The following is a 57671-nucleotide window of genomic DNA, read 5'->3' as shown; positions in this document are numbered from 1 at the left end:
CGCGGCATCCGCCCCTCTCGTGAACGGCCTGTTCCGGCGACCGACGCGGAACACCCGTGCGGTGCCGCACGGGTGCTCGCCGGGTCAGGCGCCCGGACGGTTCGCGCGCAGCACCTCGAGCCGGGCGCGGTACTCGGTCTCGTCGATGTCGCCGTTCGCGAAGCGCTGGCCGAGGGTCTGCTCGGCGCTCGCGCCGCGCGCCCACGGCGGGCCGTAGCCGTCGGGCCCGCCGTTCGCCCAGTAGCGGCGGCGTCCGCGGCTCACGCCGAAGATGATGAGGCCGACGACGAGCAGCCAGAAGAGCGGAATGAGGAAGAAGACCCAGCCGAAGCCGGCCGCCCATGGGCCGGCGTGCGCGACCACGGTTGCCGTGGCGAGGGTGGAGAGCATGATGGTGTTCCCTTGATCGTGGCCCGCTGGTCGGGCCGTCGATCAGAGTCTCGTCGTGGCGAGGCCCCGGCGGATCCGCCCCCGGGAGGCACTTCGGCTGCTCCCCGGGGAGCACGTCGCGGCCGGGCGCGTGCGCGGTCGCCGGTCCGCTACTGCCAGCCGGGGGCGACGAGCCCGGTCTCGTAGGCGGTCACGACCAGGTGCACCCGGTCGCGCGCGTGGAGCTTGGCCATGATGCGCGACACGTGCGTCTTGGCCGTGAGCGGCGAGAGCACGAGCTCGGCGGCGATCTCGTCGTTCGTGAGGCCGAGCCCGACGAGCCGCAGCACCTCGCGCTCCCGCTCGGTGAGCGCGCCGAGCCGTTCGCGTTCGGCGTCGGGGGCGTCGCGGAGGCCCGTCGACATGCGCTCGAGCAGGCGCTTCGTGACTCCCGGGGAGAGCAGCGCCTCGCCCTCGGCGACGACCCGCACCGCGCGGATGAGGTCGACCGGCTCGGTGTCCTTCACGAGGAACCCGCTCGCCCCGGCCCGCACCGCCCGCGCGACGTACTCGTCGAGCTCGAACGTCGTCACGATCACGACGTGCACGCTGGCGAGCGCGGGGTCGGCGGCGATCTGCTCGGTCGCCCAGAGCCCGTCGCCGCCCGGCATGCGGATGTCCATGAGCACGACGTCGACCGGATGCCGCCGCACGACCTCGAGCAGCTCGGCGCCGGTGGAGGCCTCGCCGACCACCTCGATGCCGGGCTCGGCCGCGAGCAGCGCACGGAACCCCGCGCGCACGAGCAGCTGGTCGTCGGCCAGTGCGACCCGGATCACGGCGTCGCCCGCCACGGAAGGTGAGCCTCGACGCGCGTGCCGCGGCCGTCGGGCAGCGGAGCCACCTCGACCGTGCCGCCGAGGAGGGCCGCGCGTTCGCGCATGCCGAGGATGCCGCTGCCCTCGCCCGAGGCGGCGGGCAGGCCGCTGCCATCGTCGTCGACCTCGAGGCGCAGCTCGTCGCCGACGCGCTCGACGGTGACGATCGCCCGCGTCGCGCGTGCATGCCGCACGATGTTGGTGAGCGCCTCCTGGATGATGCGGTAGGCCGCGAACTGCACGGCACGCCCCGGCGCGTCGCCGCCGAGGCGGTCGTCGAGCGTCGCCGCGAACTCCGCCGTCGCGACCCCGGCGACGAGCCGCGGGAGCTCGGCGAGCTCGGCCTGCGGCGAGAGCGGGGCGTCGGCGTCGCTCCGGATCGCGCCGAGCACGCTGCGCACCTCCTCGAGCGCCGTCTTCGACGTCTGCTTGATGTTCGCGAGCGCGGTGCGGGCCTGTTCGGCGTCGCGGTCCATGAGGTGCAGGCCGACGCTGGCCTGCACGTTGATCTGCGAGAGCGCATGCCCGATGACGTCGTGCAGCTCGCGGGCGATGCGCACGCGCTCGCGCTCCTCGGCCGTGCGGCGCCGTTGCAGCGCCTCGGCCCGGTAGTGGCGCATGCGCTCGTCGCGCGTGCGCACGAACGCGCCGATGCCGAAGCATGCCGCGAGCGCGAGCGTCGTGAATGCGACGCGCACCGGATGCCACGGCTCGCCCCAGACCGACACGAGCACCACCGCCGCGACCCAGCCCGTCGCCACCGCTGAGACGGCCCACGCCACGGCGCCGTGCGCGACGGCGATGACGATGGCGAACGCCAGGGCGATGTACGGCGGGCCGGCCACCGGCACCAGTACGACGTCGGCGAGCGCGGCGGCCGCGACCACGGCGACGGTCACGCCGGGCCACCGCCGTGCGCCGAGCAGTGCGACCGGCCCGGCTGCGGCGAGCAGCACCTGGAGGAGGCCCTGGCCCCAGCCGGCGTGCGTGACGATCGCGATGCCGATGGCGGCGGGCACCTGCACGAGGAGGCTGATCACGACGGGCGCGAGCAGGCGGAACCGCGCCGACGCGCGGAAGCGGCGGCCACCGCCGCCCATGCCGTCCGCCGCGTCGGCCCAGCCGCCGTCGGCCCGGCCGCGGGCCCAGGGCGGGCCGTTCCAGCCGGAGCCGGCTTCCCAGGGAGGCATCCCCCGATCGTATCGATCGGATGCCGCGCCGGGATCCTCCTCGCGGAGGCTCATCGGCTGCTCCTGCGGGAGTACCCCGCCGTGGTCGACGGGGCCTGGACGGTGCGCGGCATCACGATCAGAACAGCTGCACCGGCTTCACGAGGTCGGCGTAGATCAGCAGCGCGCTCATGGCGCCGAGCACGACGACGACCGCGAGCGTCACGGGCATGAGCTTGGCCATGTCGACGGGACCGGGATCGGGGCGCTTGAACAGCTTCGCCCAGCCGCGCCGGATCGCCTCCCACAGCGCTCCGGCGATGTGGCCGCCGTCGAGCGGCAGGAGCGGGATCAGGTTGAACACGAACAACGCGATGTTCAGCGACCCGAGGATGCCGATGAGTCCGGCGACCTTGTCGCCCATCGCGAGCTGGTCGGTCGCGGCCACCTCGCCGGCGACGCGGCCGACGCCGACGACGCTGATGGGGCCGTTCGGGTCGCGCTCGTCGGGGCCGAACGCCGCGTTGGCGACGTCGACCATGCGCTGCGGCAGGTTCACGACGATGCCGGCGACGCCGGCGATGTTCTCGCCGACCGTGGGCAGCACGGCGGTGACGGGCTGCTGCACGCGCGCCGACGTCGGGCCGATGCCGACGAAGCCGACCTTGGTCGTGACCGGGTCGCCGTTCTCGTCTTCGACGACCTGCCCGTTCTCGTCGGTCACGTACCGCTCGCTCAGCGCGGGCGTGACGGTGAGCGTCTGCTCTGCGCCGTCGCGCGTGACGACCACCGCGAGCGGGTCGCCGGGGTGCGAGCGGATGATCGCCGTCGACTGCTCCCACGAGGTGATCGGCTCGCCGTCGATCGACACGATCACGTCGCCGGGCTGCATGCCGGCCTCGGCCCCCGGCGCCGCCGGGTCGTCGGCCTCGCAGGTCTGCCGCTCGCTCGTCGCGGGCAGCACGCACTCGTTGACCGAGGCGACCGTGGTCGTCGTCTGCGGCACGCCGAAGCCCATGAGCAGCACGCCGAAGAGCAGCACCGCGAGCACGAGGTTCATGAACGGACCGCCGAACATGATGATGATGCGCTTCCAGACGGGCAGCCGGTAGAAGGCGCGCTCCTCGTCGCCCGGCGCGATCGACTCCTGGCTCGCGTCGCGCGCGTCCTGCGCGAGGCCCTTGAAGAACCCGGTGGAGTCCTCGTGCACCTGCTCGCCCCGCTTGGGCGGGAACATGCCGATCATCGAGATGTAGCCGCCGAGCGGAATGGCCTTCACGCCGTACTCGGTCTCGCCGCGACGCCTCGACCAGACGGTCGGGCCGAAGCCGATCATGTACTGCGTGACCTTGACCTTGAAGAGCTTCGCCGGCACGAGGTGGCCGATCTCGTGCAGCGCGATCGAGACGGCGAGGCCGAGTGCGATGACGACCACGCCGAGGATGAACGGCAGCACGGAATCCATCCGATGAGCGTACTGCGAGCGGCCGGGTGTCGCCTGACGCTCCGCTGTGAGGCGGCTTTCACCCCGCTGCGAGAACGCGCCGATCGTCGACGCCGCCTCGGCCGCCCGGCTTCAGGAGTCGGATGCCGCGGCTCAGGCCTTCGCGATGCGCGCGTTCGCGGCGGCGCGTGCCGCCCGCTCCGACTCCCCGAGCGAGGCGAGGGTGAGCTCGCGCTCCGGCGGCTCGTGGGCCTCGACGACGGCCTGCACGGTGTCGACGATGTCGAGGAACCCGATGCGGCCCGCGTGGAAGGCCGCGACGGCCTCCTCGTTGGCGGCGTTGAACACGGCCGGGTAGTCTCCCCCGGCGCGCCCGACCTGCTTGGCGAGCGAGATCGCGGGGAACGCCTGGTGGTCGAGCGGCTCGAACGTCCACGACGACGCGACGGTCCAGTCGAGCGGACGCCCGACCGCGGCGACGCGGTTCGGCCAGTCGAGCCCCAGCGAGATCGGCAGGCGCATGTCGGGCGGCGAGGCCTGCGCGATCGTCGACCCGTCGACGAACTCGACCATCGAGTGCACGATCGACTGCGGGTGCACGGTCACGTCGATGCGGTCGTACGGCACGTCGAAGAGCAGGTGCGCCTCGATGACCTCGAGGCCCTTGTTCACGAGGGTCGCCGAGTTCGTGGTCACGACGAGGCCCATGTCCCAGGTGGGGTGCGCGAGCGCTTCAGCGGGGGTCACGTCGACCAGCGACTCGCGGCTCCGGCCGCGGAACGGACCGCCCGAGGCGGTCAGCACGAGCCGGCGCACCTCGTCGTCGGTGCCGGAGCGCAGCGCCTGCGCGATGGCCGAGTGCTCGGAGTCGACCGGCACGATCTGCCCCGGCTTCGCGAGGCGCGTCACGAGGTCTCCGCCGACGATGAGCGACTCCTTGTTCGCCAGGGCGAGCGTGGTGCCGCGCTCGAGGGTCGCGAGCGTCGGCCCGAGCCCCACCGAGCCTGTGATGCCGTTCAGCACGACGTCGGCCGCGACATCCCGCACCAACTGCACGGCCTCGTCGATGCCGACCGCCGTGTGCTCGACGCCGAACTCGGCGGCCTGCGCCTCGAGCGCCGCCCGGTTCGACCCGACCGCGAGGCCGACGACCTCGAAGCGGCCGGGGTTCGCCCGGATGACGTCGAGGGCCTGGGTGCCGATCGAACCGGTGGAGCCGAGGATGATGACTGAACGCACGTGACCACTGTAGGCCGCCGAGCGAACGGCGACGCGGTTGCTCCGCCGTCGGCGCTCAGCCGATGACGGCGACGGATGCCGCGTGCGGCCCAGGCACGGGCAGGTCGTGGAACGCCACCCGCTGCCAGAACGACCCGAACTCCGGCACGCTGCGCTCGATGCGGCCGTGGCCGCCGTCGGATCCGGGGATCGACAGCGCGAGGCGCGACGGCTCGATGAACTCGGTGTGCCCGAGCGCCCGCAGCAGCGCCGTCTTGCGGGCCCAGAGCGCCGCGCGCACGACGGCGCTCCGATCGGCGTCGAGGTCGCGCAGGGCCGCACGCTCGTCGGGGTGGAACGCGGCCTGGTCGAGGCGCTCGCCCGGGTCGGCGTCGGCGGGCACGACGGGCTCGACCGCGACCCCGAGCGGATGCCGCGTGCCCGCCGCCGCGACGATGGTGTCGCCGTGCGTGGCGACGTCGGCGAACCACGGCCCGCCCGACGGGGTCAGCGGATATGCGACGAGCACGCGCCCGTGGCGCGCCCCGCACTCGGAGCAGGCGTGCACGAGCTCGACGTCGTCGGCCGGAACCGACGCGGCGTGCGCGATGAGGCCGCGGAGCGCGAGATCGACACCGGGCTGGCGCCGGCCCCCGGCGAGCACGAGGGCGCGCGCTCCCGTCTGCCCGAGCTCGATCAGCTCGCCTTCGGCCGTCACGTCCACGTTCCCCATCCTCCCGTACCGATCCTGCCGCGACGACGCGCCATGGTCCATATTCCGGGCGCGGAATGACGGCGCGCCTACTGTCGGAGGGTGACAGAGCACGACGAGCACGAGCCTCAGCGCGCCCCGGCGACCGCCGAACCCGTTCGGCAGGGCCCGGCATACCGCGTCTTCCGCGGCATCCTGAGACCCTCGACCCGGCTCATCTACCGCCCGACGATCACCGGCACCGAGCACGTGCCGGCGACCGGGCCGGTCATCCTCGCGAGCAACCACCTGTCCTTCATCGACAGCGTCGTGATCCCGATCGCCTCACCCCGCCCGGTGCAGTTCCTCGCCAAGAACGACTACTTCACGGGCACGGGCTTCCGCGGATGGGTCTCGCGCACCTTCTTCACGGCGATCGGCGCCGTCGGCGTCGAACGCGGCGCCGGAGCCGACGCCCAGGCGGCGCTCGACGCCGGCCGATCGATCCTCGAGGCCGGCAACGCGTTCGCGATCTACCCCGAGGGCACCCGCTCGCTCGACGGCCGGCTGTACCGCGGCCGCACGGGCGTCGCCTGGCTCGCCCTGACGACCGGCGCACTCGTGGTGCCCGTCGGCCTCATCGGCACGCAGGAGATCCAGCCCGTCGGCGCGAAGATGCCCAGGGTGCGCCCGGTGACGGTGCGCTTCGGCGAGCCCATCGACGTCTCGCACCACGGCCCCGCGACCTCGGGCCGCGCGCGCCGCGCCGCGACCGACGAGATCATGGCCGCGATCCACGCGCTCTCCGAGCAGGAGCTCGCGGGCGTCTACAACGAGAAGCCCGTCGAGGGCACGCTCGCGAAGATCGCCGACCGCATCGCCCCGCGCGAACGGCGCTGATCGCCGCCACGCGGCATCCGGTCGATTCCCAGCGCCCGCGGCATCGGGGCCGGTAGGGTCGAGCCGATGAGCTCACTCGCGCGCCTCGCGCGCCTCACCGCTGCGGCCGCGGCCGTCCTGCTGCTGGCCTCGTGCGCCCCCGCCGACTCCGCGCCGCTGCGGGTCGACCGCACGCTGCCCGAGCCGCCGACGACCGAGTTCGACCCGTCCCTCATCGTGAGCGACGACGCGTTCTTCGACAGCGGGGCCATGAGCGAGGACCGGATCCAGGCGTTCCTCGAGGGGGTCACGTGCCGCGTCGACGAGGGCGTGCCGTGCCTGGCCGAGTACACCGAGACCACCACGACCCAGCCGGCCGTCGGTGGAGCGCACTGCGGCGAGTACCGGGGCGGCGTCGAAGAGCCGGCGAGCCGCATCATCGCGAAGACCGCCGTCGCGTGCGGTATCAGCCCCCGCACGCTGCTCGTGCTGCTGCAGAAGGAGCAGTCTCTGCTCACGCGGCCGACCGTCGCGGGCTACGAGCGCGCGACCGGGTACGCCTGCCCCGACACGGCGGACTGCGACCAGAAGTACTTCGGCTTCTTCAACCAGGTCTACAACGCGGCCTGGCAGTTCCGGCAGTACACCGAGCATCCCGAGCGCCGGTACATGATCGGCGAGACCTCGATCGGCTACAACCCCGACGCCGCGTGCGGCGCGAGCACCGTCGCCATCCGCAACCAGGCGACCGCGAACCTCTACAACTACACGCCCTACCAGCCGAACGAGGCCACCCTCGCCGACCCGTCGGGCGGCGACGCGTGCGGCGCGTACGGCAACCTCAACTTCTGGCGACTCTGGAACCGGTGGTTCGGCGACCCGACCCTCGAGCGGTTCCCCGCCTTCTTCTCGCCGTGCACGCGCCTCGTGGGCGGGCACGCCTGCCCCACCGAACCGACGCTGCCCGCGGTCGCCGTCACGCCCTGACCGACCGCAGGCGGATGCCGCGGCATCCGCTCGACGCCCCTCGACGCGCTCGGCCGGTCAGCTCGCGACGACCTCGACCGGCTCGTGGTGCACCGGGAAGGCGACGGATGCGGCGATGAAGCACTTCGAGGAGGCCTCGGCGTGGATCTCGTGGGCGAGGTCGAGCATCGAGGCGTCGGCCACGACGACCCGCGGACGCAGGGTCGCCTCGCGGAACGCCCCGCCACCGCGGCCGTCTTCGACCATGACCCCGCTCGGGGCGTCGGAGTAGGCCGTGACGACGACGCCGTGCAGGGTGGCGACGTGCAGGTACGAGAGCATGTGGCACTGGGCGAGCGCCGCGAGCAGCAGTTCCTCGGGATTCCAGCGCTCGGCATCGCCGTGGAACACCCGGTCGCTCGACCCCGCGAGCTCGTGCGCCTTGCCCGCCGCGCGCACGACGTGGTCCCGGCCGTACGACCGGTACGAGGTCGTGCCGCTCTCGCGCGCGCCCGTCCACTCGACCTCGACCGTGTACGCGTGTTCGCCGAGCCTCACCGATGCCGCCTCCCTGCCGCGCGTTCCGCCGCGGTCGGCTCCACGCTAGCCGACCGGGGCGACGTGGGAGCCCGCGGGGCGAACTCGGGCGGCGCTAGTCTGGAACGCATCATGACTGACACCCAGACACCCGCAGAGACCGCTGCCGCCCCCGTCTACACGGTGCCGCAGGAACGCCGCATCGTGACGGCGATCCCCGGGCCCAAGTCGCAGGCCCTGCACGAGCGACGTGCCGCAGTCGTCTCGGCGGGCGTGTCGTCCGCCCTGCCCGTGTACATCGAGCGCGCCAACGGCGCGGTGCTCGTCGACGTCGACGGTAACCAGTTCATCGACTTCGGCGGCGGCATCGGCGTGACCACCGTCGGCCACACCGAGGCGAACGTCGTGCGCGCGGCCGCGAGCCAGCTGCAAGACGTGATCCACACGCTCTTCACCGTGACCCCCTACGAGGAGTACGTGCGCGTCGCCGAACTCCTCGCCGAGCACACGCCGGGCACGCACGCCAAGCGCACCGTGCTCGTGAACTCGGGCGCCGAGGCCGTCGAGAACGGCGTCAAGATCGCCCGCAAGTTCACCGGCCGCCGGGCCGTCGCCGTGCTCGACCACGCCTATCACGGGCGCACGAACCTCACCATGGCCATGAACTACAAGGCGCATCCCTACGCGACCGGGTTCGGCCCCTTCGCGGGCGACGTCTATCACGCGCCCAACTCCTACCCCTACCGCGACGGTCTCTCCGGGGCGGATGCCGCGGCGCGCACGATCGCCTACCTCGAGAAGGTCGTCGGGGCGAGCGACCTCGCCTGCCTCGTCGTCGAGCCCGTCCAGGGCGAGGGCGGCTTCATCGTGCCCGCCGACGACTACCTCCCCACGCTCCAGACCTGGTGCACCGAGCACGGCGTCGTGATGATCGCCGACGAGATCCAGTCGGGCATGGCCCGCACTGGCGCGTACTTCGCGAGCGAGCACTTCGGCTGGGTGCCCGACCTGGTGCTCTCGGCCAAGGGCATCGCGGGCGGCCTCCCGCTCGCGGGCGTCACCGGCCGTGCCGAGATCATGGACGCCGCGCACGCTGGCGGCCTCGGCGGCACGTTCGGCGGCAACCCCGTCGCGTGCGCCGCGGCGGTCGCGGTCTTCGAGTCGATCGAGGCGCACGACCTGCTCGGCGAGGCGAAGCGCATCGAGACGACCCTGACCGCGGGCCTCGGACGCCTGGCCGAACGCTACGACGTGATCGGCGACGTCCGCGGCATCGGCGCGATGATCGCGATCGAGCTCGTGCAGCCGGGCACCGCACGCACCACGAAGGCGCCGAACCCCGAAGCGGTGACCGCGCTCGTCGCGTACGCCGCCCAGCACGGCGTGCTCCTGTTGAACGCCGGCACGTACGGCAACGTGCTCCGATTCCTCCCCAGTCTCGCGGTGAGCGACGCCCTCATCGACGACGCCCTGCGGGTGCTCGACGACGGCCTCGCGGCACTCGGATGACCGGCACCATCTCCGCAGCAGACGCCGTCGAACTCGCCGTGGTCGAACGCAATGGTTTCACCGAGTCCAGGCACGCCGGTTCCGCCGTCGTGCTCTCCCCCGAGGGCGAGGTGCTGCGCGCCCTCGGCGACGTCGCCTCGCCGGTCCTCCCCCGGTCGGCGCTGAAGCCGTTCATCGCCGTCGCGGTGATGGCCTCGGGCGTGACGCTCCGCGGCGAGGACGCCGCGATCGCGACCGCGAGCCACTCGGGCACCGCCGCGCACGTCGCGCTCGTGCGCGGCCTGCTCGCGCGCGCCTCGCTGCCCGAGTCCGCGCTCGGCTGCCCGGCCGCGCGGCCCGGCGACCAGACCGCCCGCGACGACCTCGTCCGCGCAGGCGGCTCGCCCGAGCGCGTCTACATGACCTGCTCCGGCAAGCACGCCGCGATGCTCCTGGCCTGCGTGGCCAACGACTGGCCGCTCGAGGGCTACCTCGATCCCGCGCACCCGCTCCAGCGCCGCATCCTCGACGTGCTCGAGCGGCTCACGGGCGAGCGCGCGACCGCGACCGCGATCGACGGATGCGGCGCCCCGGTGCACGCGATCAGCCTCACCGGCCTCGCCCGGGGCATCCAGAAGATCACGACCGCGGCCTCGTCGTCGCCGTTCGCGCTCTTCCGCGAGGGCGCGGCGCTCACCGAGGCGGTCCGCGAGCACCCGTGGGCGATCGCCGGCCCCGGACAGCCCGACACGATCGCGATCGAGCGCGTCGGCGTGTTCGCGAAGTTCGGCGCCGAGGGCGTCATGGTCATGACCGCGCCCGACGGCACGACCACCGCGCTGAAGGTGCTCGACGGCTCCGCCAGGGCCTCGACGATCATCGGCCTGCGCCTGCTCGCGAGCACCGGCGCGATCGACGATGCGGCGGTCGACCGCGTCGCCACCGAGCTCGACCTGTGGGTCATGGGCGGCGATCGCCGCGTCGGCGAGATCCGCGCGACGGTCTGAGCCGCGGCTGATGGCGCGGCGCGTCCGTCGCGCGGCCCGTCCGTGGCGCGGCGCGCGCCCCAGCGCCGCATGCCCCAGCGCCCGCGTGTCCACCCCCGCGTTCGCATCGTGGACACACGGATGCCGCACCGGAACGTTCCGGTGCGGCATCCGCAGGGTGCTCGGTTCGGGTCAGCCGAGCTTCGCGATCCGTTTCGCGCGCGCCGCACGGGACACCTGTGCGCCGATCACGAGAACGAGTGCGAAGAGGAACACCGCCGAGGCGATGACGTTGGCTTCGGCGGGGATGCCGCGCGAGGCCGAGATGTAGATGTACTTCGGGAACGTCGAGACCGAGCCCGAGTTGAAGTTCGTGATGATGAAGTCGTCGAAGCTCAGGGCGAACGACAGCAGCGCGGCCGCCACGATGCCCGGGGTGAGCAGCGGGAACGTGACGCGCCAGAACACCTGCGCCGGCGACCCGTAGAGGTCGCGCCCCGCTTCTTCGAGCGCCGGATCGAGGCTCGCGACGCGCGCCTTGACCGTCACCACGACGAAGCTGATGCAGAACATCGTGTGCGCCAGGATGATCGTCGTCATGTCCTTCGGCACGCCGACCGCGAGGAACTGCGCGGCGAGGCCGGCGCCGAGCACGACCTCGGGCGTCGCCATGGGCAGGAACAGCAGCAGGCTGATCACCGAACGGGCCCGGAACCGGTAGCGCACGAGCGCGATCGCGATCATCGTGCCGAGCGTGGTCGCGATGACCGTCGCCACGACGCCGATGATGACGCTGTTCGCGAAGGCGTGGCAGACGGCGCCACCCTCGACGTTGCAGACGTTGAGCCACTTGTCGAACGTGAATCCGCGCCAGGCGATGTTCGACTTCACCGAGTCGTTGAACGAGAACACGAACGTGTAGGCGATCGGGATCAGCAGGAACACGAAGGCGATGACCGTGTAGGCGGGCAGCAGCCACGACCCGAGCCCGAACCGCGAGGACCGCGGTCGGCGCGGCGGGCGGCGGTCCTCGAGCTCCTCGCTCTCGGCGAGCCCGCCGAGCACGGCGGCGGCCTGGACTTCTCCGCTCACAGCAGGTCCTCCGTTCCGGAACGCTTGACGTAGACGCCGACGAGCACGAGGATCGCCGCCATCAGGATGATCGAGAGGGCGGCCGCCGCCGGGTAGTTGAGCAGCACGAGGAAGTTCGCCTCGATCACGTTGCCCATCATCTGCGTGTCGGGTCCGCCGAGGAAGTCGCGGCTGGCGTTGACGTAGTCGCCCGCTGCCGGGATGAAGGTGAGCAGGGTTCCGGCGACGATGCCCGGCATCGACAACGGGATGGTGATCTTGCGGAAGACCGTGAACGGGCTCGCGTACAGGTCGCTTCCCGCCTCGAGGTAGCGCAGGTCGAGCCGCTCGAGCGCGGTGTAGAGCGGCAGCGTCATGAACGGGATGAAGTTGTACGTCAGGCCGAAGATGACCGCGAACGGGGTGCCGGTGAAGTGCGCGTCGGGCCCCAGCAGCGAGAGCGCCTTGAGCGACGTGATGATGAACGACTCGTCGGAGAGGATCTGCTTCCAGGCGAGGGTGCGCAGCAGGAAGCTGATGAAGAACGGGGCGATCACGAGCACGAGCATGAGGCTCTGCAGCAGCGGCCAACGGCGCGCCTTGACGCCGATGAAGTACGCCAGCGGGTAGCTGAACGCCAGCGCGAACACGGTCGCCGCGAGCGCGTACCCGAACGACCGCAGGATGTGCGGCCAGTAGGTCGTCATGACGTCGACGTAGTTCTGCCAGTTGAAGGCGTACTGGTACTGCCCGATGTCGCCGTACTCGAGCGGAGCCTGCAGCGACGTGAGCAGCAGCGAGATGAGCGGCGTCAGGAAGAACAGCACCAGGTAGAGGATGCCGGGCAGCAGGAGCAGGAGCGCGATGCGGCTCGTCTTGCGTGGTGCCTGTGGCTGGGCCTCCGCGGTCGCGAACGCTGCGAAGGCCATGCTCAGCCCTCCTCGAGCTCGGCGACCAGGTCGTCGCGACGCTGGGCGGCGATGGCGGTCGTCGAGTCGTCGGCGGTGAACCGCTCGGCCGGGGCCGCGGCGTCGTCGAGACCGAAGCCGTGCTCGACCGACCAGCTCGTGTAGACCTCCGCACCGACGCCCACGCTCGGGCCCGACCCGGTGTTCTGGGCGAACACGAGCATGGTGCCCTGACCGGGCACGTCGACGAGGTACTGGGTGCTCACGCCCGAGAACGACACGTCGAGCACCCGGCCGGGGCCGACGACGTTCCGCTCGGCAGAGGCGACGGGCGCCTCGGTGTGCAGCGAGACCTTCTCGGGGCGCACGCCCACGGTGACCGCGCCGTTGTGGCGGCGGGCCCTGGCCTTCGGCACCACGAGGCGGGCGCCGCCGACGTCGACCGAGACCGCGGTGTCGGTCGCACCGACGACCTCGCCGGAGAAGAGATTCGACTGCCCGAGGAAGTTCGCGACGAACGCGGTCTGCGGCAGGTCATAGAGCGCTTCGGGTGCACCCATCTGCTCGATGGCCCCCTTGTTCATGACCGCCACGGTGTCGGCCATGGTCATGGCCTCCTCCTGGTCGTGCGTGACGTGGAGGAAGGTGAGGCCGACCTCCTCCTGGATCGTCTTCAGCTCGAGCTGCATCTGACGGCGCAGCTTCAGGTCGAGCGCACCGAGGGGTTCGTCGAGCAGCAGCAGCGCCGGACGGTTGACGATCGCGCGGGCGAGCGCGACGCGCTGCTGCTGACCGCCCGAGAGCTGCTGCGGCCGACGCTGCGCGAGGTGGTCGAGCTCGACCAGCTTGAGCGCCTCGTGCGCCTTCGCGAGCGGGTCGCCGATGCGTCGTCGCTTCAGCCCGAAGGCGACGTTCTCGATGATGCTCATGTGCGGGAAGAGCGCGTAGCTCTGGAACACCGTGTTGACCGGGCGCTCGTGCGATCGCGTCGCGGTCACGTCTTTGCCGCCGATGAGGATGCGGCCCTGGGAGGGTTCCTCGAGGCCGGCGACGAGCCGGAGGGTCGTCGTCTTCCCGCAGCCCGACGGCCCCAGGAGGGCGAAGAACGAACCCGCCGGGATCTTGAGGTCGAGGTTCTGGATCGCCGTGAACCCGGGGAAGCGCTTCTGGATCCCGACGAGCTCGAGGTCTGCGCCGCGCTCGGCGAACTCGCGTACTGCCATGATCGATCCCTCTCAGGCGCCGAGCAGGATGCTCTGGAACTGCGCCTGGTACTTCTGCTCCTCGGCACCGGTGAGGGTGCGGAAGATGTGCGCGTTGGACAGGGTCTCCTCGTTCGGGAAGATGAGTTGGTTCTCGGCGAGCTCGGGATCGATCGCCTCGGCGGCCTCCTTCGCCCCGACCACCGGCGTGATGTAGTTGACCCACGCGGCGACCTCAGCCGCGACCTCTGGCTCGTAGTAGTAGTTCATGAGCATCTCGGCGTTGGTCTTGCGCGTCGAGCCGACCGGCACCAGGAAGTTGTCGTTCCAGAGCGTGCCGCCGGCGTCGGGGATCGCGAACTCCCACTTGTCGCCGGCCTCGGCGTTGATGACCGTGATGTCGCCCGACCAGCAGATGGCCGCGAGCGTGTCGCCGCTCTTCAGGTCTTCGAGGTAGGCGTTGCCCTTGATGTTGCGCACCTGGCCGCTCTCGACCTGCTCGGTCAGCACGTCGATCGCGGCGTCGAACTCCGCGTCGCCCCAGTCGCCGGCGATGTCGACGCCGTTCTGCAGCATGATCAGGCCCATCGTGTCGCGCATCTCGGAGAGCACGCCGACCCGTCCCTTGAGCTCGGACGACCAGAGGTCCTCGACCGAGGCGATGCCGTCGGGGAACGCCTCCTTGTTCCAGCAGATGCCGGCGAAGCCGCCCTGCCACGGCAGCGACATCGTGCGGCCCTTGTCGAAGTCTGGATCGCGCAGCGCGGGGTTGAGGTTCGCGAGGTTCGGGATGTTGTCGTGGTTGAGCTCCTGCGTGTAGCCGAAGCGGATCCACCGGCCGACCATCCAGTCGGTGAGGCACACGGCGTCGGCCCCGATGTCCTGCCCGAGCGCGAGCTGGTCCTTGACCTTGCCGTAGTACGTGTTGTTGTCGTCGACGGCGACCTCGTAGTTGACCTTGATGCCAGTCTGCTCCTCGAAGGCCTGCAGCGTCGGGTAGTTGCCCGCGTCGTCCTCGTCGATGTAGGCCGCCCAGTTCGCCCAGTTGAGCGTCTTGTCGGTGGCCGACTTGTCGGCGGCAGGAGTGGGCTTCGCCGCGGCGCCGCCGGTGGAGCACGCCGCGAGCGCGAGCGCCGAGGCGCCGGCTCCGGCGCCGGCCAGCATCGTGCGGCGGGTCATCTGCGACGCTCGGGCGCGCGCGATGAGCGAACGGATCATCGGATCCTGGGGAAGGGGCCGAGAGGTCACGGGTGCTCCATTCGGGTTCAGCGACGTTGCCATGGGTGCGTCGATACTGCCACACTGCGGGTGCCATTTCACGAATCGATGTCCGAATCATTAATTCTTGGGAACAGAACGTTCGGATTCAGTGCCGTTCTTCGTGATATGCAAGTGTTTCCGTCGTCGGCCAGCTTCGACGGAGCGCCCATTCCCCCGGCTCGACGACCCAGCACTCCCTGCCGTCTCCGGCAAGCAGCGGCGGCAGCGGAACGGGCCCGGTGCACCCCGCTCCGGGCGGTGCGAGGGCACGGAACTCGCGGAGCCCTCCGTGCACGATGACCGTGCCGGCCTGGCGAACCCTCGAGGCGATGCCGAACGACGCCGACCACGCGTCGGCGTCGCCGATGACGAGCACCCGCTCGTCGCGCTCGAGCGCCGCGAGCACCTCCCGCTCGCCTCCGGCCAACAGCCTCGTCGGCGTCAGTCCGCGTGCGTGCAGCGTCTCGAGGTCGCGCTGCACGGTGCTCGACACCACCGCGACGACAGCGCGGTCGAACCGGGCCGCCGGAGCAGTTGAGGCAACGGGTACCGGTGCGACAGGTGCCGCCTCGACGACCTGTAACCGTCGCCCCCGCCATTGGCCTCCGCCCGCCGGGCAGTCCCGCTGCCACAGGTCGGCGAGACCTCCGGCGTGCGCGAGTTCGGCGCGGCTCTGGTGCCGAAGGTGCGCGACCGCACCGAAGAGGTCTCGCAGGCCGCCGGGGAGCCGGTGCCCGAGCGCTGCCGCCGCCGCGACGGCGAACCCGTGACGGCGGCCGTCGCGCATGAGCTCGCCGAGCATGGTGACGGCCGCGTTCCGGTACTCCTCCGGCCAGTCGAGCAGGCAGGCATCGAGGTCGTCGACGACGAGCAGCCGGGCCATCGGGGTGCCGCGCCTCGACGCGACGACCAGATCGGCGAGCGCCTGCCAGTCCCCGGGGGCATCCCGCCCGACCCGCAGCATCGCGGATGCCGCGACTCCGCTCGCGGCGAGGTCGGATTCGAGCGACCCCAGCAGTGTCGACCGTCCGCTGCCTGGCGCGCCGAGCACGAGCAGGTGGCCGTCCTCCGCTGCGGTCCAGGTCGCGAGGCTGCGCCGTTGCAGGTCGGGCTCGTCGAGCAGGCCGAAGACGACGGGCGGGAGCGTCGCGTCGGCGTCCACTCCCGTTCGGGCCGGGCCGGCAGCGGCGACCGAGGCATCCGACGGGTCGGCGGCCGCACGTCGTGCCGCCCGGAGCTCGGCTCGCGTGAGCGGCGACGGCAGCGGATCGGCCCACGGCCTCCGGACGGGACCGGAGGAGGCGAACCGAAGTCGCACCGCCTCTATGTCGGCGACACCGACGAGCGCGGCCTGGAACGGCACGGGGGCACCGTCTCCCCGGTCGGCCACGCCCCGGCCCGGCCGGTCGGCTCGGATCTCGGCCGCCGCGTCGGTGCCGACGACGGCCGCGCTGTCTGCCCTGGTCATGACCCGGAGCGAGACCCTGATCGGCGCGTTCGCCAGGATCTGCTCTCCGAGCACGCCGTTCGGCCGCTGCGACGCCAGCACGAGATGCACGCCGAGCGATCGGCCGCGGGCGGCGATGTCGGCCACGACCTGGCCGAGTTCCCGGAAGCGGTGGATCATCGCCTGGAACTCGTCGACGACCACGACGAGCCGCGGCAACTCGATGTCGTCGGGGAGGTCGGCGATGTCGCGCGCGCGGGCGAGCCGGAGCACCCGCTCGCGGTGCCGGAGCTCGGCGGTCAGGCTCTGCACGGCCCGTTCGGCCTCGGTCTCGTCGAGGTCGGTCACGATGCCGGCCACGTGCGGCAGCCCGGCGACGGGCTCGAACGCCGCGCCGCCCTTGAAATCGACGAGGAGGAACGACACGCGCTGCGGCGGGTGGAGCGTCGCCATCTGCAGGATCCAGCCGAGCAGGAACTCGCTCTTGCCGCTCCCGGACGTGCCAGCGACGACCGCGTGCGGGCCGTCGGCCACGAGATCGAGCTCGAGCACGCCGTCGGCGACGAGGCCGACGGCCGCCCGCAGCGTTCCCCGCCCCCGGTCGACCTGGTCGTGCGCACGGACGGGCACGAGGTCGCGGACGCCGACCAGCGCGGGCAGGTCGGCGGAGTGTGCGCCGAGGCCGGCCCGACGGGCGATTCGTGCGGCCTCCTCGCTCCAGCCGCCGGCCTCGGCCTCGCCGAGCAGGTCGGGTGCGAGCGGAGCGCCGACGGCCTCGCCCCGGCGCAGCAGCGTCGCGGTCTTCGGACCGTCGATGCGCACGACGAGCGCGAGCCCGGGCGGGAGATGATCGAGCCGGCCGGCGAGCGCGATCGTGCATTCGGACGCGCCGGACGATCCGTGCGCGACGACCGGCTCCGGGGCGGACGTCGTCCGGGCGGACGCGCCCGTGAGATCGGCGACGACGACGGTCGCGCCGCGACCGTCGTGCGGCAGCGCCATGGCCCATCGCCACTCAGTGCCCGCCGGCACCTCGAACCTGACGGCGTCGGGCCGCACGGAGTGCGCGCACTGGACGAGCACCGACCGTGCCGCGGCGCGCGCGAGCAGTGTCGGCCCGACGATTCCGAGCCCGCCGAGGAGGTCGACGACGACCGGGGCTCCGTCGAGTCGCCGTGCGAGCTCGAGCACCTGCCGATCGAGGTCGTCGGCGGGGTTCCCCTCGATGCGGAGCGTGCTCTCGACCGCGGCCGTGCCGACGACCACGGCACCCGGCGTCGTCGTGCACCAGGCCGGCGGTTCGCCGCCGGTCACCAGGTCGACCGACGATGGATGCCTGGCCTTCGCGGCCTCGCGCTCGAGCTCGTGCCGATCGCCGATCTCCGCCCTGAGCCGAACGAACGCCGCGTCGCGCTCGAGCCCGCCGCGGCGGCGCGATCGCCGCGCCTGCCTGCGCCCGTCGAGCACGGTCGCGATCGCGAGCAGGGGTCCGAGTGCGGCGAACCCGAGCGAGAGCATCGACCCGGTGACCAGCCAGAGCACGATCGCGCCGGCCATGGGCGCGACGGCCGCGAGGAGCGGGAATCCGGGCGGGGCCGGATCGGGCACCGAGGGCGGCAGCGCGAGCGGCAGCCGGACGGCGTCGGGCGGCGCGAAGAGTCTGGGCGGCATCGCGCCATGCAAGCACGTCGGCCGGGCGACGGGCGGCACCGGTGCCGATCGGGCTCGCCCGCGGCATCCGCTGGGCCCTGTGGAGGGCGAGTGTCGAGCTGGGCGGGTCGGTCGCCATCACAGCCGGGCGCGGCACCGCGACGACCGCACCGAGCCCCTGTCGCGCTCAGCCGACGGTGAACGACTGCTCGGCGAGCTCGACGACCGATCCGGTGCCGACGAGGTACCTCCGGCCGGGCTCGCAGCGCACGACGTCGTCGGCGCGGCGGATCACGGTGCCGTTCGCCGAGAACCGGTCGGCGACCCAGAGCATGCCGTCGTGCGTGCCGAATTCGAGGTGGGTCTTCGAGACCGATCGGCCCGGATCGTCGACGTGCACGAGATGGTCGAACGCCTCGCTCGGCTGCGGGAGGGGGCGACGCCCGATCAGCCCGGTGCCGAACACGACGCGCACGTCGCCCGTCGCGAACCGCAGCACGAACCGGGGACGCTCCCCCGGGGCTGCATCGATCGCCTGCGATCCGGCCCCACCGGCATCGGGCCCTGCAATACCGCCGCTCGACTCGACGTCGGTCGTCGACCCGTCCTGAACCGGGGCGACCCGGTCGGCGTCGGCCCGTTCGGCGGCCGACCGGTCGGGCTCCCCGGTGGCGGACGTCGGAGGCACGTCGTCGGGGCTCCCGATCTGCAACCCCACCGGCACGCTCACGACGCCGCTGCGACGGAACCCCCGGCCGAGCGAGGTCGTGTCGCCGGGCCTCGGATCGGGGCGACGACGGGACTCGGGGGTCGCGCTCGTCGACGACCCGCAATGCCCGCAGAACATCGCGCCGTCGGGCAGCGCGGCACTGCAGATGCGACATCTCATCGTCGACCCCCTCTCCGGCTGACAGCGTACCCGCCGAGCGAGGTGAGCGAGATCGCCGCCCGCCATCGCTCGCGGCGCGTGCGGGGGGCGGCGAGGCGCTCCTGCAGTTCGTCGACCGACCGCCAGACGCGCTCGTCGTCGCCCGTCTCGGGGCCGCCGGGCGCGAACACCGCACGGTCCACGACCGCTGCGAGCACCAGCGCCGACAGCCCGCCGACGGTGGCGGCCTGCTCGGCCCTCGTCGAATTCGCGCGGATCGGATAGCCGTAGTCGGCGGCCGTGTCGGCGAACTCCAGCCATCCTCCTTCGATGCGCTCCACCGGGCTGCCCTTCGTTCGACGGACCCGCCTGCGCCGGATCTTCGCCACGATCACCGCGAGGAACGGGCTCGCGAGCAGGGCGAGCACGAGGATGCTGAGCCCGCCGATCGTCCCGACGGTCGCGAGCACGCCGAGCAGGCGTCCGAGGTCGTCGGGCTGGCGTTCGTCGGAGTGCTCGGCGGGGGTGTCCTGCTCGTCGACCTGCGTGCGCTCCGGCGGCGGCGGGAGGGCCGATTCGGGGCGCGAGACCTCCTCGGGCTGCTCAGGGGCGGGTTCGGGGATGTCGCGGGGCGTCGGGTTCGGGTTCAGGGCGATCCATGCCCCGTCGTCGCCCTGCACCTCGATCCAGGCCTGCAGGTCGTCGCGGTGGAAGACCGTGGTCGTGGCGGCTGCGGCCGAGCCGGTGGAGGCCGTCGCAGCCTCGGACGCGGCGCCGTCCGCGGCATCCATCTCCAGGTAGCCGACGACGACCCGCGCCGGGAAGCCGATCTTCCTGGCCATGAGTGCCGCGGCGACGGCGTACTGCTCGCCGTCGCCGACCATCGGCTGGTCGGTCGCGAGCTGTTCGAGCCGATCGAGCGCGTGCCCGGAGCGGCTGGGCGCCTCATCCTGCTCGGCGCCGTGGCTCACGAAGCCCGTGCGCCGGAACCCGTCGATGACCGCCGCGAGCCGCTCGCCCGGAGCGTCGGAGATCGGCGCCCAGGAGTTGAGCAGCGCGGTGAGCTCGTCGGGCAGGTCGGGTGCCGCGGGTACCACGCTCGTGCCCGGCTGCATCGCGCCCAGTCCCGTCGGATCGAGCATGGCCACCGACCACGCGGCGTAGGAATCGCCGCGGGTGAGGCCCGAGACCACCGCACCGGTGCCGGTCGTGTCGTTGTAGACGAACCCGTCGGCGAGCGTCTCCGCGCGCGGTCCGCCGAAGTCGATGCGCTCGAGCTGGCCGACCCCGGGAACCCAGATGTCCTCGTACGCGTCGACCGCGACCGTGATCTGCAGCGGCTCGCCCGGCACGCCGGTCTGGTCGAGCCGGTACGGAAGCCGCGTGAAGCTGCCCGACACCGAATTGCCGTCGGAGCCGCCGACCGAGTAGACGACCCCGTCGTAGGTGTCGAGCGTCGCGACGGCCAGCCCCGCACCTTGCGGCAGACCGACGACCTCGAGCATCACGTCGTCTTTCGCAGCGGGGGCGAACGACGCACGGAACGCCGCGAGCGGGCTCTCGTAGTCGTGGGGCTGGAAGGGCTGCTGCACCTCCGATCGGACGACCGTGCGGACCGGGGCGGGCAGCACGACCGCCGCCGCGGTGGCACCGATGAGCGCGACGGCGAGGATGGCGGATGCTCCGAGCACCCGCCGTGCATCGGTGAGGGCGCGCTCGACCGACGAGCGCACGCCGAGCACCTGCCGATCGAGGATCGCGATGTTTGCGAGCCATGCCACGACGGCCAGCAGGAACGCGAGTCCGGCGGGCAGTGCGAGGCCGCCGTGCACGACGCCCAGCAGGATCCCGGCCGTCAGCAGCAGCGCGGGCGGCAGTGCCGCGGCGACCGGATGCCGCGTGCGGAACGCCAGCGTGACCGCGAGCGTCGCCGCGAGCAGGCCGAGCAGGAATGGCGGCACCAGGAGCGCCTGGTACGACCCGACCGGCACGGCGATGGTCACGAGCTGCTTCCAGGAGAGCGCCGTCGCCGCGATGAGGTCGAGCATGCCGGCGGGCGTCGGCAGCACGCCGGCGACCGCCCGCGAGGGCACGGCCGCCGGGACGCCGAGCAGCAGGTAGGCGACCGTCACCGCGAGGAGCACGGCCCAGGCCGGCCAGCGACGCCACGCCCCGAAGAGGCCGATGCCGGTACCGGCGACGATCGCGACTCCGGCCGCGATCAGGAACTCGCCGCTCTCGTAGACGGGCCACCACGGGATGCACGCCGTGGCGAGCAGCAGCCAGATGAGGGCGACCGACACCGCGCTCGACCACGGCGACCGGCCGACGCCGCCCGAGACGCCGATGACGACCTCGTCGCGGTCGGGTTCCGGCCGGGCGGGTCCGGCGCGTCCGTCCGCGCCCCGTGCCGGCTCGCGCAGACCGACCCCGGATCCGGACGCCCCGACCGCCGGCCGCGCGGCCGGCCAGGCGCCGCGCTGCCCGCTCATGCGACCGATGCCGTGCGCGCGAGCATCGCACGCAGGTCCTCGAGGTACCCGATTCCGAACACGGTGAGGCCTGCGACCGTTCGCACGGTCGCGTCGCCCTCGGGCGAGCACTGCACGGCGATCGCGTCGACCCCCATCGGAAGGCGGGATGCTGCGGCACGCACCGGCGCCGAACCGCGCCCCGTGCCCGTGACGAGGAAGGCGAGCGAGACGCCCGGCAGCGACTCCGCCGCGGCGGCCGCCACATCGGGCAGCATCGCCGCGCGCTCCTCGCGTTCGATGAGGCACAGCGCGTCGAGCAGGCGGTCGCGCGTCACGGTCGGCAGCTCCCGGACGAGCCCCGCCTGTCCGAGTCCCTGCGGGCGCCGCACCGGGAGGCCGCGCCGAAGCGGTGCCCCGGGCCGCGCCGCCGACGCCGGCCCCGACGCACGAGCCACGGATGCCGCGGGTCGTGGAGACGCATGCGCCGGGACGACGCCCGACACGGCGAACGACACCGTCCGCGCATCGCGGATCGCCCTCGCCCCGACGGAGGCGGCGGCGCTGACCGCCAGTTCGAACTCCCCGTCGTCGCGATACGCCTCAGGATCGAGGTCGAGCACGACCATGAGCCGGCTGCGCCGGGTCTCCTCGAACTGGCGCACCATGAACGTGCCCGTCTTGGCGCTCGACTTCCAGTGGATGAACCTCCGGTCATCACCCGGGAGGTATTCGCGCAGGGCGTGGAACGAGATGTCGCTCGCGGTGAGGTCCCGCGTCGGCGACCCCTCGAGGTCGCGCACGAATCCCGAGCTGAGCGCAGCGATCGCGACCGTCCGAGGATGCACGTGGAGTTCGGCGACCTGCGACCACACGATCTCGCGACGCACGAGGCCGAGCGGATCGGCACGCACGGTGCGCGCCGGTCCGACCGGGACGATGCCGCGACGATCGGTCGGCACCCGGAACGACCGGTCGAACGATCCGCCCCTGGCGAGCCCCGGGAGCACCCATTCCATGACCCGCCGGCCGACCGGCACCTCCAGCTTGACCCCGCCCCATCTCCGACGCCCCGGGTTCTCGGCGACGAGCCGCGCCTGCGCCGGTTCGCCGACGACGACGCGCGGGATCGGCAGCGACAGGGCGATCGTCGACGCCCCCCGGCCGAGGAGCCAGAGGGATGCCACGGCGGCGACGATCGCGAGTCCGGTGCCGAGCGCGATGAGCTCCATCCAGCCGAACGCCGAGCCGACCGCGAGCGAGAGCACCGCGCCGAGGATCACCGCCCATCCGCGCGCCGTGACGACGGAGACGATCGCCCGTCGCCAGTCGTCGAGCACGCCCAGCGCGCGCCCGACGGCCCGCACCAGATGCGCGATGAACGCCGCGAGGAACCCCTCCCGACGGGCGTCCTCGGGCATCGTGGTGCGGGTCTCGGCGAAGCTCACACCACCTGCCTCGACGACGGGGGCGGGGTCTCGATGAGCACCTGGGCGATCAGGTTCGACGCGGTGACCCCGTCGAACTCGGCCTCGGCGTCGAGGATGAGCCGGTGCGCGAGCACGGGCTCGGCGAGCGCCTTGACGTCGTCCGGCACGACGTAGTGCCTGCCGCGCCCCGCCGCGTGGGTCTTGGCCGCCCTGATGAGGGCGAGCGCGCCGCGGACGCTCACCCCGAGGCGGACCTCCCGGGTCGTGCGCGTGGCGTCGACGAGCCGCGAGACGTAGTCGTGGATCGTCGGGTCGACGTGCACCGTGCGCGCGGCGGCCGCCATCTGCACGATCTCCTCGGCCGCGAGCTGCGGCTCCACCTGGACGCCGTGCGCGCGGTGGTCGGCCCCCTCCAGGATCCGGATCGTCGAGGCGTGATCGGGGTAGCCGATCGAGGTGCGCATGAGGAAGCGGTCGAGCTGGGCCTCGGGCAGTCGGTACGTCCCGGCCTGCTCGACCGGGTTCTGGGTCGCGATGACCATGAACGGATGCCCGACCGGGTGTGTCTGGCCGTCGACGGTGACCTGGCCCTCCTCCATGACCTCGAGCAGGGCCGACTGGGTCTTCGGGCTCGCCCTGTTGATCTCGTCGGCGAGCACGATGTTCGCGAACACCGGACCGGGGTGGAACTCGAAGGCCCCGCTCCGCTGGTCGTAGACCGTCACCCCGGTGATGTCGCCGGGCAGCAGGTCGGGGGTGAACTGCACGCGGTTGCTGGTGCCGTGCACCGACTGCGCCATGGCCCTCGCGAGCGAGGTCTTGCCCGTGCCCGGCACGTCGTCGAGCAGCAGGTGGCCCTCGCTGAGGAACGCCGTGAAGGCGAGCCTGATCACGAGGTTCTTGCCGAGCAGCACGGTCTCGACCGCGCCGACCAACCGGTCGAGGTTCGCGGCGAAGCGCGCGGCCTCGTCGGGGGTCATCGTCATGCGGGCTCCATCGGCATTCACGGGTTCGGATACCTCACTTTCACGCCGGCGACCTCAACATCCAACCAGACCCGATCGTCGGGGCGCGCGCCCGGCACTTCGCAACTCCGCGGGCGCTGCGCGGCGACGCCGACGTCATCGCCCTCGATGCCGCATCGGAACGAGGCCGGGATGCCCGAGTTGTCGGGCTCGGAGTCCCACGTCCACTCGGCACGCGCGGGGTCCCACGTACGCGACGGCAGCGCGAACGTGAGCGAGGGCTCCGCATCGGCGGGCAGGATCGCCGACCACGGCCCGCACGTGCCCCACGGCGAGCACGTGCGGATCTGGAATCGGGCCGTCTCGCCGAACGGCCGCCCGAGCACCGCGCGGAGCCACCCCGTTCCGGAGAAGTCCCTCGGCGACCCGATCTGGGCGCCCTGCTCGTCGACGGCGACGATCTGGAGCCGCTTGTCGGGGTCGACACGGGAGATGTAGCGATCCCAGGCGTCCGACGTCATCCAGTCCATGCCCGAGTCCACCGACGCGATCGGGCCGGGGGCCTCGCGCACCACGAGTGTTCCGACGCCCGTGCTCGCGCAGGCCGCGCGGTTGTACCCCCAGACCACGAACGAGTAGCGCGCGGACTCGGTCGTGGCGCCGGAGAACTGCACGCTCGAGGCGTCGGGCCCGACTCCCACCATGTCGACGACGGTTCCGCCGCGCGACGGCGGGACGACCGTGCCGGGCGCTGGCGAGGTCACGGAGCAGCTCTGCGGTCCGGTCGGGATCGAGGTCTGTCCCTCGGCCAGGCGCTGCACGAAGTACCCGCCGACGGTGTCGCCGTTGCCCGAGAACGGGGTCCAGCTCACCGTGACCGTGCCGGCCACCGCGTCGCCGACGACGCTGATCGATCCGGCGGCGGGCGGACCGAAGGGCGTGCCGCTGCCTCCGGCCTCGGCCCAGACGGCCATCGCGGGGTACGCCTCGTTGCGCGCGCTGACCGTGAACTCGACGAGGCTGCCGTTCTCGAGCCCCCTCGACTCGATCTGGCATCGCGAAGCCGTGCAGACCGCGGCGGCGTCGACCTCGATCGGCACGCCGCCGACGACGAGCACGTAGGAGTGCACCGGGCTACCGGCACCGCTGGGGACCGGCGACCACGAGATGCCCAGGCGGCCGTCGAGCGGGCTCGCACCGACATCGACGGGCGCTGCGGGCACGACGTCCGACCAGATGGGACCGGGGGCGTCGACCGGGTCGGACAGCCCGATGCCGTTCCGTGCCTGGACGCGCAGCACCACCGCGTCGGCCCGCCCGTTGCCGAGAGTCGGCACGCGGCAGGTCGTCGCGGCGCACGGGACCTTCGAGAGCACCTCCGACGACCCGGGAGCCAGCAGGCTGACCTCGTAGCCCGTGATGGGCGAGTTGTTGAACGCGCCGGCGCCGAAGACCAGGTCGAGCGTGCGGTCGCCGAATCCGGTGACCCTCGGGGCGCTCACGGGGTCCGGTCGATCCTGCACCGAGACCGTGACCGTGCCCCACGCGAAGCGATCGGGGTTCTCGGTCGCGTCGGCGACCTGGTACTGCAGCGTCGTGTTCACGGGCTCCGCATCCTGGGCCACCTCGACGACGAGGGTCGACCCGGAGGCATCCGGGGTGATCGTGACGCCGTCGGGCACCGCTTCGAGCCCGCGCAGCGCGACCACCCTGAGCGGGGTCTTCGGGAACGGGTTCGTGGCGTCGTCGTTCGCGAGCACGTCGACGCTCGTGGTCATGCCGCGTTGCACGACCGCGCGGTCGGCCACCGGTTGCGCCAGCGGCCTCGTCGAGGGCACGACGCGGAGGTCGATCCGGCCGGGGTCGCCCTCCCCCGACTGGTCGGTGACCTCGATGGTCGCCGAACCGCGGGTGCCGGCCTTCGCCTCCGGCGAGGGCGTGACCGTCAACCGATCGCCGTCGAGCTCGAGGTCGAAGGCGTCGGGCAACGGGTCGAGGATCCGGTATCGCAGGTCGGACTTCGGCCCGGGGTAGGTCACCAGCCGGTCGAGCTCGATGGTCTTCGCCTCCCCGGGCTCGAAGTCGATCGCTCCGCCCGCGAACACGGGGGCCTGGTCGGTGGTCGGATCCACCCTGATCGGGATCACGATGGTGCCCGTGCGGGCGGTCGGGTCGTTCGCCGACTCGCCGTCGGTCACGATGAACGAGATCGACGCGGGCCCGAAGTACCCGGTCTCGCTCCGGAACCGCAGCGTGTCCTCGTCGACCCACGGATCGGTGCCGTCGCCGTGGGCTGCGCGCACGGTCGCGGCATCGGCGATGCGGACCGGGCGGCCGGAGGCGGCGATCACGAAGTCCTCGATCTGGAGCACCACGCTCTCCCCGCTCCGCACCGAGACCGTGGGCGCGTCGCTCCGCAACTGCGGGATCGCGTCGTCGCGCCCCGGCACGCGGATGAAGGCGTAGGAGACCACCCGGGCGTCCTCTGGGTGCGTCAGGGAGAACGGGATGATCCGGCTGCGGTCCTCGACGGTCACGCGGATGCGGCCGTCGCGCAGCACCTCGGCACCGTCGTCGAACTCCGGCAGCAGCCCGACCTCGAGGTCGTCGACGTCGGCGTCGGCGAGGAATGCATCGGCGAGCACGTCGACGTCGACGCGCTCCCGGTCGAGCACGTCGTCGAGGTTCAGTGCCACGTCGCCGACCTCGGGCCTGGCGAACGGGGCGTCGTCGCTCGCCTGCACCCTGATGAAGGCCGTGGCGGTGCCGAGGCGATCGTTCGCGACGGTGTACCGGAACCCGTACTCCCCTTCCGCATCCGGCAGCACGATGTCGACCTGGTCGCCCGAGATCGAGGCGGTGGCGGCCTCGGCCTGCGAGACGACACCGGTGAGTTCGAGCAGGCCGCCGTCGGGATCCGAGTCGTTGTCGAGTACTCGCACCGAGATCGTGCGACCGGGCCGCACCTCCACGACATCCTCGACCGCGACGGGCGGCCTCGCGCCGTCGGGCCGCTCGGCGATGCCCACCCTGACCGTGCCCGTCGCGCGCGCACCGAGCGCGTCCACGACGGAGTAGGTGAACGAGTCGGTGCCCGACGCGTAGTCGCCCGCCTGGTACTCCAGCCAGTCGGGGCCGGTCTCGAGCACCGTGCCGCGCTGCGGATTGGACTCCTGGCCGACGAGCTGCACCGAGTCGCCGTCGGGGTCCGTGCCGCCGAGCGCGACCGAGATGCGCACGGTGTCGCCCGCGAGCGCACGCGCGGTGACCTCCGGCGGCACGGGGGACGCGTTGGTCTCGGGATCGGCCTCCCTGACCGAGAAATGCACGGCGGCCGAGGCGGACTGGCCGTCCTCCGCCGTGATCCGGTACGTGGCCTCGTACTCGCCGGGCGTCTCGGGTGCGAAGTAGCGGAGACGGTCGCCGCTCACGAAGAGCAGGCCCGCCGTGGGCTCGACGTCGAGCGCCGGATCGAGTTGGAACGGGCTCCCGTCGGGGTGCTCGTCGTTCGCGAGCACGGGCACGTCGATGACGTCGCCGGTCCGCACCGACGCCGTGTCGGGGTTGGCGACCGGTGCCTGCGCGATCCCGGGGTTGGGCACCTCGACGATCGTGACCGACCCCTCGGCATCGCCGAGCCCGTTGCTCACGCGATATCCGAAGGTCGTCGATCCGAGCGGCAGGGGCGCGACCAGCTCGACGCGGAGGATCCGGTGGTCGATGACCGCGATCCGCAACTCGGGCGCGTCGGCGTCGACGAGCTCGGTGAGCACGAGCACGCCGCCGGTGGGATCGATGTCGGTCGCGAGCACGTCGATGTCGAGCGGGACGTCGTGCCGGAGGAACGCGGTGTGGGGCACCGTGATCGGCGTCGTCTCGCGGTCGGATCCGGCCTCGACCTCGACGCGGATCGTGCCGGTGACGGGCGCGCCCGACTCATCCGTCACGACGTACTCGAGGTAGTGCGTGCGCTCGGCCACGCTCTCGAACCGGAACGTTCCGCCGTCGTAGTCGGGCGTGATCAGCACGTCCTGCTTCGCGGGCACGCTCGTGAGCACGACGTTGCCGGTGCCGCCGTGCACGTGCCGCAGCGGGTCGATGCGCACCTCCTCGCCCGCCGTGGCGAGCACGACGAAAGGCTCGGCGATGAGCGGCACGGCGCCCGTCGGACGCACGTCGATCTCGAGGGCGCCTGCTCCCTGTTCGCGCCCGTCCGAGGCGATCAGGGCGACCTGGCGGCTGCCCGTGCTCTCGCGACGCTCGTCGAACACGACCGAGCCGTCGGCCGTGAACGACACGGCGTCGGGTTCCGACACCGTCGCCGACACCAGCGAGAAGGGGTCGCCGTCGGGGTCGACCCAGTCGCCGAGCACCGCGGTCGTGGATCGTCCGAACGTCGCGACCGCCGTGCTGCGGTCGCGCACCTGGGCCGGCGGCCCGTTCTCCTCCGGCAGGCGCACCTGCACGGCGACGGATGCCGTTGCGGAGCCGCCGCGGCCGTCGTCGACCGTGTAGCCGAACGTGAACCCGTCGGTCACGGTGTCCTCGAGCGTGACCTGCACCTGTTGGCGGTCGGCGACGAGGTCGAGCCGCACGCCGGGAGGCGGCACCACGTCGAGCGCCTCGATCACGAGCACGTCGCCGTTCGGGTCGTAGTCGTTCAAGAGCACGGGAAGGGTCGACGAGCGCCCAGGCCGTGCGCCGAAGGTGTCGTCCGCCGCCTTCGGCGCGACCTGGCTGCGCTCGAGCGGAGCCGGCCGGTCGGCGTTCGGACGCTCGACGACCTCGTCCTCCGATTCGGTCGCGAGCAGCTCGGACCAGTTGTCGATGACGCGGTAGTCGGTCGCCGCCGCCCAACTCCGGCCCGTGGCCCGATCGTTCAGCACGAGCGACCGTCCGTTGGACATGAACGCGAGGTCGGCCTGACCGTCCATGTCGAGCGGGAACGTCGTCGGCTCCTCGCCGCTGCACGCCCGCCACGCGATGCCGTTCCACGCCGCGTGCAGGCAGTCGCCGTGCCGCACCGGCGCCGCGGGAACCCCGACCGGCCCGGGCACCGACTCCTCGCGAACCGTGCCGTCGTCGAGCCGGACGGTCAGCAGCCCGGCCCTCGAGGCGACGGCGAGCACGTTTCCGTCGGCAGAGGGCTCCTGGAGCACCGGCGAGTCCGACTGCGCGAGGTACCCGCCGAGGTCGACGGTGCGGTCGCTGAGGTGCAGCATCAGCTCGCGTTCGTCGAGCAGCGCCCAGGTGCCGCCGACGGAGGTGATCTGGTAGTCGGTCGCGTCCTTCGGCATGCGGGACTGCCACTGCTCGACGACGGACTCCGACTCGTCGACGTCGACGCGCTGCACGATGCCGGTGCCGGGTGCGAATGCGAACAGGCTCCCATCTGGTGCGACCGAGACGGCCGCGCCGACGCCGAAGTTGAGGTCGGGGTCGGCATCGACCTGGAGGTCGGCGAGTTGATCCGCCGGCATCGTCCACACCGCCCCGTCGGAGACGACCACCACACGGGAGTCCGTCAGCACGAGGTCGCTGGCCGGCGGCACGGCGACGGTCTCCGCGACGGTCGACGTCGTGGGGTCGATCACGGCGACCGTCGCCCGGTCTGCGTCGAGCGCGAGCACGGTCTCGCCCCGCTGCGCGATCCGGGTCGTCGATCCGCCCGTCTCGACGATCGAGTTCAGTTCGTGCACCGCGGTGTTCGCACGCCCCACCGACGAGAGTTCGTCGTTCGCGACCCAGACCGCGGCGTCGCCGAGGTCGACGCGTTCGGCCGAATAGCCTCCGGATGCCGCTGAGACGGCCACGATCGTCGCCACGACGGCCATGCCGACCGCCGCGGTCGCGGTCGCGGATCGATGTCTGGAGACGATCGTGGGCAGCCTCATCAGCCCTCCGTGTCGACGTCCACGCAGCGCTCCTCGCTCGAACGGCCGGTCTGGCCGTCGCGCGTGACGGCGACGCTCGCGCACACGTGGTCGCCCTCGGCGGACGGAACGTCGAGCCGGCTCTCCCGCTGCACGGGTCGCGCACCGCCGTCGACGGTCACGATGTACGCGTCGCCGCCCTGGAGGCCGGGGTCGTCCCACGTGAAGGTCACCGTGGTCTCGGCGACGGCCGCCCTCACGTCGGTCACGACGGGGATCGACGTCGTCGCCGTGGCCACGAGGTACGCCCCGGCGAGTGCGGCGCCCACGAGCAGCACGGCGACCGCGGAGAACGCCCAGAGCGTGCGCCGGGTCGAGCGAGAGGCCCCGGGGTTGCCGCTCGGCGCACCGGGTTCCGACTCGTCGCGCTGCGTCGTCGCAGCCGTCCGATCCGGCGCGCGGCGAGAGCGACGCACTCGGCGGTCGGCGGCGACGGGCGGGGCCACGACGATGCGGGTGCGCTCGTCGACGTCGACGGCCACCGCCAGCGCCCAGTCCTCGGTGACGACTTCGAGCGGGGTCTGCGGCAGCGCGAGCTCCTCCTCGACCGACTGCAGGTCGCGGACGAATTCGAGGGCGCTCGCCTGGCGATCTGCCGGCCGCTTCGACATGGCCCGCGCGAGCACGCGTTCGAGCGAGTCGGGAACGTCGTCGCGCCTCGTGCGCGGCACGCGCGCGGTTCGGATGCGGCTCGACACCTTCGCGACGGCGTTGTCGCCGCCGGGTTGCTCGAAGGGGCTCCGTCCGGCGAGCAGCGAGTACACGGTCGCGCCGAGCGACCAGACCTCGCTGGCGACGGTGCCGGAGTCGTCGACGAGCACCTCCGGGGCCGACCACGGCACCGAGAGGCCGACCGCGTCGGCGGTCGAGTGCGCCCCGAGCCTCGCGGCGATGCCGAAGTCCGAGAGCACGGGGTGCCCGTAGGCAGTGGTCAGGATGTTCGACGGCTTGATGTCACGGTGCAGCACCCCGTTGCGATGGGCGGTCTCGACGGCGCTCGCGATGCGCACCCCGGTCGCGAGCACCTCGGCGAGCGGGAGGCTCGTCGTCCGGTAGCGCTGCCCGAGCGTGGCCGGGCAGAACTCCATCACGAGGTACGGTCGGCCGTCGGCGGCGACGCTCGCCTGGTACACGGTCAGGATCGACGGATGCGACGACAGTTGCGCCATGACGTCGGCCTCTGCCTGGAACATGCGCCTGGCCTGGTCGTCGACGACCTCCGCCAGCAGCACCTTCACGGCGACCAGTCGCCTCGGCATGTTCTGCTCGTACAGGAAGACGTCGGCGAACCCGCCCGACCCGAGCATGCGCACGAACGAGAATCCGGGCAGGTTGGGCGGAGTTGACGGCAGTCGTCTCGACACGATCCTCCCTGACCTCGATGCCTGTTCGGATGCGGCCGCGGCACGTCGCCGGCGCCATCCGTCTGCTCATTGTAGGTCGCCCGTACCACTCGAGGACGGGGCGGAGCACGGTCGCAACCGGTCTGTGATGCAGGTCGCGACCTCGGGCAACGACGGGGTTCAGGATGCCGCGGGCGAGTCGAGCGAGCCGTCGGCCGCCGAGGTGTCGGGGCGGACCACCTCGAGCACGTCGACGACGAGCACCGTGACATTGTCGCGACCGCCGTTGCCGAGCGCCGCGTCGAGGAGGTGCTCGGCGACCCGTTCGGCCGAGCGGTCCGCCATGAGGAAGTGCCGGATGCCGTACGACGTGAGTTCCTTGGTCAGTCCATCGGAGCAGACCAGCAGGCGCATGCCGGGCTCGACGGAGATGGCCCGGTAGTCGGGGATCGGGGACTCGTGGAATCCGACGGCCCTGGTGATCACGTTCGAATGCGGGTGCGTGTCCGCTTCGTCGCGCGTGATCTGGCCCGCGTCGACGAGCTCCTGCACGATCGAGTGGTCGACGGTGAGCTGTTCGAGCACGCCGCCGACGAGGCGGTACACCCGGGAGTCCCCGATGTTGAACACGATCCACGCCGGTTCGTCGGAGATGAGTCCGAGCGCGACCCCGGTCACGGTCGTGCCGCTGCCCTCGTCGGTGACGCCGGTGCCTCGGTGCATGTCCTGCACGGCGAGGCGAAGCGCGTGGTCGATGTCCGAGGTGCCGACGATGGTCTTGCCGCCGTGCTCGGCGAGCCTGGTGACGACCGCCGCGCTCGCGAAGTCGCCTGCGGCGTGGCCGCCCATGCCGTCGGCGACGGCGAAGAGCGGCGCCTGCGCGACGTAGCTGTCCTCGTTGACCTGCCTGCGGTGCCCGGTGTCGGTGACCGCCGCCCACGACAGCGTGATCCGGGTGCCGTCGGGCAGCACGACCGGATGACGTGAGATGCCGTTTCCGATCTGAGTCACGAGTGGGGCCTGTCGGTTCGGGTCGGGCGTGGAGTGTCGTCATCGGCTGGGAGGACCTCGATGATCGTATCGTCTCCGAGGTCGAGGAAGCAGCCCGGTCCGACGACGATCGACTCCCCCGCCCGCAGGCGGCGCACGCCGGCCGGGGTTCGGAGCACCGTTCCGTTCGTCGATCGCAGGTCGGTCGCGACGAGGCGCGCACCCTCGACGCGCAGCTCGAGGTGGGTTCCGGAGACGACCCCCGTGGCCGAGCGCACGGGCACGAGCTCGGGTGCGGTCGCGGCGGCGGCGGGCGCCCTCGGAGCGAGCGGGCGCCGGCCGACGAGGATGGGCACGGTGACCGTCCGCACGCCTTCCGAGCCGATCCGCACCCGTGGCGCCGCGCCGGGAGCGAAGGTGCTCGCTCCGCCGGCGAGCAGGTCGGCGTCGTGTTCGGCGAAGTCCGCGACGGTGTCCTCGAGCACGAGTTCGTCGGTCCGCGTGCCGTGCGAGCGGTCGTCGACCTCACGACCGGGCCGGGAACCGTTCGGGGACCACGCCACGTCCGTCGCCCGGAACGACACGCGAGCCGGTGCCGCCGCCTCGGTCGTTTCGGTCGAGGGGTGCAACGGGGCGCCGGTTGCCGCGATCCGGATGCCGGTCACGTCGCGGAACTCGGCGAGGTGCCAGGGTCGGATGCCGCGCGAGTCGAACCGGCGCGACCCACCGGGGGAATCGAGATCGACGACGGCTTCGCCGCGCACGACCGCGGTGATCGCGTGGCCGGATGCCGGCGCCTGCACCGGCCCGCCGGCCGCGTCGGCCGCGTTGGCCGCGTCCGTCTCGGCGCGGGATCGCGACCACCACACCACGGCGAAGCCCTGGTCGGCGCCGTCGTCGTCGCCGGGGATGCCCGGGATCACCTGGATGAGCTCTTCGATGCCGACTCCGTCGTCGGCCGTGAGCGCGGCGAGCGCAGCGAGCGCCTCGGCATCGGCGGGCGCCCCGAGCGCCGCGATGAATCGGTCGCCGACCACGACGTCCCAGCCGGCTGCCCCGACCCTGGATGCGCTCGTCACGGTTCCTGCGACCATGTGATCAGTCTGCACCAGCACGGTCGGTCCATCGCATCCCTCACGGGCGGATGCACTGGCGAAACCGAGTCAATCGGCGGGAATCCGTTGCAGATCGAATGATTTTCGACGGATTCCCTTGCCGAAGGCGTTTCCCACTGACACAATCGATCGCATGACGAACACGGCACGACCTGCCTCGCCGCGGCCGGTTCACCTCGACGAGGTCTCGAAGGCCATCATCGAGCAGTTGCAGGCCGACGGCCGACGCTCCTATGCCGACATCGGCAAAGCGGTCGGCCTCTCCGAGGCAGCCGTGCGCCAACGCGTGCAGCGACTCACCGAGTCGGGCGTGATGCAGATCGTGGCCGTGACCGATCCGATGCAGCTCGGGTTCACTCGCCAGGCGATGATCGGCATCCGCGCCTCGGGCGACACCCGCGAGCTCGCGACGAGCCTCGCCGAGCTGCCCGAGATCGACTACGTCGTGCTCACCGCCGGGAGTTTCGATGTGCTGGCCGAGGTGGTGTGCGAGGACGACGACGAGCTCATCACGCTGCTGAACTCCCGCATCCGCAACCTTCCGGGCGTGCGCTCGACCGAGACGTTCGTCTACCTCAAGCTCCAGAAGCAGTTCTACAACTGGGGCACTCGCTAAGAAGGGAAGATCATGACCGACACGGTCTACGACAACGCCGCTCTGCAGCAGAAGGCGAAGGACCATCTGTGGATGCACTTCGCCCGGCAGTCCACGATGGAGACCTCGGGCGTGCCCATCATCACCCGCGGCGAGGGCCACCGCATCTTCGACATCAACGGCAAGAGCTACATCGACGGCCTCGCGGGCCTCTTCGTGGTGAACGCCGGCCACGGCCGATCGCGTCTCGCGCAGGCCGGCGCCAAGCAGGCGGAGGAGCTCGCGTTCTTCCCGATCTGGTCGTACGCGCACCCCAAGGCGATCGAGCTCGCCGACCGCCTGGCCGACTACGCGCCGGGCGACCTCAACCACGTGTTCTTCTCCACCGGCGGCGGCGAGGCGGTCGAGACCGCGTACAAGCTGGCGAAGAACTACTGGAAGCTCATGGGCAAGCCGAGCAAGTACAAGGTGATCTCGCGCGCCCTCGCCTACCACGGCACCCCGCAGGGCGCTCTCGCCGTCACCGGCCTGCCCATCAAGGCCCCGTTCGAGCCGATCACCCCCGGCGGCCTCCGTGTGCCGAACACCAACTTCTACCGTGCCGCCGACATGGGGGCGCCGACCGAGAGCGAGGAGGCCTTCGGCATCTGGGCGGCGAACCGCATCGAGGAGCAGATCCTCATGGAGGACCCCGACACCGTCGCGGCCGTCTTCCTCGAGCCCGTGCAGAACTCGGGCGGCTGCTTCCCTCCGCCCCCCGGCTACTTCCAGCGCGTGCGCGAGATCTGCGACAAGTACGACGTGCTGCTCGTCTCCGACGAGGTCATCTGCGCGTTCGGCCGCATCGGCCACATGTTCGCGTGCGACGAGTACGGGTACGTGCCCGACATGATCACCTGCGCGAAGGCCATGACTTCGGGCTACGCCCCGATGGGTGCGACGATCATCAACGAGCGCGTCTACGAGCCGTTCTCGAAGGGCGACACGACGTTCTACCACGGCTACACCTGGGCAGGTCACCCGGTCTCGGCGGCCGTCGCTCTGGAGAACCTCGACATCTTCGAGGAGGAGAACCTCCTCGGTCACGTGCGCGAGAACTCGCCGCTCTTCCGCGCCGAGCTCGAGAAGCTCAGCGACCTCCCGATCGTCGGCGACGTGCGCGGCGCCGGGTACTTCTTCGCGGTCGAGCTCGTGAAGGACAAGGCGACGCGCGAGACCTTCAACGAGGAGGAGTCCGAGCGCCTGCTCCGCGGCTTCCTCTCGACGGCGCTCTTCGATGCCGGCCTGTACTGCCGTGCCGACGACCGCGGCGACCCCGTGATCCAGCTCTCGCCGCCGCTCACCATCGGCCCGAGCGAGTTCCGGGAGATCGAGCAGATCCTCCGCGGCGTCCTCACCGAGGCCTCGTCCAAGATCTGACCGATCTCCGTCCTGCCGCCGTCGTTCGCCCGTTCGGGGGCGGCAGGACCAGCCGGACGACGTCACAGCCCGCCGACCGCGAAGCCGTGCACCTCGTCGGCCGCAGCCCTTCGGGCGAACGCCCACTCCGGGAGCGCACCTGCGCCGATGAATCCCTCGAGCAGTCCCGCCATCGAGTGTTCCGGGGCGATCGCGAGCGCCGCGTCGAGGAATCCTCCGGCTTCCGACCCGCGACCGAGCGACCAGGCCAGCCAGGCTGCCATGCAGAGCGGCCCGGGCCGAACGTCCTCCGGGGCATGCGCGACAGCCCTGCGCAGCTGCTCGATGCCGCGCTCGGCTCGGGCCGAGTCGGGCCGGAGCATCGAACGGCCGAGCATCAAGTTCGCGAGCACGTCGTCGCGTTCGTCCGCACGGCGCTCGACACGATCGCCCACGAGGGCGATCGGCTCGCTCCCCGGATCCGGCAGGTCGAGCGCGATCTCCCCCAGCGTGCGACCGAACGCCATCTGCAGCATCATCGCGTCGCGGTACGGGGGCCGCGCAGCCAGGTGCAGCAGCCACGCGACGCGGCGGGCGTCGAGCGGGCGTCGCCTCGGGCGTGCCACCAGCGTCTCCACGAGCTCGACCGGATCCGCATCGCGCGCGAGGCCGGCCACCGCTCGCTCGACCCGCCGCAGGTCGGCGAACTCCTCGAGGATCCCGGCGACCTGCAGTGCTATCGCCGGATCAGCATCCGGGAGACCGCCGCGCGGTTGCGAGGACCCCGGGCGATCGGACTCCGGCACGTCGAGCAGCACGGGGCTTGACGCGACGAGGTCGAGCGGATGCCCCGTGGCCGGCGACTCGGGGTCGAGCAGCGAACTCCAGGCGTCGGCCGCCTGGCACAGGGCGTCCCGCACGTGGAACCCGGCACGCCCCGCGCGTTCGACGACGAGTTCGAGCAGATCGCGATGAGGCATTCCTCCCGATTCTCCGTAACACTCCGAGCTGTAGACGACCGGCACGACGGCATCGACGTCGGGGATCCGGCAGATCGTGCCGATCACCGCGGTCACGAGGCGTTCGTGGTCGGTTGCCTCGGGTGGCAGGTCGTGTCGCAGCACGCCGACGCTGCGGTTGCCCGAGAAGGCGACGCAGACGAGCGAGCGCTCGGGCACGAATCCCGCGAGCACGGGGACGAGGGCGAGGAAGTCGTGCGCGGCTGTCGCGCGGATGATTGCGGTCATCCGCACAGCGTCGGGCACGCTTCCGTTCGCCCTACGGCGCCCGGCGGCGCAGACGACACCCGGCTCGGGCCCCTCGGCTGTCGAGGACCACTCGGCGTCTCGCCCTCGACAGGGCGCCTCGGCGCCGAGTTCCACCCATGTCCGATTCCCGCGAGTCCATGTCGGATGCCGCGGCTACGCTCGAATCATGACCGAACGCTTCCTTGCTCGGCTCGAGAGCCCGATCGGGCGCATCGAGCTCCTCGCAGACCACGAGGCCCTCACCTCTCTCACGATCGAGCGCGACGGCTCGCTCCCCCACGACGACGAGCCCGAGCACCGCAACGCCGTGCTCGAGACCGCCGCGATCCAGCTCGACGAGTACTTCGCGGGCACCCGCACCGACTTCGACGTGCCGGTGCACCTCCAGGGCACCGAGTTCCAGCGCGCCGTCTGGGGCCGGCTCCAGCAACTGCGGTGGGGCGACGCCACCTCGTACGGGGCGCTGGCCGCCGCCGTCGGCAAGCCCGGATCTGCTCGGGCGATCGGCGGAGCCGTCGGCGCGAATCCCGTGCCGATCATCGTCGGGTGCCACCGCGTGCTCGCCTCCGACGGGCGCATCACCGGGTACTCCGGCGGTGAGGGCGTGCCGACCAAGCTCTGGCTCCTCGGGCACGAGCGCATCGGCTTCGCCGCGTGAGCGTCATCCCACGTCCCGAACTCATCCGTGGCGATGACGGCATCGACCGCTGCGGATGGAGCGGCGACGACGCCGAGTACCGTCGATATCACGACGAGGAGTGGGGCACGCCCCAGCACGACCCGGTGCGTCTCTTCGAGAAGGTCTGCCTCGAGGGATTCCAGGCCGGACTCTCGTGGATCACCATCCTGCGACGCCGTCCGGCCTTCCGCGAGGTCTTCCACGGATTCGACGCGGAACGGGTCGCGTCGATGACCGAGGCCGACGTGGTGCGGCTCCTCGACGACGAGCGCATCATCCGCCATCGCGGCAAGATCGAGGCCACCATCCAGAACGCGCGAGCCACGCTGGCCCTCGATCAGCCGCTCGACGAACTCATCTGGTCGTTCGCTCCCCCTCGCCGCGAGGAGCGGCCGACGGGGTTCGGCGCGGTTCCCGCCATCACGGCCGAATCGACGGCGCTGAGCAAGGAGCTCAGGCGGCGCGGGTTCCGGTTCGTCGGCCCGACCACCATGTACGCGCTCATGCAGGCCGCGGGTCTCGTCGACGACCACCTCGTCGGCTGCTTCCGCGCAGAGGCGGCAGACGCGCAGCCGAATCCGAGCGCCGCCGCGGCGGTCGCGGGCTGACGCTGAGCCCTGGGCGGACGCGGGCTGACGCTGACCCCTCGGCGGACGCGGGCTGACGCTGACCCCTCGGCGGTCGCGAGTTGACGCTGAGCCCTCGGCGGACGCAGGCTGCGGCAGAGCCCTGTACCGCTCGCAGCTGACGCCCCCGCCGTGTGCCGGCAGGCGCAGGCGCGACCCTCGGGCAGCGTGGTCAGGCGACGAGATCGAGTTCAGCCGGGCCACGCCCGGCTGGTGCGCCGGCCGAGAGTTCGAAGCCCTCGGAACCAGCCCAGTCCAACAGCTCGTCGACCGAGCCGAGCGCCGGACGCGTCTCGAGCAATCGCCTCGTGAACCGCCCCTTCGCCTGCTTGTTGAAGTGGTTCAGCGCTCGTCGCCGCCCGCCCTCGTCGACGGCGACCACCCGCACGAAGACGCTGGCGGCGTGCACCGGCGCCGGGCCGAGCTCGGCGTAGGCCTCCGACCGCAGGTCGATGATGAGCCCGTCGTGCGCGGCGATGCGATCGGCGATCGCGTCGCGCCAGAAGCGCTTCAACGGCAGCCCGGGCACGCGCGAATCGTGCGACAGGCGATAGGCCGGAATCGGATCCATCGCCCCGACGAGGCCGAACAGTGCGGAGTGCACGAACACGTTCTGTGCGGCATACGCACGGGCGCCCTCATCGAGGGTCTCGGCGTCGAGCGCGTCGAAGAGCACTCCCGTGAACCGGTCGAGCGCCGGCATGGTGGCCGACGACCAGAGCGCACGATTGTGCTCGACTTCGGTCGCAAGACGCGGACCCAGCTTGAGGGCCCGCAGCGCCGACTCCTCGTCGGCGCTCAGCGCCACGAGTTCGTCGGCGAGCTGCATGCGGAGCGGCTCGAGATCTGCGAACGAGAGCGACGACAGATCGAGCGGCGCACCGTGGCCGCCCGCCCGCTTCGTCTCGGAGGGCGGCAGCAGGACCAGCATCTACGACGCGAGGAACGCGAGCGTCGCGTCCACGTTGGAACCGAGGGACTCGATGCTGTCGATGGTCACGCGCGGAAGCGCCGACGACGGGCCCGTCCAGGCCGCATAGCCCTCGAGGCTCTGCTCGACCGCACGCCAAGTCGTCTCTTCGAGGTGCGGAAGGTTGCGCTCCCGCTTCGCGAGGCGCGCCCGGTGCAGCTCTTCGTCGGAGCAGACGACCTCGACGACGCGAAGCCGAACCTCGGTGCGCACGGCGAGATCGCGCCACTGAAGGCGAGCCGCCTCTCCGGCGTTCACCGCGTCGACGATCACCGTTCGGCCGGACAGGAGTTCCTTCTCGGCGATCTCCTCGGCCACGAGGTACGCGGCGAGCCCGGTGGGCTCGTCCGCGTCGATACCGGCCCGCAGGATCGCGGACTCGATCGGGTCGACCGACACGACGGTCGCCCCGAGCCGGGCGCCGACGATCTCAGCGATCGTCGACTTCCCGGCTCCGGGCAGACCCGCCATGACGACGAGTTGGGTGATCGACAGTTCTCCGAACTGCCGATCCAGCGGCTGCTCCCCCTGCATCCGCCGAGCCCTCAGACCAGTTCGGCGCGCGAGGCGACGATCTGGACGGTGTTGGACTGCACCGAGAGGAAGCCGTCTTCGGCGTTCGCGGAGATCTTCTCACCGTCGGGCAGGGAGACCCGGACCTCGCCGGCAGCCAGGACCGCGAGCATCGGCTCGTGGCCCGGCAGGATGCCGATCTGGCCCTCGACCGTGCGAGCGACGACCATGGACGCCTCGCCCGACCAGATCTCCCGGTCGGCCGAGACGACGCTCACGTTGAGTGCGGCCATGTTCAGCCGTTCTCCTTCTGGATGCGAGCCCACTGCTCTTCGACGTCGGAGATGCCGCCGACGTTGAAGAAGGCCTGCTCGGCGACGTGGTCGAAGTCGCCGCGGGCGATCGCGTCGAACGACTCGATCGTCTCCTTGAGCGGAACCGTCGAACCCTCGACACCCGTGAACTTCTTGGCCATGTAGGTGTTCTGCGAGAGGAACTGCTGGATCCGGCGCGCGCGGGCCACCGTGATCTTGTCTTCCTCGGAGAGCTCGTCGACACCGAGGATGGCGATGATCTCCTGGAGTTCCTTGTTCTTCTGCAGGATCTGCTTGACCGTGGTCGCGACGCGGTAGTGGTCGGCGCCCAGGTAGCGGGGGTCCATGATGCGCGACGTCGAGGTCAGCGGGTCGATGGCCGGGTAGAGACCCTTCGACGCGATCTCACGCGAGAGCTCGGTGGTCGCATCGAGGTGGGCGAACGTGGTCGCCGGAGCCGGGTCGGTGTAGTCGTCGGCGGGCACGTAGATCGCCTGCAGCGAGGTGATCGAGTGACCACGCGTCGAGGTGATGCGCTCCTGGAGGATGCCCATCTCGTCGGCGAGGTTCGGCTGGTACCCCACGGCGGACGGCATGCGGCCGAGCAGCGTGGAGACCTCGGAACCGGCCTGCGTGAAGCGGAAGATGTTGTCGATGAAGAGCAGCACGTCCTGCTTCTGCACGTCGCGGAAGTACTCCGCCATCGTGAGCGCGGAGAGGGCGACGCGCAGACGCGTTCCCGGCGGCTCGTCCATCTGGCCGAAGACGAGGGCGGTCTTGTCGAAGACGCCCGCCTCCTCCATCTCGTGGATCAGGTCGTTGCCCTCACGGGTGCGCTCGCCGACACCGGCGAACACCGACACACCACCGTGGTCCTGCGCGACGCGCTGGATCATCTCCTGGATGAGGACGGTCTTGCCGACACCGGCGCCGCCGAAGAGGCCGATCTTTCCACCCTGCACGTACGGCGTGAGGAGGTCGATCGACTTGATGCCGGTCTCGAAGAGCTGCGTCTTCGACTCGAGCTGGTCGAAGGCCGGGGGCTTGCGGTGGATCGGCCAACGCTCGGTGATCTCGAGCTGCTCGCCGGGCTCGCCGTTCAGCACCTCGCCGATGACGTTGAAGACCTTGCCCTTGGTGACGTCGCCGACGGGCACGGAGATCGCCTCGCCGGTGTCGGTGACCTCCTGGCCGCGAACGAGGCCGTCGGTGGGCTTCAGGGCGATGGCGCGCACGAGGTCGTCGCCGAGGTGCTGGGCGACCTCGAGCGTCAGGACCGAGGACTCGTCGCCGATGGTGACGGTGGTCTTCAGCGCGTTGTAGATCTCGGGGATCGAGTCGTGCGGGAACTCGATGTCGACGACGGGGCCGGTGACGCGGGCGATGCGTCCGACGGCGCCGGCGGCACGCGCGGCGACCGGCGCGGTTGCGGTGTCAGTCATTCTGCTCTCTCTTTTCTGAGTTGCTACTTGGCGGCGACGAGCGCGTCGGCGCCGCCAACGATCTCGGAGATCTGCTGCGTGATCTCGGCCTGGCGGGCGTTGTTCGCGAGGCGGGTGTAGTCGGTGATGAGCTTGTCGGCGTTGTCGCTCGCCGACTTCATCGCCTTCTGGGTCGCGGCGTGCTTGGCCGCGGACGACTGCAGCAGCGCGTTGAAGATGCGGCTCTCGATGTAGACCGGAAGCAGCGCGTCGAGCACCGTCTCGGCGTCGGGCTCGAACTCGTAGAGCGGCTCGATCTCGGTGTTCGCCTCGGCGACGCCTTCGACGACCTCGAGCGGCAGGAGCCGCACGACCGAGGGCGTCTGGGTCATCATGCTGACGAACTTGTTGTAGACCACGAAGATCTCGTCGACGCCGCCGTCGGATGCATCGCGGAGGAAGGCCTCGAGGACCGCGTCGGAGATCTCCTTCGCGAGCTCGAACTCGGGGTTCTCCGAGCTGCCCGTCCACTGCTGCTCGAACCCGCGGCGACGGAAGGCGAAGTAGCCGACCGCCTTGCGCCCGACGAGGAAGTAGCTCACTTCCTTGCCCTCGGAGCGGAGCAGCTCGCTGAGCTGCTCCGCTTCACGAAGCACCTGCGAGTTGAACGCGCCGGCGAGACCGCGGTCGGACGTGAGGATCACGACCGCCGCGCGCTCGATGCGCTCGGGCTCGCTGGTCAGCACGTGCTCGACGTTCGAGTGCGTGGCGACCGCCGAGACGGCACGAGTGATCGCCCGCGAATACGGCGTCGATGCGGCCACCCGCGCCTGCGCCTTCTGGATGCGCGAGGCGGCGATGAGCTCCATCGCCTTGGTGATCTTCTTCGTCGTCTGGGCGGACTTGATCTTCTGCCGGTAGACCCGAAGTTGCGCTCCCATGTCTCTCCTGTAGTCCTAGGGTCGGTCGTTCAGTCGTGTCGAGGCGCTCAGCGCTTCGACTTGACGACCTGCTCCTGGTTGACCGACTCGGCGGCGATGGGCTCGAACTTCTCGGAACCGACGGATGCGAGCGGCTTGCCCTCGCCCGTCTGGAACTCGAGCTTGAACTTGTCGACCGACGACTCGAGCGTCGCGACCGTCTCGTCGGAGAGCACGTTGGTCTCGCGGAGGTCGGTCAGCACCGAGGTGTTGCGGCCGAGGAAGTCGAGCAGCTCGCGCTCGAAGCGCAGCACGTCTTCGACGGGAACCTCGTCGAGCTTGCCGTTCGTGCCGGCCCAGATCGAGACGACCTGCTCCTCGACGGGGTACGGCGAGTACTGCGGCTGCTTGAGCAGCTCGGTGAGGCGGGCGCCTCGTGCGAGCTGACGGCGCGATGCCGCGTCGAGGTCGGACGCGAACATCGCGAAGGCCTCGAGCGAGCGGTACTGGGCGAGCTCGAGCTTCAGCGTGCCCGAGACCTTCTTGATCGACTTGACCTGGGCGTCACCGCCGACTCGAGAGACCGAGATGCCGACGTCGACCGCGGGACGCTGGTTGGCGTTGAACAGGTCGGACTGGAGGAAGATCTGGCCGTCGGTGATCGAGATCACGTTCGTCGGGATGTACGCCGAGACGTCGTTGGCCTTGGTCTCGATGATCGGCAGGCCGGTCATCGAACCGGCACCGAGCTCGTCGGAGAGCTTGGCGCAACGCTCGAGCAGACGCGAGTGCAGGTAGAAGACGTCACCGGGGTACGCCTCGCGTCCCGGCGGACGGCGGAGGAGCAGCGACACGGCACGGTAGGCCTCGGCCTGCTTCGACAGGTCGTCGAAGATGATGAGGACGTGCTTCGAGTCGTACATCCAGTGCTGGCCGATGGCCGAGCCCGTGTACGGCGCGAGGTACTTGAAGCCGGCGGGGTCGGAAGCCGGAGCCGCGACGATCGTCGTGTACTCCATGGCGCCGGCGTCTTCGAGCGCGCCCTTCACCGAGGCGATGGTCGAGCCCTTCTGGCCGATCGCGACGTAGATGCAGCGGACCTGCTTGTTGACGTCGCCGGACTCCCAGTTGGCCTTCTGGTTGATGATCGTGTCGATCGCGATGGCCGTCTTGCCGGTCTGGCGGTCGCCGATGATCAGCTGGCGCTGGCCGCGACCGACGGGGATCATGGCGTCGATCGCCTTGATGCCGGTCTGGAGCGGCTCGTGCACCGACTTGCGCTGCATGACACCGGGAGCCTGGAGCTCGAGGGCGCGGCGGCCCTCGATGCCCGTGATCTCGCCGAGGCCGTCGATCGGGTTGCCGAGCGGGTCGACGACGCGGCCGAGGAAGCCCTCACCGACGGGGACGGAGAGGACCTCGCCCGTGCGGGTCACCTCCATGCCCTCTTCGATGCCGGTGAACTCGCCGAGCACGACGACGCCGATCTCGTCTTCGTCGAGGTTCAGCGCGAGACCGAGCGTGCCGTCCGCGAAGCGGATGAGCTCGTTGGCCATGACCGAGGGCAGTCCCTCGACGTGCGCGATGCCGTCTGCGGCATCGGTGACGTATCCGACCTCGGTCTTCTGCGCCGTGCCCGGCTCGTAAGCCGAGGCGAACTCCGTGAGAGCCGTACGGATCTCATCGGGGCTGATGGAGAGTTCTGCCATTGCCATTTCCTTTTCTGAAGGGCCTCGGCCCTTTTCTGTGCCGGTTGACCAGCTACTGGTGTGTCACGGCGCAGGACGCCGGTCGATGTCGTCCGGCGTCAGCCGGCAAGCTTCTGCCTCAGCGAGCTGAGGCGCGAGGCGACGCTGCCATCGATGACGTCGTCGCCGATCTGCACGCGGACCCCGCCGAGCACGGCGGGATCGACGATGGTGTCGAATCGGATGCGGCGACCGGCCTGAACGGCGAGTCCCTGCTCGAGTCGTGCCAGCTGGGCCTCGCTCAGCGGCACGGCGGTCGTGACCGTCGCCACCTCGAATCCGCGCTGGTCGGCGATGACGGCGGCCGCAGCGCGGAGCATCTCGCCGATGCGGCGACCGCGCGGCGAGAGCACCAGGTGACGGATCACCACGAGGGTCGCCGGGTCGGCCTTGCCCGTGCCGAGCAGTCGCTCGACGAGGCGGGCCTTGGCGTCGTTCGCGCCGAGCTTGGAGCCGAGCGCGAGCTCGAGCTCCGAGTCGGACGCGACCGTGCGCTCGAACGCGAAGAGCTGGGCGTCGAGTTCGACGCCGGCCCCGGCTGCGCCTGCGGCGATGCGCAGACCCAGCTCCTCGACACCGTCGAGGAAGTCGGCCTGGCTCGACCACCGCTGCGAGGCGGCAGCCGTGAGCAGCGACACCGCACCGGGAGCGATGCGGCCGCCGAACACGCCGGTGACCAGCGCGCCCTTCTGCGCCTCATCGGCTTCGTTGTCGGTGAGCGCCGTGCGCAGCTGACCGGTGGCGGCGATGAGTCGAACCGCGGCGAGGAGGTCCTCGGCGACCGACACGTCGGCCTGGCCCGACGACGCGAGCGCAGCTCGCGACGCCGCCAGGGCCTCTCTCGTAGCGCTACCCATGGGTTACTTCGTCTCCCCTGCGGCGGCCTTCTCGGACGCCTCGAGGTCGGCGAGGAACCGGTCGACCACGGCCTGGGCCTTCTGGTCGTCGGTCAGCGACTCGCCGATGACGCCGGAGGCCAGGTCGATCGCGATGGTGCCGACCTCGGAGCGGAGCGAGACGAGCGCGGACTGGCGCTCGGCCTCGATCTGCGCCTGGGCGCCGGCCGTGACGCGAGCAGCCTCGGACACCGCGGCGTCCTTCGCCTCGGCGACGATCTTCTTGCCGTCTTCACGCGCGGTCTCGCGGATCTGACCGGCCTCGGCGCGCGCGTCGGCGAGCTGGGCGGTGTACTCCTCGAGAGCGGCCTCGGCCTTGCGCTGGGCCTCGTCGGCCTTCGCGATGTTGCCCTCGATCGCCTCGGCGCGCTCATCGAGCATCTTCTGGACGCGCGGCAGCACGTACTTCCAGAAGAAGATGAGGATGATGACGAAGCAGACCGACGACCAGAGGATGTCGTAACCCTCGGGGATGACCGGGCTGTGCGTCTCGCCACCCTCGGTTGCAGCGCTCAGTACTGCATGAAGCACGTTGGCCTCCTCAGTTGCGGCGGGTGGATCAGACGAAGATGAAGTAGGTCGCGATACCGATGAAGGCGAGCGCCTCGGTGAAGGCGATACCGATCCACATCAGGACCTGGAGGCGGCCGGCCAGCTCGGGCTGACGAGCGACGCCCTCGATGGTCTTGCCGACGACGATGCCCACGCCGATGGCCGGGCCGATGGCTGCGAGGCCGTAGCCGACCGTCGCGATGTTGCCGTTGATCTCAGCGAGAACGGTGGTTGCGTCCACGTTGGGTTTCCTTTCCTAGGGATGTTTCTGGGCGGGTGCCCGGGCTCAGTGCTCTTCGGCGACCGCGAGCTGGATGTAGACCGCGGTCAGGAGTGCGAAGACGTATGCCTGCAGAACGGCGACGAGGATCTCGAACAGCGTGAACGCGAAGCCGAAGGCCAGCGTTCCGGCGCCGAGGAGAGTCCACCAGCCGCCCATCGTGAAGACGAAGAACTGCGTGGCTGCGAAGAAGAGCACGAGCAGGAGGTGACCGACGATCATGTTCATCATGAGTCGCAGGGTCAGCGTGATCGGGCGGATCACGAAGGTCGAGATGAGCTCGATCGGCGTGACGATGATGTACACCGGCCACGGAACACCCGAGGGGAAGAGGGAGTTCTTGAAGAAGTTCTTGGGGCTCTTCTTGACGCCCGCGTAGATGAACGTGATGTACGCGACGATCGCGAGGACCAGCGGCACGCCGATGACGGAGGTGCCGGCGATGTTCAGGAACGGGATGATGCCCGTGATGTTCATGAACAGGATCATGAAGAACATCGTCGTGAGGATCGGCAGGAAGCGCTTGCCGTCCTTCTTGCCGAGGAGGTCCTCGGCGATGTTGACGCGCACCACGTCGAGACCCATCTCGACGAGGCTCTGGAATCGACCGGGCACGACGCGCAGTCGGCGCGTGCCGAGCCAGAAGACCAGGAGCAGTGCGACGACCGCGACGAAGCGGACGAGCATGATGCGGTTGATCTCGAACGGGGTGTCTTCGAAGAGCAGTGCTCCCGGGAAGAATTCGTCGATCGACGGCCCGTGGAACTCACCATCGTTGGTTGAAATCGGAACCAGCAGGTTCAGAGCGTTAGCTAGCAGCGCTATCTCCTGTTTCGGGGCGTGGAGCTCTGCTCTCGCGACGACGAACATCGGAACGGTGACGTGCACATGCCGAAGCAGGCTCGTACCGGGGGGATCCCCATTACTCTAGCAAGAGTTCGGGCATCGGACGAATCGCCGAGCGAGTCTCAGGCGATATTTTCGACAACGCGTCGAAATTCAGTCTTCACGGGGTGCGGGAGGCAGTTCGACGTCGCTGACGTGCGGCATCCGGGACTTCGTGATGACGACGACGTCGACGACGAGCGAGGCCAGCACGCCGACGACCAGGCTCAGGAACAGCACGGTCGTGTCGAGCCAAGCGGCGTCGCGCAGCAGCACCACGAGCACGATGAAGACGATGAACTTCAGCAGCCATCCGCCGAGCACGATGCCGAAGAACGCACCCACGAACAGGTCGCTCGACGAGAAGCGATTGGCGATGAGGATCGTCGCCGCTGTGATGCCCATGAACACGACCGCCATCGCGGTGCCGATGAGCGCGCCCACGAGGCCCTCGCCGCCGGCGAACACCCAGCCGAGCACGCCGCTCACGACGAGCAGGGCCGCGGCGACGATGCCGCCCCAGATCAGCGCCTGCCGGAGGACGGGGTTCGAGGTCGGGGTGTTATCGGCGGTGTCAGGTCGTGCGTCGTTCATCAGGCTCCAGTCGTGGGTCGCCCGATTCTACCGACGGCGTCTGGGCCGCAGCCGTGCCCGCTCCCGCGGCTGCGCCCTCGAGCTCGTCGAGGTGCGGGGCGACCGGCGCATAGGTGGTGGCCTCCGCCGCCACGGTCAGGCGCTTGCGGCGTCCGAGCGGCGCGAGCGTCACGACCGCGCACGCCACGAACCCGACGCCGAGGATCAGGAACGCCCAGCGGGCGCTGATGCCGAGGTAGACGGGGAACACGTACGTCAGGAGGCATCCGATCGACGCGACCGCGGTCCAGCCGTAGAAGATCAGCACCGCGTTCAGGTGCGAGTGGCCCATGTCGAGCAGGCGGTGGTGCAGGTGCTTGCGGTCGGCCGCGAACGGCGACTTGCCCGCGCGCAGGCGCCGCACGACCGCGAGGCCGAAGTCGAGCAGCGGGATCAGCAGCACGATGACCGGGAGGATGATCGGGATGAACGCGGCGAAGAGCTGGTTGAACCCGACGCCGGCGGGGTTCAGCTGTCCCGTGACCGCGATGGCGGAGGTCGCCATGAGCAGGCCGACGAGCAGCGCCCCGGCGTCGCCCATGAACAGCTTCGCGGGTCGCCAGTTGAGCGGCAGGAACCCGGCGCACGCGCCGACGAGGATGATCGCGATCATCGATGCGAGGTTGAAGTAGTTCGTCGGCGACGTCTGCTGCACGAGCAGGTACGTGTAGACGAAGAACACGCCGTTGGCGATGAGCGAGACGCCCGCGACGAGGCCGTCGAGGCCGTCGATGAAGTTCACGGCGTTCATCACGAGCACGATCACGAAGACCGTGAGCGTGGCGAACATCCACGACGAGCCCACGAGGATGCCGCCGATGGGCAGCGAGACGATCGAGACGCCCTGCCAGGCGATGAGCCCCGCGGCGATGAACTGGCCGGCGAGCTTCGTGGTCCAGTCGAGGTCCCAGATGTCGTCGGCGACGCCGATGAGCACGATGAGGAGCGCGGCGCCCAGGATGGCGAGCACCTGCGTCGGGTCCTGGAAGATGATCGCGACGTTCGCGAAGCGCGTCGGCCCCAGGCTCGACACGAACCAGGCGGCGCCGAAGGCGACCAGGATGCCGATGAACATCGCGATGCCGCCGAGCCTCGGAGTCGGCCGGGTGTGCACGTCGCGCTCGCGGATCTTGGGGTAGAGCCGGTACTTGAGGCTCAGCTTCCAGACCACGTACGACCCCGCGAGGGTCACGAGCGCGGCGACGATCGCGAGCGCGAGGAACAGGGTCATGAGGCGGCGGCACCCCGGGAGTCGTCGGATGCCGCAGGCTGCGGCTCGTGGTCTGCAGGTGCGGTGGCGGGCTCGGCGTCGTCGGCCTGCGCAGCGGCCGGCTCCGCGCCGTCGGCCTGCGCGGCAGCCGGCTCGGCGCCGGCAGCGGACTCCCCCGCGGCGGCGGCGGGCGCGAGCAGCTCCTCGCCGACGACCGCCGCGATGCGCTCGCGCGAGATCACGCCGGCGCGCACGATGCGGATGGTGCCGCTCCCGCCCGTGAGCCCGATCGCGTCGATGATGGTCGAGCTCGTGTCGCCCGGGCGCTCGCCGATCGCGTCGTAGACGGTGCCGGCCGCTCCGCCGTCGAGGTAGACGGCGACCGACTCGCCGAGCATGTCGGCGGCCTCGGCGGCGGTCGTCGCCGCGGGCAGCCCGCTGAGGTTCGCCGACGAGACCGCGAGCGGGCCGGTCTCGGAGAGCAGTTCGAGCGCGATGCGGCTGTCGGGCATGCGGAGCGCGACCGTGCCGCGGGTCTCGCCGAGGTCCCAGGTGAGGGAGGGCTGGGCGTTCAGGATGACGGTGAGCCCGCCGGGCCAGAACTCGCCGACCAGCTGCCTCACGGGTTCGGGCACCTCGCTCGCGAGCGCGTCGAGGGTCGGGATGCCGGGGATGAGCACGGGCGGCGGCGACGTGCGCTCGCGACCCTTCGCCTCGAGCAGGCGCCCGACCGCGGCCGGGTCGAACGCGTCGGCGGCGACGCCGTAGACGGTGTCGGTCGGGATCACGACGAGCTGGCCCCGACCGATCGCCCCGCGCGCGAGTCGGAGGCCGGTGAGCAGCTGGGATTCGACCGAACAGTCGTAGATGGCAGTCATGACCGCTCGATTCTAGACCAGCCGGCAGGGCGGTTCGGGGCGGTCGCCGAGCGCGGACGGCGGATGCCGCGAGCCGCGCCCGGCCCGCGGCATCCGTCGTCCTGATCATCGTTTGGGGCGAAGCTCAGCGGCGCCCCGCCTTGCGCGCGAACAGCGCCGCGCCCCACACCGCCGCCACCGCGATGATCACCAGGCACCAGCCGACCGCCCACCACGCCTCGGCACCGACCGAAGTGCCGTCGAGCAGCGCCCGGATGGTCTCGATCACGGGCGTGATGGGCTGGTTGCCCGCGATGGGCTGCAACCACTCGGGCATGGTGTCGACCGGCACGAACGCGCTCGAGATGTACGGGAGGAAGAGCAGGATGAAGCCGTACCCGGTCGCCGCCTCGGGCGTGCCCGCCGCGAGGCCGATGGCTGCGAACAGGTACGTGATCGCGAGGATGTAGAGCGCGACGATGCCGAAGACGCCGACCCACTCGAGCGGGGTCGCCGACGGACGGAACCCGACGAGCACGCCGACCACGATCACGAGCGCGGTGGCGAAGAGGTTGCGCACGAGGCTCGCGACCACGTGGCCGGTGAGCACGGCGCCGCTGCGGATCGGCATGGTGCGGAACCGGTCGATGATGCCGGTGGTCATGTCGTTGGCGACCGAGACCGCAGTGGACGCCGAGCCGAACCCCGCGCAGAGCAGGATGATGCCCGGCACGACGTAGTCGACGTAGCCGCCCGACGGGTCGATCGCGTTGCCGAAGATCCATGTGAACATCAGCATGAGCATGACCGGCAGCAGCACGGCCATCAGCAGGGCCTCGACGTCGCGCACCGAGTGCCGGAAGCTGCGGCCGATGAAGACCGCCTCGGCGGTCAGCGCGCCGATGCGCGGGCGCGCGGCGATGGGTTCGGCGGCGGCCGTCGCGGACCGGCCCCTGGTACCGAGGGTGGTCGTGGTCATGGTGGTCACTTCGCTTCCTGCAGTTCGCTGCGGCGGCCCGGTTCGGCCTGGTCTTCGGTGTCGGATGCCGCGTCGCGGCCGGTGATCGCGAGGAACACGTCGTCGAGGCTCGGGCGCCTGATCGCGACCGTCGCGCCGGGGTCTGCCGAGGCGGGCAGGCGGTCGACCTGCTCCACTGCGGCGCGGAGCCCGTGCACGGTGCCGTCGGTGGGCAGCTCGGCGACCACGGCGCCCGCCCCATCGCGCAGCTGCACGACCTCTCCGCCGATGCGCGCCTTCAGCTCGTCGGCGGTGCCCTCCGCGACGATGCGGCCCCGGTCGAGGACCGCGATGCGGTCGGCGAGGCGGTCCGCCTCCTCGAGGTACTGCGTCGTGAGGAACACCGTGGCCCCGTCGTCGGCGAGCGAGCGGATGACCGACCAGAGCTCCTGCCGGCTGCGGGCGTCGAGTCCGGTGGTCGGTTCGTCGAGGAAGATGACCGGCACCGGCACGACGAGGCTGAGCGCGAGGTCGAGGCGTCGCCGCATGCCGCCCGAGTAGGTCCCGACCCGGCGGCCCGCGGCATCCGCGAGGTCGAACCGTTCGAGGAGCTCGGCGGCCCGGGTGCGGGCGCGCCGCGCGGAGAGGCCGGAGAGCCGGCCGAGCATCACGAGGTTCTCGGTGCCCGAGAGCACCTCGTCGACGGCAGCCGACTGCCCGGTGAGGCTGATGCGGCGACGTACCTCGTCGGGGTGCGAGCCCACGTCGTGGCCGGCGACCGATGCGGTGCCCTCATCGGGCCGCACGAGCGTGGTGAGGATGTTGATGGTCGTGGTCTTGCCCGCCCCGTTGGGCCCGAGCAGGGCGAAGATCGTCCCGACGGGCACGGCGAGGTCGAGCCCCGCGAGCACGTCGTCGGAACCGAAGCGCTTGCGGAGCCCGCGAGCGTCGATGGCGAGTGGCATGGTGTCCCCGATCTCCCGGCCTGCGACCGATTTCTGCGTGCGGCGCAAACTGTTTATGACATACATGGTGGTTTCAGTAATACACAGTTCTAGACTGTCGTCAAGACCGAGCGAACGGACGTCCATGGCCGAACAGGGTGCAGCACAGCGACCAGACCCCGAACTCCCCCGCGGCGTCGCGCTCGCGTGGGGGGTCGCCGCCCATCCCCAGCGCGGGCCGAAGCGCGAGCTCTCGATCGAGCGGATCGTCGAGGTCGCCATCGAGATCGCCGACGCTGAGGGACTCGGGGCGGTCTCCATGAGCCGGGTCGCGACCACGCTCGGCTTCACGACGATGTCGCTCTACCGCTACGTGACGAGCAAGGACGACCTCGTGCTGCTCATGCAGGAGGCCGCGAGCGAGCTGCCCGTGCCCGACGCGAGCCTCGAACGCGGGTGGCGCGACGGCGTCACCGCGTGGGTGCTCGGCATCAGGGCCGGCTACCAGCGGCATCCGTGGCTGGTCGACATCCCCGTCTCGGGCGCCCCGCTCACGCCGAACTCGCTCATGATCGTGGACTGGTTCCTCCGCGAGGTGCGCGCGCTGCCGCTCGACGACGGCGAGAAGATGGCCACGCTCCTCCTGTGCACCAGCTACGCCCGCGCCACGAGCGCCCAGGATCGCGACATCGCGGCCGCGGCGGCCACCGGTGCCATCGCCGAGGCGACCGGCGAGCAGTCGCTCAGCGCCCTCATGGAGCTCGTCACGCCCGAGCGGTTCCCCGACCTCGCCCCGCTCTTCCAGGCCGGTTCGTACGCGGAGCCGAGCGGCGTCGGCGACCCTGCGCCCGACACGGCCCCCGACTTCGTGTTCGGCCTCTCGCGGATCCTTGACGGCATCGAGACCTACGTCGAGCGCCACGGCGGCGAAGGCCGGATCGGAGACGCCGCGCCGGCCGCCGACGCCGCGGTCGCCGACGCCGCGCTGCTCGCGCTCGAGCCTCCGCGCGATCCGGAGGTGCGAGAGGCCGCCAAGGCCAGGCGCGAGGCCGAGAAGGGCGTTCGCGAGGCCCAGAAGCTGCTGCGCGAGGCGCAGAAGCGCGAGCGCGAGGCCATCAAGCGCGCACGCGAGCGGTCGGAACGCGACCTGGAGCGAGAGGCCCGCGAGCAGGAGCGCGCCCAACGACGCGGGTGAGCCCGCCGGATACCGTGTGCCCTGCGCCCCGCGTCGAAAACCCGTGATCCGCGTCGCCGACGGGTCGTGCTCGGCGGTCGCGGGTCAGCGGGTCGCGGGTCGCGGGTCGCGGGTCAGCGGGTCGCGGTCGTCGCCCGATCGCGCCCTGTGAGGTCGCGGTGGTGCGAGATCGCCCGCCAGCCGTCGGCGCGAAGCAGCTCCGCGATCGCCTCCGACTGCGTCTCGAAGTGCTCGAACACGAGCGTGCCGCCCGGATGCAGCAGGGCCAGCGCGCGCACCGAGAGCGCACGGATCACGTCGAGCCCGTCGTCGCCGCCGTAGAGCGCGACATCGGGATCGTGCACGAGCACCTCGACGTCGCTCGGCAGCTCGGCCACGGGCACGTACGGCGGGTTCGACACCACGACCGAGACGCGGCCGTCGAGCTCGGGCAACGCGTCGACGAGGTCGCCCACGACGAGGTCGACGTCGGCGCCGACCTCCGCGATGTTGCGCTCGGCCCAGTCCGCGGCCTCCGGCGAGAGCTCCACCGCGTGCACGCGCGCATGCGGCACCTCCGTCGCGAGCGCGAGCGCGAGCGCACCGCTGCCCGTGCCGAGGTCGACCGCGATCGGCGCCTCGGCGGGCACCGCGCGCAGTGCGTCGATCGCGAGCTGCGCGACGACCTCGGTCTCGGGCCGCGGCACGAGCACCCCCGGGCCCACCTGCAGGTCGAGGAGGCGGAACGGCGCCCTGCCGGTGATGTGCTGCAGCGGCTCGCGCGCGGCCCGGCGCCCGACGAACGCCGCCAGCGCCGCGACCTCCGCCTCGTCGAGGTCGGCGCCGACGATCAGCCGGGCCTGCACGCCCCCGCGCGTGAGCCCGAGCACGTGGCCCATGAGCAGCTCGGCGTCGACCTCGGCGTCGGGCACGCCCGCCGCCTGCAGCCGCGCCACCACGGTGTCGCGCACGGCCCGCGCCGAACGATCGTCGGCGGGCCGCGGCATCCGTTCATCCATGAAATGGAATGTAATGCACGTGACCCCGGGGAACCCCCGTCCTAGGCTTGGCGACGGCGTCCGACGCCGCACCCACACCCGAGAGGAAGCCCACCCATGGCCCAGATCTTCGACAACATCACCGAGGCCTTCGGTCGCACCCCGCTCGTGCGCCTGAACCGCGTCACCGAGGGTGCGGGCGCCACCGTGCTCGGCAAGCTCGAGTTCTACAACCCCTCCGCGAGCGTCAAGGACCGCCTCGGCATCGCCATCGTCGACGCCGCGGAGGCCTCGGGCGAGCTCGCTCCCGGCGGCACCATCGTCGAGGGCACCAGCGGCAACACCGGCATCGCCCTCGCCATGGTCGGCGCGGCGCGCGGCTACAAGGTCATCCTCGCGATGCCCGAGACCATGTCGGCCGAGCGCAAGGCGCTCCTCAAGGCCTACGGCGCGCAGCTCGTGCTCACGCCCGGCTCCGAGGGCATGAAGGGCGCCGTCGCGCGCGCCGAGCAGATCGTCGCCGAGACCCCCGGCGCGGTGCTCGCCAAGCAGTTCGCGAACCAGGCCAACGTCGAGATCCACCGTCGCACGACCGCCGAGGAGATCTGGGCCGACACCGACGGCGGCGTCGACATCTTCATCTCGGGCATCGGCACCGGCGGCACCATCTCGGGCGTCGGACAGGTGCTCAAGGAGCGCAAGCCCGAGGTGCAGGTCATCGGCGTCGAGCCCGAGGAGTCGCCCATCCTGAACGGCGGCGCCCCCGGCCCCCACAAGATCCAGGGCATCGGCGCGAACTTCGTGCCCGAGATCCTCGACCGCGAGGTCTACGACGAGATCTTCGACGTGAACATCGACCAGGCCGTCGCCACCGCGCGACAGCTCGGCACCGAAGAGGGCATCCTCGGCGGCATCTCGTCGGGCGCCACGGTCTACGCCGCGATCCAGGTCGCCAAGCGCCCCGAGAACGCCGGCAAGACGATCGTCGTGATCCTCGCGAGCTACGGTGAGCGCTACCTGTCGACCGTGCTCTACGAAGGTCTGCTTGACTGATCGGGTGAGCATCTTCTCCCGACTGAGAGAAGACCTCGCGACCGCCCGTGCGCACGACCCTGCCGCACGCAGCGATCTCGAGGTCTTCTTCGTGTACTCGGGCCTGCACGCGGTGTGGGCCTCACGACTGGCCCATCGACTCTGGGCGGCCGGGTTCCGATTCCCGGCGCGGGTGATCTCCCAGCTCACGCGATTCCTCACGGGCATCGAGATCCACCCGGGTGCGACCATCGGGCGACGCTTCTTCATCGACCACGGCATGGGCGTCGTGATCGGAGAGACCGCGATCGTCGGCGACGACTGCATGCTCTACCACGGGGTGACGCTCGGCGGAAAGGCGCCGCGCAACACGCCTCCCGGCACGAAGCGCCACCCCACCCTCGGCGACGGGGTCACGGTCGGTGCGGGCGCCAAGGTGCTCGGCGACATCACCATCGGGGAGTGGAGCGCGGTCGGCGCGAACGCGGTCGTCACGCGCAGCGCTCCCCCGCACTCGCTGCTCGTCGGCGTTCCCGCCGTGCCGCGTCCGTTGAGCGCCGCCGCGGCGGACTCGTCGCGCGGCGTGCACGACTGGCACATCTGAGCACGATCGAGACGACGAAGGGGCGGATGCCGCAGCATCCGCCCCTTCGTCGTGTCGGCACCCGGGCGCCCGGCCCGGTCGCCGAGCCGGTCAGTCGTCGCCGAGGCCCGCGAGCTGGGCCTCCTCGTCGGCCTGGACGGCCGACTCGATGATCGACTCGAGTGCGCCGTTCATGACCTGGTCGAGGTTGTACGCCTTGTAGCCGGTGCGGTGGTCGGCGATGCGGTTCTCGGGGAAGTTGTACGTGCGAATGCGCTCGGAGCGGTCCATCGAGCGGATCTGCGACTTGCGGGCGTCTGAGGCCGCGGCGTCGAGCTCCTCCTGCTGGCGCGCGAGGATGCGGGCGCGGAGCACGCGCATCGCCGCCTCGCGGTTCTGCAGCTGCGACTTCTCGTTCTGCATCGACACCACGATGCCCGTGGGCAGGTGGGTGATGCGCACCGCGGAGTCGGTCGTGTTGACCGACTGGCCGCCGGGCCCCGACGAGCGGTACACGTCGATCTTGAGGTCGTTCTGGTTGATCTCGACCTCTTCGGGCTCGTCGACCTCTGGGAAGACGAGCACGCCGGTGGTCGACGTGTGGATGCGGCCCTGCGTCTCGGTGACGGGCACGCGCTGCACGCGGTGCACGCCGCCCTCGTACTTCAGGTGCGCCCAGACGCCCTGCGACGGATCGGTCGCATTCGACTTGATCGCGACCTGCACGTCTTTGTAGCCGCCGAGGTCGGACTCGTTCTGGTCGAGGAGCTCGACCTTCCAGCCCTTCGACTGCGCGTACTGCATGTACATGCGCAGCAGGTCGCCCGCGAACAGCGCGCTCTCGGCGCCGCCCTCACCGCCCTTGATCTCCATGATGACGTCGCGGCCGTCGTCGGGATCGCGCGGGATCAGGAGTCGCCGGAGCTTCTCCTGAGCCTGCGCGAGCTCGGCCTCGAGCGCCGGCACCTCTTCGGCGAAGGCGTCGTCCTCCTTCGCGAGTTCGCGGGCGGCCGCCAGGTCTTCCTGCGCCTGGAGCCAGGCCGTGTTCGCCGCCACGATCCGGCTGAGCTCGGCGTAGCGCCGGTTCACCTTCTTCGCGCGCGCGGCGTCGGCATGCAGCGCCGGGTCGGCGAGCGCCTCCTGGAGCTCGGCGTGCTCGTCGAGCATGCCCTTCACGGATTCGAACACGGGAGCCTTCAGCGGTGGTCGTGCTCGTTCGCGTGCGAGGCGCCGTGGCCGTTGGCCCCGACCGGCATCGACTTCTGCATGAGCATGAGGAACTCGACGTTGGACTGGGTCTCCTTCAGGCGACCCAGCACGGCCTCGAGTGCCGGCTGCTGGTCGAGGCCGGCGAGCGCCCGACGGAGCTTCCAGGTGATCTTGACCTCGTCGGGGCTCAGCAGCATCTCCTCGCGGCGGGTGCTCGACGCGTTCACGTCGACGGCCGGGAAGATGCGCTTGTCGGCGAGCTGGCGGCTGAGGCGCAGCTCGCTGTTGCCGGTGCCCTTGAACTCCTCGAAGATGACCTCGTCCATCTTGGAGCCGGTCTCGACGAGCGCGGTCGCGAGGATCGTGAGCGAGCCGCCGTTCTCGATGTTGCGCGCAGCACCGAAGAAGCGCTTCGGCGGGTACAGCGCCGACGCGTCGACGCCGCCGGAGAGGATGCGGCCCGAGGTCGGAGCGGCCAGGTTGTACGCGCGTCCGAGGCGGGTGATCGAGTCGAGCAGCACGACGACGTCGTGGCCGAGCTCGACGAGGCGCTTCGCGCGCTCGATGGCGAGCTCCGCGACCGTCGTGTGGTCCTCGGCCGGGCGGTCGAAGGTCGAGGCGATGACCTCGCCCTTCACCGTGCGCTGCATGTCGGTGACCTCTTCGGGGCGCTCGTCGACGAGCACGACCATGAGGTGCACCTCGGGGTTGTTGATCGAGATGGCGTTCGCGATCTGCTGCAGCACGATCGTCTTGCCCGCCTTCGGGGGCGCGACGATGAGGCCGCGCTGGCCCTTGCCGATGGGCGCGACGAGGTCGATGATGCGCTGCGTGAGCTTGGTGGGCTCGGTCTCGAGGCGCAGACGCTCCTGCGGGTAGAGCGGCGTGAGCTTCTGGAACTCGACGCGGGCGCCCGACTCCTCGATCGTCTGGCCGTTGACCGAGTCGACCTTGACGAGCGCGTTGTACTTCTGACGGCTGTTGGACTCGCCGTCGCGCGGCTGCTTGATCGAGCCGACGACCGCGTCGCCCTTGCGCAGGTTGTACTTCTTGACCTGGCCGAGCGAGACGTAGACGTCGCTCGGGCCGGGCAGGTAGCCGGTGGTGCGCACGAACGCGTAGTTGTCGAGCACGTCGAGGATGCCCGCGATGGGCACGAGCACGTCGTCGTCGAGGATCTCGGGCTCGAGCTCGTCGCCGCCGGCCTGGCCGCGACGCTTGCGGTCGCGGTAGCGGTTGCGGCGTCCGCCCTCGGCGTCGAGCGCCTCGGCGTTGCCGCCGCCGCGGTTCTGCTGGCCCTGCTGCTGGCGGTTCTCGCCCTGCTTGGCCTCGTCGCCGCCCTGACGCTCGCGCTGCTGGCGACCGCCCTGCTGCTCGTCCTTGCGCGCGTCGGCGTTGCCGCCCTGCTGGCCGTTGCCGTTCTGGCGGCCCTGGGCGTCGCCGCCCTTCTGCTCGTCGCCGGCTGCACGGTCGGCGCGGTCGCGCTCGCCGCCGCGGCGGCCGCGGTTGCGGCTGCGGCCCTGACGGGGCTGATCGGAGGACTGCTCGCCCTCGCCCTCGGGCTGCGCCGAGCGGCCGGCTTCGCCGGTCGCGGCCGCGAGCTCCTCGCGAACGGCGGCGCGCGCCGCCTCACGGGCCTCGTCGGTGTCGGCGCCGGATGCGGCGGGCACGAGCTCGACGCCGGAGGCGCCGGCGTTCGCGTGCTGCGCCGCGGCGGTGGTGGCGCTCGT

The 57671-nt window shown here is 71.2% G+C and carries 50 protein-coding genes (1 of these 50 cut by a window edge); 11 read left to right on the top strand and 39 right to left on the bottom strand.

What is annotated here, in order from left to right:
- Positions 1-84 precede the first annotated feature (84 nt).
- The 6 genes from ACFVS8_RS06635 to ACFVS8_RS06610 form a co-directional block, all read right to left on the bottom strand.
- Positions 85-390 (bottom strand): SHOCT domain-containing protein, encoded by a 306-nt coding sequence (locus ACFVS8_RS06635; protein ID WP_387059222.1) that lies wholly within the window; start codon positions 388-390, stop codon positions 85-87.
- Positions 391-539: 149 nt separating this feature from the next.
- Positions 540-1208, bottom strand: a complete 669-nt coding sequence (locus ACFVS8_RS06630; protein ID WP_387059755.1) for a response regulator — start codon at positions 1206-1208, stop codon at positions 540-542.
- Positions 1205-2437 (bottom strand): sensor histidine kinase, encoded by a 1233-nt coding sequence (locus ACFVS8_RS06625; RefSeq protein WP_387059220.1) that lies wholly within the window; start codon positions 2435-2437, stop codon positions 1205-1207. The genes ACFVS8_RS06630 and ACFVS8_RS06625 overlap by 4 nt, the downstream gene beginning before the upstream one ends.
- Positions 2438-2555: 118 nt before the next feature.
- Positions 2556-3881: a M50 family metallopeptidase gene (locus ACFVS8_RS06620; RefSeq protein WP_387059218.1), complete on the bottom strand. Its 1326-nt coding sequence runs from the start codon at positions 3879-3881 to the stop codon at positions 2556-2558.
- 132 nt (positions 3882-4013) lie between these two features.
- Positions 4014-5099 (bottom strand): 1-deoxy-D-xylulose-5-phosphate reductoisomerase, encoded by a 1086-nt coding sequence (gene dxr, locus ACFVS8_RS06615; protein ID WP_387059215.1) that lies wholly within the window; start codon positions 5097-5099, stop codon positions 4014-4016.
- A 55-nt stretch (positions 5100-5154) separates the two neighbouring features.
- The gene (locus ACFVS8_RS06610; RefSeq protein WP_387059213.1) at positions 5155-5802 is read right to left on the bottom strand and encodes a 4'-phosphopantetheinyl transferase family protein; all 648 of its coding nucleotides are present in this window, start codon (positions 5800-5802) and stop codon (positions 5155-5157) included.
- 90 nt (positions 5803-5892) lie between these two features.
- Between ACFVS8_RS06610 and ACFVS8_RS06605 the strand changes: the two genes are divergently transcribed.
- Positions 5893-6669: a lysophospholipid acyltransferase family protein gene (locus tag ACFVS8_RS06605; protein ID WP_387059211.1), complete on the top strand. Its 777-nt coding sequence runs from the start codon at positions 5893-5895 to the stop codon at positions 6667-6669.
- A gap of 66 nt (positions 6670-6735) precedes the next feature.
- Positions 6736-7635 (top strand): hypothetical protein, encoded by a 900-nt coding sequence (locus ACFVS8_RS06600; RefSeq protein WP_387059209.1) that lies wholly within the window; start codon positions 6736-6738, stop codon positions 7633-7635.
- Between the two features lie 57 nt (positions 7636-7692).
- Here ACFVS8_RS06600 and ACFVS8_RS06595 read toward each other — a convergent pair whose 3' ends face one another.
- Positions 7693-8172 carry an OsmC family protein gene (locus ACFVS8_RS06595; protein ID WP_387059206.1) on the bottom strand — a complete coding sequence of 160 codons (480 nt, stop codon included), beginning with the start codon at positions 8170-8172 and terminating at the stop codon, positions 7693-7695.
- A gap of 111 nt (positions 8173-8283) precedes the next feature.
- Between ACFVS8_RS06595 and gabT the strand changes: the two genes are divergently transcribed.
- Together gabT and ACFVS8_RS06585 are read left to right on the top strand one after the other, a co-directional pair.
- Positions 8284-9660, top strand: coding sequence for a 4-aminobutyrate--2-oxoglutarate transaminase (gabT, locus tag ACFVS8_RS06590; RefSeq protein WP_387059204.1), 1377 nt, complete (start codon positions 8284-8286; stop codon positions 9658-9660).
- The gene (locus ACFVS8_RS06585) at positions 9657-10646 is read left to right on the top strand and encodes an asparaginase (protein ID WP_387059201.1); all 990 of its coding nucleotides are present in this window, start codon (positions 9657-9659) and stop codon (positions 10644-10646) included. Before gabT ends, ACFVS8_RS06585 begins: the two co-directional genes overlap by 4 nt.
- 171 nt (positions 10647-10817) lie before the next feature.
- On the opposite strand, the gene ACFVS8_RS06580 is transcribed toward ACFVS8_RS06585, so the two are convergent.
- The 13 genes from ACFVS8_RS06580 to ACFVS8_RS06520 all read right to left on the bottom strand — a co-directional run bounded on the left by ACFVS8_RS06580 (position 10818) and on the right by ACFVS8_RS06520 (position 33257).
- Positions 10818-11600 (bottom strand): ABC transporter permease, encoded by a 783-nt coding sequence (locus ACFVS8_RS06580; protein WP_387059752.1) that lies wholly within the window; start codon positions 11598-11600, stop codon positions 10818-10820.
- Positions 11601-11713: 113 nt separating this feature from the next.
- Positions 11714-12625: an ABC transporter permease gene (locus ACFVS8_RS06575; RefSeq protein ID WP_387059198.1), complete on the bottom strand. Its 912-nt coding sequence runs from the start codon at positions 12623-12625 to the stop codon at positions 11714-11716.
- Between the two features lie 2 nt (positions 12626-12627).
- Positions 12628-13827 carry an ABC transporter ATP-binding protein gene (locus tag ACFVS8_RS06570; RefSeq protein ID WP_387059195.1) on the bottom strand — a complete coding sequence of 400 codons (1200 nt, stop codon included), beginning with the start codon at positions 13825-13827 and terminating at the stop codon, positions 12628-12630.
- Positions 13828-13839: 12 nt separating this feature from the next.
- Positions 13840-14985 (bottom strand): PotD/PotF family extracellular solute-binding protein, encoded by a 1146-nt coding sequence (locus ACFVS8_RS06565; protein ID WP_387059193.1) that lies wholly within the window; start codon positions 14983-14985, stop codon positions 13840-13842.
- Between the two features lie 187 nt (positions 14986-15172).
- A complete protein-coding gene (locus ACFVS8_RS06560; protein ID WP_387059190.1) occupies positions 15173-18184 on the bottom strand; it encodes an FtsK/SpoIIIE domain-containing protein in 3012 nt (1003 codons plus the stop codon).
- A 166-nt stretch (positions 18185-18350) separates the two neighbouring features.
- Positions 18351-19052, bottom strand: a complete 702-nt coding sequence (locus tag ACFVS8_RS06555; protein WP_387059187.1) for a hypothetical protein — start codon at positions 19050-19052, stop codon at positions 18351-18353.
- Positions 19049-21523 carry a transglutaminaseTgpA domain-containing protein gene (locus ACFVS8_RS06550; RefSeq protein ID WP_387059185.1) on the bottom strand — a complete coding sequence of 825 codons (2475 nt, stop codon included), beginning with the start codon at positions 21521-21523 and terminating at the stop codon, positions 19049-19051. Before ACFVS8_RS06550 ends, ACFVS8_RS06555 begins: the two co-directional genes overlap by 4 nt.
- Positions 21520-22950, bottom strand: coding sequence for a DUF58 domain-containing protein (locus tag ACFVS8_RS06545; protein ID WP_387059182.1), 1431 nt, complete (start codon positions 22948-22950; stop codon positions 21520-21522). The genes ACFVS8_RS06550 and ACFVS8_RS06545 overlap by 4 nt, the downstream gene beginning before the upstream one ends.
- The gene (locus tag ACFVS8_RS06540) at positions 22947-23918 is read right to left on the bottom strand and encodes an AAA family ATPase (RefSeq protein WP_387059179.1); all 972 of its coding nucleotides are present in this window, start codon (positions 23916-23918) and stop codon (positions 22947-22949) included. Before ACFVS8_RS06540 ends, ACFVS8_RS06545 begins: the two co-directional genes overlap by 4 nt.
- Positions 23919-23935: 17 nt before the next feature.
- The gene (locus tag ACFVS8_RS06535) at positions 23936-29791 is read right to left on the bottom strand and encodes an Ig-like domain-containing protein (RefSeq protein WP_387059176.1); all 5856 of its coding nucleotides are present in this window, start codon (positions 29789-29791) and stop codon (positions 23936-23938) included.
- Positions 29791-31194 carry a serine/threonine-protein kinase gene (locus ACFVS8_RS06530; RefSeq protein WP_387059173.1) on the bottom strand — a complete coding sequence of 468 codons (1404 nt, stop codon included), beginning with the start codon at positions 31192-31194 and terminating at the stop codon, positions 29791-29793. Before ACFVS8_RS06530 ends, ACFVS8_RS06535 begins: the two co-directional genes overlap by 1 nt.
- 159 nt (positions 31195-31353) lie before the next feature.
- On the bottom strand, positions 31354-32184 hold the full coding sequence (locus ACFVS8_RS06525) for a PP2C family protein-serine/threonine phosphatase (protein ID WP_387059171.1): 831 nt from the start codon (positions 32182-32184) through the stop codon (positions 31354-31356).
- The gene (locus tag ACFVS8_RS06520) at positions 32181-33257 is read right to left on the bottom strand and encodes an FHA domain-containing protein (protein WP_387059168.1); all 1077 of its coding nucleotides are present in this window, start codon (positions 33255-33257) and stop codon (positions 32181-32183) included. The genes ACFVS8_RS06525 and ACFVS8_RS06520 overlap by 4 nt, the downstream gene beginning before the upstream one ends.
- A 154-nt stretch (positions 33258-33411) precedes the next feature.
- On the opposite strand from ACFVS8_RS06520, the gene ACFVS8_RS06515 reads away from it, so the two are divergent.
- Positions 33412-33894: an Lrp/AsnC family transcriptional regulator gene (locus ACFVS8_RS06515; RefSeq protein WP_387059165.1), complete on the top strand. Its 483-nt coding sequence runs from the start codon at positions 33412-33414 to the stop codon at positions 33892-33894.
- Positions 33895-33906: 12 nt separating this feature from the next.
- Complete coding sequence (locus tag ACFVS8_RS06510) at positions 33907-35292, top strand: aspartate aminotransferase family protein (protein WP_387059162.1); 1386 nt, start codon at positions 33907-33909, stop codon at positions 35290-35292.
- A 62-nt stretch (positions 35293-35354) separates the two neighbouring features.
- On the opposite strand, the gene ACFVS8_RS06505 is transcribed toward ACFVS8_RS06510, so the two are convergent.
- Positions 35355-36518: a DUF4192 family protein gene (locus tag ACFVS8_RS06505; RefSeq protein ID WP_387059159.1), complete on the bottom strand. Its 1164-nt coding sequence runs from the start codon at positions 36516-36518 to the stop codon at positions 35355-35357.
- Between the two features lie 187 nt (positions 36519-36705).
- Here ACFVS8_RS06505 and ACFVS8_RS06500 point away from each other — a divergent pair, with 187 nt between their 5' ends.
- Together ACFVS8_RS06500 and ACFVS8_RS06495 are read left to right on the top strand one after the other, a co-directional pair.
- Positions 36706-37197: a methylated-DNA--[protein]-cysteine S-methyltransferase gene (locus ACFVS8_RS06500; protein WP_387059156.1), complete on the top strand. Its 492-nt coding sequence runs from the start codon at positions 36706-36708 to the stop codon at positions 37195-37197.
- 5 nt (positions 37198-37202) lie between these two features.
- Entirely contained in the window at positions 37203-37826 is a 624-nt protein-coding gene (locus ACFVS8_RS06495) for a DNA-3-methyladenine glycosylase I (protein WP_387059749.1), read from the top strand.
- A 190-nt stretch (positions 37827-38016) separates the two neighbouring features.
- Here the strand turns inward: ACFVS8_RS06495 and ACFVS8_RS06490 are convergent, their stop codons facing one another.
- The 15 genes from ACFVS8_RS06490 to ACFVS8_RS06420 all read right to left on the bottom strand — a co-directional run bounded on the left by ACFVS8_RS06490 (position 38017) and on the right by ACFVS8_RS06420 (position 50966).
- The gene (locus tag ACFVS8_RS06490; protein WP_387059153.1) at positions 38017-38775 is read right to left on the bottom strand and encodes a YaaA family protein; all 759 of its coding nucleotides are present in this window, start codon (positions 38773-38775) and stop codon (positions 38017-38019) included.
- Positions 38776-39348 carry an AAA family ATPase gene (locus ACFVS8_RS06485; RefSeq protein ID WP_387059150.1) on the bottom strand — a complete coding sequence of 191 codons (573 nt, stop codon included), beginning with the start codon at positions 39346-39348 and terminating at the stop codon, positions 38776-38778. It abuts the gene before it with no gap.
- Between the two features lie 11 nt (positions 39349-39359).
- Entirely contained in the window at positions 39360-39620 is a 261-nt protein-coding gene (locus ACFVS8_RS06480; RefSeq protein WP_387059147.1) for a F0F1 ATP synthase subunit epsilon, read from the bottom strand.
- A gap of 2 nt (positions 39621-39622) precedes the next feature.
- Positions 39623-41083 (bottom strand): F0F1 ATP synthase subunit beta, encoded by a 1461-nt coding sequence (atpD, locus tag ACFVS8_RS06475; RefSeq protein ID WP_387059145.1) that lies wholly within the window; start codon positions 41081-41083, stop codon positions 39623-39625.
- Positions 41084-41106: 23 nt separating this feature from the next.
- Positions 41107-42003, bottom strand: a complete 897-nt coding sequence (locus ACFVS8_RS06470; protein ID WP_387059142.1) for a F0F1 ATP synthase subunit gamma — start codon at positions 42001-42003, stop codon at positions 41107-41109.
- A gap of 47 nt (positions 42004-42050) precedes the next feature.
- Positions 42051-43691: a F0F1 ATP synthase subunit alpha gene (atpA, locus tag ACFVS8_RS06465; protein WP_387059139.1), complete on the bottom strand. Its 1641-nt coding sequence runs from the start codon at positions 43689-43691 to the stop codon at positions 42051-42053.
- Positions 43692-43789: 98 nt separating this feature from the next.
- Positions 43790-44587: a F0F1 ATP synthase subunit delta gene (locus tag ACFVS8_RS06460; protein WP_387059136.1), complete on the bottom strand. Its 798-nt coding sequence runs from the start codon at positions 44585-44587 to the stop codon at positions 43790-43792.
- Positions 44588-44590: 3 nt separating this feature from the next.
- On the bottom strand, positions 44591-45157 hold the full coding sequence (locus ACFVS8_RS06455; protein WP_387059133.1) for a F0F1 ATP synthase subunit B: 567 nt from the start codon (positions 45155-45157) through the stop codon (positions 44591-44593).
- A 28-nt stretch (positions 45158-45185) separates the two neighbouring features.
- Positions 45186-45419 carry an ATP synthase F0 subunit C gene (gene atpE / locus ACFVS8_RS06450; protein ID WP_022888426.1) on the bottom strand — a complete coding sequence of 78 codons (234 nt, stop codon included), beginning with the start codon at positions 45417-45419 and terminating at the stop codon, positions 45186-45188.
- A gap of 45 nt (positions 45420-45464) precedes the next feature.
- Positions 45465-46262 (bottom strand): F0F1 ATP synthase subunit A, encoded by a 798-nt coding sequence (gene atpB, locus ACFVS8_RS06445; protein ID WP_387059746.1) that lies wholly within the window; start codon positions 46260-46262, stop codon positions 45465-45467.
- A gap of 195 nt (positions 46263-46457) precedes the next feature.
- Entirely contained in the window at positions 46458-46937 is a 480-nt protein-coding gene (locus ACFVS8_RS06440) for a hypothetical protein (protein ID WP_387059130.1), read from the bottom strand.
- The gene (locus tag ACFVS8_RS06435) at positions 46918-48207 is read right to left on the bottom strand and encodes an MraY family glycosyltransferase (protein ID WP_387059127.1); all 1290 of its coding nucleotides are present in this window, start codon (positions 48205-48207) and stop codon (positions 46918-46920) included. Before ACFVS8_RS06435 ends, ACFVS8_RS06440 begins: the two co-directional genes overlap by 20 nt.
- Complete coding sequence (locus tag ACFVS8_RS06430) at positions 48204-49064, bottom strand: L-threonylcarbamoyladenylate synthase (RefSeq protein ID WP_387059125.1); 861 nt, start codon at positions 49062-49064, stop codon at positions 48204-48206. Before ACFVS8_RS06430 ends, ACFVS8_RS06435 begins: the two co-directional genes overlap by 4 nt.
- A gap of 124 nt (positions 49065-49188) precedes the next feature.
- Positions 49189-50022 (bottom strand): ABC transporter permease, encoded by an 834-nt coding sequence (locus tag ACFVS8_RS06425; RefSeq protein WP_387059122.1) that lies wholly within the window; start codon positions 50020-50022, stop codon positions 49189-49191.
- 5 nt (positions 50023-50027) lie between these two features.
- Positions 50028-50966: an ATP-binding cassette domain-containing protein gene (locus tag ACFVS8_RS06420; RefSeq protein WP_387059119.1), complete on the bottom strand. Its 939-nt coding sequence runs from the start codon at positions 50964-50966 to the stop codon at positions 50028-50030.
- 124 nt (positions 50967-51090) lie between these two features.
- Here ACFVS8_RS06420 and ACFVS8_RS06415 point away from each other — a divergent pair, with 124 nt between their 5' ends.
- Positions 51091-52140, top strand: coding sequence for a TetR/AcrR family transcriptional regulator C-terminal domain-containing protein (locus ACFVS8_RS06415; RefSeq protein WP_387059116.1), 1050 nt, complete (start codon positions 51091-51093; stop codon positions 52138-52140).
- Positions 52141-52253: 113 nt separating this feature from the next.
- Here the strand turns inward: ACFVS8_RS06415 and prmC are convergent, their stop codons facing one another.
- Entirely contained in the window at positions 52254-53138 is an 885-nt protein-coding gene (gene prmC, locus ACFVS8_RS06410; RefSeq protein WP_387059113.1) for a peptide chain release factor N(5)-glutamine methyltransferase, read from the bottom strand.
- Positions 53139-53234: 96 nt separating this feature from the next.
- Between prmC and cysK the strand changes: the two genes are divergently transcribed.
- Together cysK and epsC are read left to right on the top strand one after the other, a co-directional pair.
- A complete protein-coding gene (cysK, locus tag ACFVS8_RS06405) occupies positions 53235-54170 on the top strand; it encodes a cysteine synthase A (RefSeq protein ID WP_387059110.1) in 936 nt (311 codons plus the stop codon).
- Positions 54171-54174: 4 nt separating this feature from the next.
- On the top strand, positions 54175-54753 hold the full coding sequence (epsC, locus tag ACFVS8_RS06400) for a serine O-acetyltransferase EpsC (RefSeq protein ID WP_387059107.1): 579 nt from the start codon (positions 54175-54177) through the stop codon (positions 54751-54753).
- Positions 54754-54843: 90 nt separating this feature from the next.
- Here epsC and prfA read toward each other — a convergent pair whose 3' ends face one another.
- Both prfA and rho read right to left on the bottom strand, forming a co-directional pair.
- Entirely contained in the window at positions 54844-55920 is a 1077-nt protein-coding gene (prfA, locus tag ACFVS8_RS06395; RefSeq protein ID WP_387059104.1) for a peptide chain release factor 1, read from the bottom strand.
- An 8-nt stretch (positions 55921-55928) separates the two neighbouring features.
- Positions 55929-57671, bottom strand: the 3' portion of a protein-coding gene (gene rho / locus ACFVS8_RS06390; RefSeq protein WP_387059102.1) for a transcription termination factor Rho. The gene runs 369 nt beyond the window's last position; only the last 1743 of its 2112 coding nucleotides appear in the window; the start codon falls outside the window, past its right edge; it ends in the stop codon at positions 55929-55931.

The sequence above is a fragment of the Agromyces sp. NPDC058110 genome (assembly GCF_042884735.1).
Lineage (GTDB): Bacteria > Actinomycetota > Actinomycetes > Actinomycetales > Microbacteriaceae > Agromyces.
This window is presented reverse-complemented; position numbering and strand designations above follow the sequence as displayed.

Coding starts and splice junctions, on each gene's coding strand:
- ACFVS8_RS06635 (WP_387059222.1), bottom strand. CDS start 390: ATGCTCTCCACCCTCGCCACGGCAACCGTGGTCGCGCACGCCGGCCCA.
- ACFVS8_RS06625 (WP_387059220.1), bottom strand. CDS start 2,437: ATGCCTCCCTGGGAAGCCGGCTCCGGCTGGAACGGCCCGCCCTGGGCC.
- ACFVS8_RS06620 (WP_387059218.1), bottom strand. CDS start 3,881: ATGGATTCCGTGCTGCCGTTCATCCTCGGCGTGGTCGTCATCGCACTC.
- ACFVS8_RS06600 (WP_387059209.1), top strand. CDS start 6,736: ATGAGCTCACTCGCGCGCCTCGCGCGCCTCACCGCTGCGGCCGCGGCC.
- gabT (WP_387059204.1), top strand. CDS start 8,284: ATGACTGACACCCAGACACCCGCAGAGACCGCTGCCGCCCCCGTCTAC.
- ACFVS8_RS06585 (WP_387059201.1), top strand. CDS start 9,657: ATGACCGGCACCATCTCCGCAGCAGACGCCGTCGAACTCGCCGTGGTC.
- ACFVS8_RS06575 (WP_387059198.1), bottom strand. CDS start 12,625: ATGGCCTTCGCAGCGTTCGCGACCGCGGAGGCCCAGCCACAGGCACCA.
- ACFVS8_RS06570 (WP_387059195.1), bottom strand. CDS start 13,827: ATGGCAGTACGCGAGTTCGCCGAGCGCGGCGCAGACCTCGAGCTCGTC.
- ACFVS8_RS06565 (WP_387059193.1), bottom strand. CDS start 14,985: ATGACCCGCCGCACGATGCTGGCCGGCGCCGGAGCCGGCGCCTCGGCG.
- ACFVS8_RS06560 (WP_387059190.1), bottom strand. CDS start 18,184: ATGCCGCCCAGACTCTTCGCGCCGCCCGACGCCGTCCGGCTGCCGCTC.
- ACFVS8_RS06555 (WP_387059187.1), bottom strand. CDS start 19,052: ATGAGATGTCGCATCTGCAGTGCCGCGCTGCCCGACGGCGCGATGTTC.
- ACFVS8_RS06550 (WP_387059185.1), bottom strand. CDS start 21,523: ATGAGCGGGCAGCGCGGCGCCTGGCCGGCCGCGCGGCCGGCGGTCGGG.
- ACFVS8_RS06540 (WP_387059179.1), bottom strand. CDS start 23,918: ATGACGATGACCCCCGACGAGGCCGCGCGCTTCGCCGCGAACCTCGAC.
- ACFVS8_RS06535 (WP_387059176.1), bottom strand. CDS start 29,791: ATGAGGCTGCCCACGATCGTCTCCAGACATCGATCCGCGACCGCGACC.
- ACFVS8_RS06520 (WP_387059168.1), bottom strand. CDS start 33,257: ATGGTCGCAGGAACCGTGACGAGCGCATCCAGGGTCGGGGCAGCCGGC.
- ACFVS8_RS06515 (WP_387059165.1), top strand. CDS start 33,412: ATGACGAACACGGCACGACCTGCCTCGCCGCGGCCGGTTCACCTCGAC.
- ACFVS8_RS06510 (WP_387059162.1), top strand. CDS start 33,907: ATGACCGACACGGTCTACGACAACGCCGCTCTGCAGCAGAAGGCGAAG.
- ACFVS8_RS06505 (WP_387059159.1), bottom strand. CDS start 36,518: ATGACCGCAATCATCCGCGCGACAGCCGCGCACGACTTCCTCGCCCTC.
- ACFVS8_RS06500 (WP_387059156.1), top strand. CDS start 36,706: ATGACCGAACGCTTCCTTGCTCGGCTCGAGAGCCCGATCGGGCGCATC.
- ACFVS8_RS06490 (WP_387059153.1), bottom strand. CDS start 38,775: ATGCTGGTCCTGCTGCCGCCCTCCGAGACGAAGCGGGCGGGCGGCCAC.
- ACFVS8_RS06485 (WP_387059150.1), bottom strand. CDS start 39,348: ATGCAGGGGGAGCAGCCGCTGGATCGGCAGTTCGGAGAACTGTCGATC.
- ACFVS8_RS06480 (WP_387059147.1), bottom strand. CDS start 39,620: ATGGCCGCACTCAACGTGAGCGTCGTCTCGGCCGACCGGGAGATCTGG.
- atpD (WP_387059145.1), bottom strand. CDS start 41,083: ATGACTGACACCGCAACCGCGCCGGTCGCCGCGCGTGCCGCCGGCGCC.
- ACFVS8_RS06470 (WP_387059142.1), bottom strand. CDS start 42,003: ATGGGAGCGCAACTTCGGGTCTACCGGCAGAAGATCAAGTCCGCCCAG.
- atpA (WP_387059139.1), bottom strand. CDS start 43,691: ATGGCAGAACTCTCCATCAGCCCCGATGAGATCCGTACGGCTCTCACG.
- ACFVS8_RS06460 (WP_387059136.1), bottom strand. CDS start 44,587: ATGGGTAGCGCTACGAGAGAGGCCCTGGCGGCGTCGCGAGCTGCGCTC.
- ACFVS8_RS06440 (WP_387059130.1), bottom strand. CDS start 46,937: ATGAACGACGCACGACCTGACACCGCCGATAACACCCCGACCTCGAAC.
- ACFVS8_RS06435 (WP_387059127.1), bottom strand. CDS start 48,207: ATGACCCTGTTCCTCGCGCTCGCGATCGTCGCCGCGCTCGTGACCCTC.
- ACFVS8_RS06430 (WP_387059125.1), bottom strand. CDS start 49,064: ATGACTGCCATCTACGACTGTTCGGTCGAATCCCAGCTGCTCACCGGC.
- ACFVS8_RS06425 (WP_387059122.1), bottom strand. CDS start 50,022: ATGACCACGACCACCCTCGGTACCAGGGGCCGGTCCGCGACGGCCGCC.
- ACFVS8_RS06420 (WP_387059119.1), bottom strand. CDS start 50,966: ATGCCACTCGCCATCGACGCTCGCGGGCTCCGCAAGCGCTTCGGTTCC.
- ACFVS8_RS06415 (WP_387059116.1), top strand. CDS start 51,091: ATGGCCGAACAGGGTGCAGCACAGCGACCAGACCCCGAACTCCCCCGC.
- prmC (WP_387059113.1), bottom strand. CDS start 53,138: ATGGATGAACGGATGCCGCGGCCCGCCGACGATCGTTCGGCGCGGGCC.
- cysK (WP_387059110.1), top strand. CDS start 53,235: ATGGCCCAGATCTTCGACAACATCACCGAGGCCTTCGGTCGCACCCCG.